Raw genomic sequence first — 57,671 nt, 5'->3', positions numbered from 1 at the left:
TTCAAAAACATTTGAACATGCCGATGCATATATCATGAAGGAGATGACCGAGCTTGAAGACAATTGAGCAGCTAAGGCTGGGTGTAACAGAATTACATGTGTCCAGCTTTGATCGTTCTTTACCTTTTTATACAGACATTTTAGGATTTTCTATATTAGAAAAGACAGATTCCACGGTGACACTTGGCAGCAATGCAAAGGAACCGATTCTTTTGTTAAAAGAAGATGCACAACTGAAAGAAAAGCCTGATCATGAGCCAGGACTTTATCATTTTGCTGTTTTATTACCTACCAGAAAAAACCTGGGCACATGGCTGGCACATGTAATCAAAAAAGGCTATCCTTTAATTGGAGCAAGCGATCACTTTTTCAGTGAAGCCATTTATTTAAGTGATCCTGACGGCATTGGCGTAGAAATTTATGCTGACCGTCCTCAGGACATTTGGGTCGGTGAGCATGGAGAACTGAAAGGTGGCGGAAATGCACCGCTTGATGGAGATGGACTCCTGCAAGAAGCAGCTGATACCACATGGGAAGGACTCCCTGCCGGTACAGTGATGGGACACTTGCATTTCCATCTCAACCCAGAAGAAGCGGATTCCTTTTATGTCAATACGCTCGGTTTTCATATCCGAATGGCTCCACCAGCAAGCGTATTTATCGCCGCTGGTGTGTACCACCACCACCTTGCCTTTAATGCATGGGGACGCGGACGAAAAGGAGCCATTGATCCACGTTTTTCAGGAATTAGAAGCTATACACTGGTTTTCCCAGAAGAAGCAGACAGACAATCCGTCGTCGAACGTCTGACAAAAGCAGGCACTCAAGTCAACACGACAGGAAAAAGCAGCGAATTTGTTGATCCATTTGGCGTTCTCGTTCGTTTACAGATTGAAGAAACAGACTAAAAAGAAGGTGCAGAATATGGACAAACACACAGAGCTTAAAACAGCCATATTAAAAGATAAAATCAAACGAGTACAGCAAGAAGACGGGTATATCTATATCACTGGACCCATTAAACTGCCAGTGAATTTAGACGGCAGAACCGTGATGTTTAACTGGTATTCATGGTTAAAAGACGATGGAAAAGAGCCACTGTCAGATGAAGCTTTAATTGAAAGCCTTTCGTCCCGCCAGCTGGCTGATCATCAGCAGTCAAGCGTTCTTGTGTATGGGGATTTCGAGCACGCTGACGAAGCTCTTATCCGTATGCATTCCATTTGCCACACTGGCGATATTTTCGGAAGCAAGCGCTGCGACTGTGGATTCCAATTGAAGCAGTCTATGCGAATGATTGAGGACAATGGAGCAGGAGCCCTGTTTTACTTAGCCAATCATGAAGGCCGCGGCATTGGTCTTTTCAGTAAAGCCATGGCTTATATTCTTCAAGAAAACGGCTATGATACAGTAGAAGCGAACGAAGCACTTGGTTTTGAAGATGACACACGTCAATACGAAGAAGCCATTGCCGTTCTTCAAACACTTCGTACAAAGCCGGTCAGACTCATTACCAATAACCCGAAAAAGACAGATGCGATCAGCCATGCAGGTTTATCTCTTTCTGGACGCATTCCGCTTTGGGGAGATGTCTCTGAATTTAACGAAAAATACTTGCAGACAAAAATCAACCGCTCAGGTCACATGAAGGCGGAGCAAGAGGTGCGTACGATTGCCACATCATGAGCGATATATGAAACTAGCCCTTGATAATGCACGGGCAATGAAAGGTCAGACATCTCCGAACCCGCTCGTCGGGGCTGTGATTGTGCGAGAGAATGAGATTGTTGGCGTCGGCGCTCATATGAAAGCTGGCGAACCGCATGCTGAAATTCATGCACTTAACATGGCTGGAGACAAGGCAAAAGGAGCCACGATTTATGTGACCCTTGAGCCTTGTTCCCACCATGGGCGCACAGGCCCTTGTGCCGAAGCACTTGTGAAAGCCGGCGTCGAAACCGTTGTCGTCGCGGCTCTTGATCCGAATCCACTTGTCGCTGGCCGCGGGATTGCCATTTTACAAGACGCGGGCATCCAAGTTATCACGGGCGTACTTGAACAAGAATCCATACTGATGAATGAAGTATTTAATCACTTTATTACGAAAAAAACACCTTTCGTGACGCTCAAAGCGGGCATTACCTTAGATGGGAAAATCGCCTCTGCCACGTCTGACAGCAAGTGGATTACATCTGAGACATCCCGTTATGATGCTCACCATATCCGCAGTATCAATGATGCGATTTTGGTCGGTGCTCAAACGGTCATTCACGATGACCCTTCATTAACTGCGCGGATTCCAAATGGAAACAATCCGATTCGAATTGTCTTAGACTCTAAGCTGTCAACACCACTGACAGCAAAGATCGTCACAGATCAGATGGCACCTACATGGATTTTTACAACAAAGCAAGCCGATGAGGAAAAACGAGCGGCTTTAGAAGAAGCTGGCGTCCGTGTCTTTATGACAGACAGCGACACGCGGGTTCCCCTGCAGGAAGTGCTTCAAGTGCTGGGAGAAAAAAATATCTCCTCCCTCATGATTGAAGGCGGCGGCCAGATTAACGCCTCTTTCTTAGAACAGCAGCTTGTAGATAAATTGGTCATCTATATGGCGCCTAAACTCATTGGCGGACGACTTTCCCCTTCCTTTTTCGGAGGCGAAGGCATACGCCTCATGAGTGATGCCATTGAACTGGATCAACTCGCCGTGGAACCACTCGGGAAAGATATCAAAATGACGGGCTATCCCGTTTATCAATAACAAGTAGGCTGTCGAGGAAATCTCGACAGCCTTATTTTTGTCTTCTAGTCTCTTCTCTCTAAAAACTCAATTCGATTCCCAAATGGATCTTCTACATAAAACCGATTGGCTCCCTCCAATGGCTCATCTTCTTTTATACTAATCTGATGCTTCAATAATACCTCTTTTAATTCTGATAGACTCTTTACAAGAAAAGCTGGATGAGCTTTCTTTGCAGCTTGAAAATGTTCCTGAATGCCAATGTGAAGCTGATGATGACCGCATTGGAACCAGACTCCTCCACGTTTAGCTAAATTACTAGGCTTAGGTATTTCTTTCATCCCTAAAATTTCGCCAAAAAACAAACGAGCTTTCTCTTCACTGCCTTTTGGGGCAGCTAGTTGAACATGGTCGATTCCAAAAAAGTTTGACATATTTCCCTCCCCTTTCTGTTCTCAATTGGTTTTTCAATGTAGTTTGATTGTTTCTTCATTGGTGGGCTTGATACTTGAAGACTTTCTTTGAGGTGTTTCATAAGATGCAGGGTTTGAATGCAGTATTTTTTTCAAAAACAGAACTCCCATGGTCATGAAAGTTCTGTCCATCTAAGTGTCTCTTGTCATGACATTTGAAACCAAGATATATCATGATTCATTTTGATGAAACTTGTCGTAAAATGTTTCATGTGAAACATTGATCGTTACTTCGCTTCAACCAGCCTGCCAAAGCTTTCTGGTGAAAGTCCCGGTGAAATGCGGATGCGGTGCAAGGACATCATGCCTTGTTCCTTCTTCGCATGTCCTGGTTCAGTGGTAACAGCCATTTGGTATCCGGCTTCCTTCGCCAGCTTCAACGTCTCTTCATTATAGCGCCCAACAGGATAGCTGACCATTCTCGTACGCTGAGAAAATCGCTGATCAAAGAATGTCTTTGATCCTTTTAACTCCTCTTCCTGCTGCTGCTTTGATAATTGATTGAGCTCTAAATGATGAATCGTATGACTCTCAATCGAGATCCCATGTGCGATCATCTCATCCATTTGCTCATCCGTTAAGTGATTCGGACGGCCAATGGATTGCTCAATCATGAAAATCGTTGCTTTCATTCCATGCTGTTTTAAAATCGGAAATGCCTTTGTATAGTTATCCGTATATCCATCATCAAATGTAATGAGGACACTCTTCTTACTTGGCATCGAATTTGTTGTGAAAACGCGGTACGCCTCTTCTGGCGACAGTGTGACATAGTCGTTGTCCTTCAGCCATTTCATATGGGATGCAAATTCGCTCTTTGGCACACGTAACGAGTTACCGCTTGAGATGCTGTGATACATCAAAATTGGAAGCTCGACCGGCTCCTTTTGCTTCATCCAGTTTTGTGTCTTTATCACTGCCGTTTCTTTTTTCTGATGCATATCTTTTGTTTGTAATGGACCCTTTTCCTCTTTGACGACTTGCTGGCTTCCTTCCGCCTGCTCCTTCATTCCCGTACAGCCCGAAATGAGCAGCAGCATAAGACCAACCGTCATCAGCATACATGTTTTCTTCATTCACCAATCCTGCTTTCTCTTTATCTACCGAATGATTATAACAGAAATTGGTTATTCATTGATATCTATTTTGACAGGGTATTCATTTTTTTACACATTTCGATCATCTCGATGGCGAGCAGATGAATGGTCTCTGTTGTGAGCATTTGATCTTCTGCGTGTATCAGCAGTAAAGAAAACGGAAGCTGTTCACCTGCCGCTTCTTTTTGAATCAGCGACAAGTGCAGGTTGTGGATGCTTCGAAACGCTTCCTCCCCTTTTTCGATCAACTGCTGCGCTTTTTCAAAATCATCAGCTCTTGCTAGACGAATCGCTTCTACATAATGACTTCTTGCCTCGCCTGCATGGGCAATGATTTGAAAGGCTGCTCCCTGCATTTCCTCTAATACCGTCATCTGCTTCTCCTCCAATTACTCAAGATTCATTTGCTAGTTTCAGTGCATGATTTAGGATTTTTTCTCCGTTTGCTGTTCCGTATAATCTCACATTGACGACATCGACAGGGATTTGATAAGGTGCCGCTGTTTTTTCTGCTGCTTTTTTCATAAAACTTACTTGCGGTCCAAGTAAAATCGCCTTTACATCCTCTCCATGCTCTTCTAGTTCATCCGCAATGGCTCCTTCAGGTATAGCATAAATATAGTAATCCAGCCCTTTAGCTTCTGCGGCGGCCTTCATTTTCGACACCACAATGGACGTCGACATTCCTGCTGCACAAGCGAGAATGATTCGTTTCATATCCCATCACTCCTATTGATAAATGACTTCTGTTTCAACTGTCAGTCCCCTAGTTTTGATTAATGTCTGGTACCAATACGCAGATGCTTTCAGCTGTCGATTTCGTTCATTTTCCAGCTGGATTTCGACTAAGCCGTAGCGATTTTTAAAGGCATTCATCGGTGAGACATTGTCTGTAAATGCCCAAAGCATATAGCCCGTGCAATTTGATCCTTCTGCTTTCGCTTGAAGTGCCCGCTTCAAATGCTGGCTGATAAATGAAATGCGATACTGGTCATCAATGATACCGTCTTCTTTTTTAAACCGTTCTTCCTTTTCTACACCCATGCCATTTTCGGCCACAAACCACTCAATATTTCCGTATTCTTCTTTTATCCTCATCCCCATATCGTAGACAATCTTCGGGTAGATTTCCCAGCCTCTGAAAGGATTCATTTTTCTCCCTGGAAGCTCAAACATATCGTAATAATAGGATGGATGAAAAGGCGTCCCTTCGTTCCAAGCCTTACTCGGCGCCTTGACACGATGCGGATAGTACAAGTTAAGTCCGACGACATCTACCGTATGATTCTTGATGATTTGAAGCTCTTCCTCTGTGGAATCGAAAAGAATATCATGCTTTTTCAACACATCGATCAGTTCCTCTGGATACTCCCCTTTGATGGAAGGATCTAAGAACACTCGATTAAAAAACAAATCATACATACGTGCCGCTTCTTGGTCATGCGGAGCAGACGATCTTGCATACGTCACTTCTGGATTGAGAATCACCCCAATTTTGGCTCCTGTCGATTCCTTCAAACCCATCTCCTGAAACAGCTTCACCACTTTTGCTGTTGCCAGTGCTTTATGATAGTTCCACTGCATCCATTTCTTCGTATTTTGCTCATACGGATATCGGATAGCATCTAGATAAACGCGTGTCTGGACAACAATCGGTTCATTAAAACTAAACCAATGCTTGACCCGGTCTCCGTAGCGCTCAAACACTTTTTCTGCATAGAGAACAAACAGATCAACGACATGCTTTGATGACCATCCGCCGTACTTCTCAAGCAAAACGGCAGGAAGCTCATAATGCTCTAAGCAAAACATCGGTTCTACACCTGCTGCGATTAATTCATTGATCAGATCATCAATGTAACGAGCGTAGGCCTCATCCACTATCCCATTCTCGTAATCTATGAGAAATCTCGACCAATTGATCGATGTCCTGTAATGTGTCAGCCCAATCTCTTTCATTAAGGCTACATCCTCAGGATAGCGCTCGTAAAAATTCGTTGCACCAGCCGGCCCATAGCCTTCGTGCCATACGTGATACCCTTCCTTATACCATAAATCGATGTACGAGTCCTGATGCGCCCGCTTTCCCTTCCAGCCCTCCGTCTGCCATGCAGAAGCCGCAGCACCTAGGATAAAATCTCTTGGAATCTCAATGCTGTTCATGTTGCCGCCTCCCTTTTCTTTGTCTGAATGTTTATTCTGAATCTGGTGCTGCTTCTGGCTTGCGGTTAGACAAGAGAACAAACGGTAAATAGATGAAAACAGCAACCACAATGCAGATAAGCTGTGTGATGACGGCTCCCATGCTGCCAGCGGTTGACAGCCATGCATTCACAAGCGGCGGTGTTGTCCACGGCACCATCACGACCGCTTTTCCAGCGAATCCTGTAGCCGTCGCAATATAACCAATCGTACCTGTCACAAGCGGTGTGACGATAAATGGGATCGCCATCACAGGGTTTAGCATGACGGGTAATCCAAAAATAACGGGTTCATTGATGTTGAACAGTCCGGGTCCTGATGAGAGCTTGGCAATGCTTCGCATCTCTTCCCTTCTCCCAGCAATAAAAATCGCAATCAAAAGACCAATGGTCACACCTGAACCGCCGATGCTCATATACACATCCCAAAACGGCATCGTGATAATATTCGGGATCTCTTTTCCCTCTTGAAATGCAGTCATATTCACTGCAATTGATCCTAATAAGAGCGGCTCCCGGATCGGCTTAATCATCTGGTTACCATGGATGCCGATCACCCAGAAAAATTGTGCCACAAACATCAACGTTAAAATCCCTGGCAGCCCCTGCACAACACTTTCTAGCGGACGCTGCACAACGTTATACACTGCTTCATGCAAATAAATGCCTGTCACACGATGAAATGCAAACCCGAATGAACTAATGATCGTAATTGTAATGATAGAAGGAAAAAGTGATGAAAAAGACGTTGCCACATTCGACGGAACCGAATCTGGCATCTTGATTTGCAGCCATTTCACCTCAGTCAGCTTACAAAAGATTTCCACAGATACGATCGCAATGATCATCCCTAAAAATAAGCTTTTTGGATCGGAAAATTGTCTTGCCAACACGTCTACAACCTCACGCATCGATCCATCAACTTCAAGAAGAAGTGTCGTTGGAATAACGGATATAAATGAAATCAACGCCATCAATCCTGGGAACAGCGACTTGTGCCCGTTGATTTTCCCAAGCTCAATCCCAATGAGGAACACAGCCCCAATGGTTAAAAAGTTCAGCGTGGCATAATTGATTGCCTTCATAATAGGCTGAAGCTCTGCTAAAAACCTGAATATCTCAAAATGAGCAAGCCCTGTTTCCGGGCTCATGATCATATTCGCCACCAGTACAGCAAAAGCTCCTGTAATGATGATCGGCATCAGTGTGACAAATGCCTGTTTAATCGCCATAATATATTTCTGATTGGTGATGCGATAAGCCACATGCCCCATGACATCTGCCGCTTTCTCCTTGAAGCTCATGATCCGTCTCCCCCTTTGCACAAACTCGTGATCATCCTCCTTTTTGATGTTATTTTAAAAGCGCTTTCATTAACATCTAATCTTTTTCCTCACAGATGCGGAAATGGGTGTCGCGTTTTTTCATTTGGCTGCTCCAATACTTGAAGTGCTGCTGTCAGTTCTTCAAATGAAGAGGCTTTGATGAGCTGTTCCACCACTTCCTTCCGTTCTGTCAGCCGCACAAGAAATTGATAAAGCGACTGTAATTCTTTTTGATACGTCTTCTGGATGCTTAATAAGCAAACGACTTGTACTCGTTCTTCTCCCCACAACACCGGCTTTTTTAACGTACAGATTGCACAAAACGTATCGTCTGTTGCCGGCTTAATTGGATGAGGAATCGCAACCAAATGACCGAAAGAGGTGGGTGACACTTGCTCTCTTTCTAGCAATAATTGTTCAAACTCGTCTGGGATTCGATGCTGCTCCTTTAACACGTTCACGAAAAATTGAAGAACCTCTTCCCTTGATTGAAGGTCTTGCTGAAAAAATGTCATCGCCGGACTCACATACCGCAAAACCCCTGTATCCTGTGAATTTTGCACAAATCGTTTCAGCCGGACAATATCATCATCACTTAGAATCGTATGTACATCAATTACTGGCACAGGCAATGTATTCTGAAGCGGAATGGTACTAATAATAAAATCAATGCTTTTCAAATCATACGAAGGAAGTTCCCCCACACTTGCAGTTCCAGCGATCTCCAGTCTTCCGCTAAATGCCGCCGTGAGCTTATGAAGAAGAAGCTGACTGCTGGCGACACCCGTCGCACACACAATAAGACATGTCTTTCTCACATGCTGTGTTTTTGTCCGCTCGATTGCAGCTCCAATATGAAGTGCCAAATATCCGATTTCATCCTCAGGAATCTCAACACCCTCTTTTTCCTTCAGCCACCTGCCCATATAAACACCCGCCTCAAACGCAATGGGATAGTGCCTTTTAATGTCTGGTAAATAGGGATTTCGAATATTCATATCGTATCTAAAACGATGAATGGCGGAACGCAAATGAAGACTTAAACCAACGATCAGCTCCTTATCAAACTGAATATCAAGTGACATATGCTCCTCCACATAAGCAAGCAATTGGTGAGTGAAACAAAAATGATCTTCGTCCAGCAGATGAAATAGCGTATGGCCAGCCTCTCCATATGCCATCATCTTTGCCCCCATTAAGTGAATTGCGATGTACGCCATTTCAGATAACGGAAAATCAATCGCTAATACGCGGCGAATATCTTCTGTCATTTGTTGAGCTATTTGGAAAACTGGCTGCACTTGAATTTCTCTCAATTCCGCTTCTGGCATCTGAACCAGCTTTTTTTCTTCTATTCGTTTGCATGCGATGGCAATATGGGTCACTAAATTACTTAAACCGATTTCTGATAAATGAAGCCCGGTGGCTTTTGTACGTGAACGCACGATGTCCTGAATCAGTTGATACGTTTCTTCAGGTAACAGTGTAGAGTGCGCTTGATCCTGCTGAAATACATGCTCTGCCATACAATATCTTAATTTCATTTCATCGCCTGTCAGACGCAGTCCATATTTAGGGCGGTGCGATATAGAAAGTCCATGCAATGAAAACAAATGCCTGACAGCTTTTAAATCATTTTTCACTGTGGATTCACTCACAAATAATTCCTCTGCCAATCCCTCTAATTTGATATATTCTTCTGACAGAAGCAGCCTTTTCAATAGATAAGCCACGCGGTCCTCAGGCTGATTGGGAATGGACTGTTCCTTTTTCTCATTTCTTTCTCTCAGTGATTTTTTCAAAAATGTACGAAATGCCCCATAATCTTCAACGCTCAATGTATAGCCTGCCCCGCGTTTAATATGTAGTGCGGCACCATGTTCTTCTAAGATCACTTTAAGCGCTTTCATATCTGTGCGGATGGTTCGTGATGTGACTCCGATCACACGGGCAATTTCTTCACTTGTCAGTTCCTGCTCCGCTTGCATCAATCTTTTCAGAAGCTCCTCCTGACGTAGAGATAGCATGGGCTCTCCTCCCTTGGCATTTACTTTTGCCTATCATCATAAACGAAAATAGAACTCTTTGCCCAGTTTTTCTTTCAAACCGGGAACCTGGATATGGCTCATTCGTATGAATATGAAACTAGAGGAGGGATGCATTATGGGTACTTTTATGTTTGTTGTCATTATCATATTAGCTTTTTTAGGAGCCATCATTGCCAGCTTGTTCACACCAAAGGATAAACGTGCATCTGCTAAGCGTTCTGCACATCATAATTCAACGACAAGTACATATACTGATTCGTATACCCATCACGCTTCTGACGCCTCCTGCGGGAGTGATTCAGGTGATAGCGGCGGTGGTGGATGTGACTAAACAAAAAAACAGCCGCCCTTTTATGAGACGGCTGTTTCGTTTATGGTTTTAAAGAGCTTTCCAGCCCCGTTCAATCAAATGTTTAACGTCCTTTGCAAAATCCTCGCCCTTTTCCATCACGTCCTGAGCTCTTCCTGCAAAATTACTGGCAACGGCCAGCTCCATTTTTTTCAATTCAAAGTGTAAGATTTTTTGGTCAATCTCTGTTATATATTTTTCATATTCATCGTTGACGATGTTGTGCATCACCCTGTAAGCGTCTTTCCGGTGGCGATGAAAGTCGGTTCCTCTCTCGCCTTTCCATGACGAATCTAGAGCAGGCTTCTTGATTTCTTTGATATCTGACTGGGCAAGATCTTGTTCTGTTCGAATATTGCTTTTGGCTGTCTTTAACCGAGAGATCATTTCGTCAAATTCTGCACGTTTGTTCTCAATTCCCATATGCAGATGGTGCAGCATCTCGGATAAACTCATGTCATCCACCTCTATCTGACCTCATACGAAAGCACGGCGTGAGCACCTTTGGAAACCATCGACTCACTTGATTTTTCCAATCCTGACATTTCTATCGTTCTGCTTTCATTAAGTATAGTATAAGGTGAAAAGCCTCAGGCTTAAATAGGGAAAAGGTGTCCTTTTAGTGACGTGTTTGGAAGAAAAACGGAATAATACAAGGTCTTACACCCCGAATTTTATATGAGTCTTTATAACTACAATTACTTCATGTAAATGATATCCATAAATAAAAGCGATTGTGCTGATTATTTTGCAGCAATCGCTTCGTCTTGTTCTTTTAATGTTTTCACGTTAGAACGTGTATCCTGAACGTTTTTGATTAGGGCTTCTTTAAAGCTTGAAACCATTTCGCTTACCTCTGCTTCACGTGCCGTCCACTTGGTTACAAATTCAAGGCTGTTTTCACCCGCTTTATCTGCTGCCTTTTTCATCGCTAAAGCTTCGACTGCTTGGGAGACTTCATCTAGTTTATCCATGACTGTTTGGTAGTTTAACTTAATTTGTCCCATTGTGATATCCTCCAGATTTGTTCAGCATGAATCTTGTTTACAAGCTGCTCCATGCTTTTGAGATCAAGCGTTTTGCGTCCTCTACTGCGTCTTCTCCTTTTTCAGCAAGGCGTGCGGCGTCTCCAGCTAAGGAACTGGCAAAGGATAACGCAGCTTGTTCTGCTTCTAATGTACTGATTTTGAATTCGATACGGCTCACATAGCGTGGGTATTTATCGTTCACGATCGTTTGCAGCGCATCATGTGCTTCATTTCGGTCTGTTTTGAAATCCTGGCTTCGCTCACCTTTCCAAGAGGTCCCAAGCTTTGGCTGCTTGATTTGCTTTAAATCTGTTTCTGCCGCATCTTGTTCACGTTCAACTTTGCTTTTCGCCTTTTTGAGCCGAGCGATTTTCTCTTCAATTTCTGCTTTTTTATTTGAAATGCCACCGTTAAGGGCAGACAGCATATCCGATAAGCTCATATGGGTTCCTCCTCCTGTCAAAAAATAAAAACGCTGCTTAGAGTTCCTCTAAACGAGCGTAAGGTGAATAGCACTTTTTCCAATATTGTTATTATAAGGTTCAAAGACTCATGTTTGAATAGGGATTTGTGCCCTTTTTATGGGATAAATATGCTTTCACTCTACTTCACACTCCCCCTTTTGACCTCTTTTATAGGAGGTCTAAATTCCTGTTCGTTTGCTATATGTGACATATAGTCTCTCGGTCCTAGGACAAACAAAGCCGCCCCGTGCAGGAGCGGCTTTTGCAAACGGCTTATGAGGCCGATTCTTCTCTTTCTTGTTGATCTTTCACGTACCAAATGAATTTGCCCGTATATCCGTAAATGATCGCAAGACCAATGGCGACAAAGCTCAACCACATAAATGGTAAATAAGAGAATGTCGATACGCCAAGAATTCCTGCCATGTAAATACCGTTATCTGACCATGGAACCATACCAGAAGTAAGCGTACCACCGACCTCAGAGTTTCTGGATAAAACTCGTCTGTCTAACTTTAATTTATCGTAGCTCTTTTCCATAATTTTTGGTGTAAGGATTAACGATACATACATCGCACAGCCAAAGATATTGGCGAAGAACGCAACAACGAGTGTAGACAGCGTTACATTCCCTGCATTATGTAATTTTTTCTCAAATGTCGCAACGATGACTTTTAATACGCCTAAATATTCTAATACTCCACCGAAACCAAGTCCGAGAATAATGACCACTAAAGATCCAAGCATATTCACAATACCGCCACGGTTTAACAGCGTATTTAAGAATTCTACATCTGAATTAATAGAGAAACCATTATAAGCTGTACCAAGTGCATCGGCTGGATTCATTCCTTGGAATGCCATTGCCCAAACTGCGCCAAGAAGCGCACCAATCGCAATAACAGGCATTGAAGGTTTTTTCAAGACAAGTAATAGCACAACAATAAGCGCCGGAATGATCATCCAAATATTAATCGTGAATGTATCTTGCAGTGCTTGTTTCAAAAACTCTACTTTTCCTTGATCAATATTTTTTCCGCCATACATAAACCCGGTAATGGTAAACATAATGGCAGTTATGACAAAGGCAGGTATGGATAAGACCATCATCGCTCGAACATGTGCGAGCACGTCCACTTTTGAAAGTGAGGAAGCAAGGACAGTACTATCAGATAATGGAGATAATTTATCACCAAAATAGGCTCCAGATAAAACAGCACCAGCCACGATAGGTAATGGAATTCCCAAACCTTCACCAATCGCAATCATGGCAATACCTGCGGTTCCAACTGTACCCCATGATGTTCCTGTAGCAACAGACATAATGGAACAGATAATCAGTGTAGCTAGTAAGAATATATTAGGATGAATAAATTCCAGTCCATAGTAAATTAACGTTGGTACAACTCCACCAGCAATCCATGTTCCTACAAGTGCACCTACTGCAATTAAAATTAAAACAGCTTCTAAACCATTCGATATCCCTTTTGTGATTGCATTTTGAAGATCCTTATAAGAATGACCCAATCGAATACCCAACGCAATAACCATAAACCATGAGATAAACAATGCTAGCTGAATATCTAATTTGAAGTAAAGAGTAAATGATAAAACAATTGCTAAAAACAAGCCAAGTACAGCTACGACTTCTAAAATAGATGGTAGACGTGGTGTTTTCATTGTGTTTCCTCCCTTTGTGCGTGCGTTAAGCGTTTTCAAAATATTGTGAAAAAAGTGTGTCAATTCGAAAGAAAGTGAATTGCCTGTTTTTTCTCTTTTTCACAGGCAATTCCACATATTAATAAAATAAAATTTTTGATAATATTATCGCTCCAGGAGCTCTGCACCCGCAATGCCAGGCTTTGTCATCTCAAATGGATTTAAGATAATATCAAGTTCTTCTTCCGTTAAAACATCGTACTGTAAGCAAAGATCTCTGATCGATTGACCTGTTAAGATGGCTTCTCTTGCAATTCTAGCGGCTGCTTCATAGCCTAAGTGAGGGTTCACGGCAGTGATTACGCCTGCACTTTTTTCTACATATTCTTTCAAACGTATTTCATTTGCTTCAATGTCCACTAAGCAATGATCTGTGAATGAGCGGAATCCGTTATTCATTATACTAATAGACTGAAGCAAGTTAAAGACCAGAACAGGCTCCATCACATTTAACTCAAGCTGGCCTGCTTCAGAAGCAAGACAGATCGTGTGGTCATTCCCAATGACCTGGAATGCGATTTGGTTAATGAGCTCTGCCATGACTGGATTGACTTTCCCAGGCATAATGGATGATCCAGGCTGACGAGCTGGCAATGCAATTTCAGCAAGACCTGCACGCGGACCAGAAGCCATTAAGCGAAGGTCATTGGCAATCTTAGACATGTTCATCATACATACTTTTAAAGCGGCGGATACTTCTGTGTAAGCATCTGTATTTTGCGTTGCATCCACGAGATGCTCTGCGCCTACAAGAGGAAGACCAGAAATATCAGCGAGCTTTTTCACCACGATCTCAATATAACGAGGATCTGCGTTTAAGCCCGTCCCAACAGCTGTCGCACCCATATTGACTTCATATAAATGCTGCTTCGATTGGTTGATCCGCTTAATATCACGGCTCAGCACACGGCTGTAAGCTTCAAACTCCTGTCCCAAACGGATTGGAACAGCATCCTGCAAGTGCGTACGACCCATTTTGATCACATGATCGAATTCTTTTGCTTTCTTTTTGAAGACGTCCTGCATGGCTTGCATCGTTTCAAGCAGAATGTCTAACTGCTTGAGCACAGCAATATGAATCGCCGTTGGGAATGAGTCATTCGTTGATTGCGACATATTCACATGTGTGTTTGGGCTTAAATGGATGTATTCACCCTTTTGATGTCCCATGATTTCTAGCGCTCTGTTTCCAATCACTTCATTGGCATTCATATTCATGGACGTTCCTGCGCCGCCTTGAATTGGATCGACAATAAAGTACTCGTGAAGCTTGCCTTCAATGACTTCGTCAGACGCTTGAACGATGGCATTTCCAATTCCTTCATATAAACGTCCGACTTCCATATTGGCTTGAGCTGCTGCTTTTTTCACGATGGCAAAGGCTCTGATTAGTTCCTCGTGCATCCGATATCCTGTAATCGGGAAATTCTCTTTCGCACGAAGGGTTTGAACCCCATAATACACGTCTGCTGGAATTTCTTTTTCACCAAGAAAATCCTTCTCATAGCGATAAGTTGCTTGAACCATCTCTTATGACCTGCTTTCTATAGAATAGTTAAATCACTAAATCTTCTGCGATTGGCGTTTCCATAATCTTTTTGACTTCTCTTGGATCTGTTGTTTTGCCTAGTGCCCACATCAGTTTCGGCACGATAGCTTCTGTATTCATATTTCTTGAACGTGCCACCAATTCTTGATTGATCTTGCGTCCTACCTCATACACACTCATGTCTTCGCCTTCTTCAAGACACTGAGTGGTGATGACAACAGAAATGCCTTCTTCCAGCAATTCGTTGATCTTTTCTAAAAGGTTTCTTCCTTCGAAAGGAATTCCGCCGCTGCCGTAGCTTTCAATGACAACGCCTTTGTACATGCTTTTGACTGCATCTAAAAACTCAGGCTTAAGGCCTGGGTGCAATTTTAACAGACACACATCTGTGTTCAAGGATGCATCTAATTTAAGCGGTTTCATTGGTGTTCTTTTTACTTTGCTATTGTATTCAATTTGATGGTTTTCAATTGATGCAATATATGGGTAGTTAATGCTTTCAAATGCATCATAGCTTTTCGTTCTTAGTTTGATCGCACGTGTTCCTTGGATGACTCTGCCATCAAACACGACATATACGCCGCCAACACCGTCACATGCAAAACGAATCGCATCTGTGATGTTTTTCTTCGCATCTGTTTTCTTAAAAGTAATCGGAATTTGTGAACCTGTAATCACGATCGGCTTATCAGGATTTTGCAGCATATAAGACAGCGCTGCTGATGTATAGGCCATTGTATCGGTTCCGTGAGTCACAACAAACCCATCATACTGATCATAATTCTCATAAATGGCTGTTGCGATATCAACCCAGTATTCAGGCTGCATATTTGTACTATCTATACTCATTAGGGACTTTGTGTCCATTGTATATTCTGCATTAATTTCGTTTAAATAGCTCAAAAGATCCTCAGCTTTAACACCTGGAGCTAATCCATTTTCACTCTCTACAGATGCTATCGTCCCACCAGTCGTTAAAAGCAATAATTTCTTCAACAGGTCCACCTCTTTCGTAAAATTACTTCGTTTGTCACACATATTATAAGCTAGCTTGTGCTATTCTATAATATACGCTTTACGCGTACCTTCATTGCCATTATAGTCACATAACGCGAATTAATCAAGAAATTGTTACGCATAACGCGTACATTCTATGCCAAAATATGATATACTGTTGTTGTAAATAAAGGAGCGTTCATGTATGATACTCGATCGTTTAACCACTCTTAGAAAAAAGAAAAAATGGTCTCTCCAGCATACGGCAGATCGCCTAGGTATCGCCAAAAGCACCTATGCCGGTTACGAATCTGGGTACCGACGACCTTCGCTTGAAGCAGTGAAGCTGCTGGCTGATTTGTATGATACGTCCATTGATTTTTTACTTGGTAGAACGGACGAGCCAGAGATACAACGCAAAATCTCTGATATCAAAATTGAACTGACGGAAGCAAAAGAAGGAACCATTCATGTAGACGGCGTTCCCCTAAATGATGAAGAAATCAAACAGCTTGTTGCCTTTATTCGGGCGAAAAACACTCTAAAAGTATAAACACAGAAAAGAGAGGCACCTATCAAACAGGTGCCTCTCTTTCCTTTTCCAATCTCAATATGGAGAAGACAGCTGGCTTAATTCCTCTAGCCGCCGCTTCGCTTCTTCTTTATTAAAAGAACTATAATAGCGATAATTCTCCTCATCTAGGATGCGGTAGTGCTGACTAAGTACATTTTGCTGAAGGCGAAACGTGCCTTTTTTGACAGCCGTCCTCCACCAAACCTTTCCGCCAATCGTACGCTCAACTGATAGATGTAATTCATCATGTGCCACAACTTCCAAAATCTCAAGCGGGTCATCCCCTAGTGTCCCTTTCAGAATGTCACTATCTCTGAATAATGCACATACGGCCGCGGATTGCGTCCAATTGAGACGCAGCCTGTTTTTTTCAACCTGCTGTAAATGCCGTTTCGATAGACCAAGTACCTCTGCCATGCGATCCTGCGTATAATCCTTTTCTTTTCGAATCCGTGCCATTTGTTCTGTGACGAGGTCGATTACCATCTCTTTATCCATATCTCATCACCTCTTTCGAGTGTTCAGTCTTTACTGACATCATACACGATTTTTTCGAAAAAGTGGCGCCTCATCCTATACAATTCTGACAAAACAGCTTAGTCGGTCTTCTCTTCTCCCTGGCCATGCTGCTGTCTCCAATTTTCTTGGGCTGCCTGATGTAAATATGGATAGATCTCCTGTTTGACGGTCTGCTCAAATACTTCTTCATCTAAAATGCTGTACGCCGGAATTCTGATCAATTTCCCATCTACTTTCCGAATGAGCACATCCATAAAAAGAAATCCTCTTATACTGTAACGATGCCTGCGCATGTCGATTGATTGAATATCTTGAAAAGGAATCGTTCGCTCCCTGTACAGCACAGCGCCATTCTCTCCACGCTGAATCCGAAAAATCACATTTCCCCTCTTCGTAAAAGCAGGCAAAATCATCAAAAAGGAGATCCAGCCATAGACAATACCTAATAGTCCGCCTAAAAATAAAAACAATGTATAGTTCGATTCAAATGTAAGAGCTTCTGAAAATAACCAAATACCGATGATACCGAAGCCGCCCGTTGCTAAGAATGCCCATACTCTTAAAAAAGGTCTGCTCCTTACTTCTATTACTTCACTTGGATTCAAGCGTCATTCTCCTTTTCTCCATTAGAATATAGAACGGAACCCGTCTCGATGAGCCGTCTCAATGCGAAATTGATTTTCTTTTACTCCTGATACAAGCCACGATTGGTTCTCACCTGGAATGACAAATATCATCGACTCCACATCAGGCGTATTATTTTTGTCATAGACGACCTTCATGAGGGAATCCATCTTTCCTTTTCTCGTCTGTACATCAGAAACAAATGCCTTCACGAGCTCTTGATTCTCTGCTTGATTCAGAAAGGATGGCCACTCATTTTTTGCTTCGCTTGCTTGCTCTAACAGCATTTCAAATTCCTCCGCCTGGAGACTGATGACAGGTTCAGGGTGATCATTCATCTGTATGTTGAAAAAGGCTGTCACTTGCTCTTCTGCCTGCTGATCGCCGCTCAGTTTACGAATCTGATGCACTTGTTGATCATAAAGCGTATGATGCGCATATACACCCGCCTGAGTTGTGTGAAAGGAGGTGCTGATTTCTTCATCTAAATCTCCAAATCTAGACGCCTTGACGGTGTAAGAGGCATCATTCATCGCCTGGATGAAATGACGGTATTCCGCTTTATAACGGTATTGTCTGTTTCGAAATTCCAGTACACCTTTTGCGAGCAAAGAACGGCACGCAATTTCAAATAAAAACCCAAGGCGCTCATCCTCAACATCAGGATAATACGCTTCCTTTAAGGACATGCCTTGTTCAAAATAGCCTTCACTGTAAAAACTAAAGATGAGTTCCTCAATACTTAGACTTAGCTGATCCAACTTGATCTCTCCTTATCCAAAAGAAAATGCACCCTTAAAGAAATCGCCTGCACCCTTTATGAGCGAATCTGCGGTTTCTTTTGTTTTCTCTATCCCTTTATGTATCACCTGATTTGCCTGATCAATGGTATCATTGACAGCTTTCACACCTTGACCCGCCAGTTCGAATGCTTTTTTCCCTTTATCCACGACCGCATGAATCGGGTCCTTTAATTTCACTGCCATCTGTTCAGCAAAACCGGATGTCAGCTTGGCGACTTTTTCTCCAATAAATCCACCTACCGCTGAACCAATGGCTCCGCCAACAACGGTACCAATCGGGCCTGCAAAGCTTCCTAGAGCGCCGCCGACAACGGCACCTGCGACAGAACCGCCAGCGATAAAGACCGTATTGTTCACTGCATTTCCAACAGCCTTTGCATTTTCACGCTTAAGAACTTCTGGCTGATCACCGAATTCTGCATAGTTCTCGGCAATTTTCAATCCACAGCCCACTGTTTCTGTTGCACCAGTGACAACTGTTGCAATGATGGCATTCCCTTTCGCAAACCTTGCACCATTTTTCAGAACAGACTTGATCGCAGCTGTGTCCTTCCAATTAATACTTCCTTTTGTAAAATCACGGACACTGTTTGTGAACGCAACTGTATCGTCAGGATAAAATTTTGTGAATTTCTTATGGACCAAGTCAGCCATCGGCCAGTTCGATCGTTTTAATAATTCTTTTTTACTCAGCCAAATCCTTGCTAACCTGTCAAATCTCGTTCCTTCTACCCGGCTGGTCAGATCAAGCAGCAGCTTCGAATGCTGCGCTGCATATCGGCCATTTTCTTTAATGAAGGTCGTCATCCCAAGCCCGTAATATTTCGCCTGCATCATCACGATACCTGCTAAGCTCGTGAGTGTACCATATTGATCATAGATGCTGTACAATTTCCGCAATATATCATCTGCTTCGACCATTTTATCTGTTGCATGACGAATGGCAATATCATCGCTGCTCAATTTGCTGATTAACGCTTGTCCTGCTCCCCATGCATCCCCGACACCAGAAAAACAGCTTCTATACCGAGGATCGCAGCCTAAAATCAGCCCGTCCAGTTCACTATGTAAATCGCGGTGCTTCGTTTCAATGGCTGACAGCTCGCCTACAAAATCATTCGCCAGCCCTGTCAGCTGATCTGGATCAACCACAATGTCACGTGCCATCACATCATCTCCCTTCTCTGTTTCTTTCTCTCCGTTCTTCTCGTCTCTTTCGCTCAAGCTCTTCCATTCTGGCAATTTCAGCTTTACGCTCCTCAATTTTGACCGCTGCATCACGCAGTTCCTGACTTGTTTCAAGCAAATCCTTTTCAAATTGATCATAGCGTGCCGTTGTTTCTTCAAAGCTTTGATCAAATTTATCTCTTGCTTCTCCCTGCCAGCCTGATCCTACTGCCTTCAGCCGATTTTCCAGCAGCTGCTTTGACTGCCGAATCTCATCAGCCGCTTCCTGAAACTTTTGAGCGAGTGCCAGCGTTTGACTAGAATCCAACTTTCGCACCCCTTTCTCCCAATTTAACGTACAAATGGATGATTTTATATGTCCTCATTATAAATAAAAAGACACCCAAAAAAATCACCCTAAAGAACCATTCAGCACATCACCTAATGAAAGTAGGCCTTTTTCCTCTCTAATTGCCAGAGAAAGCCTTTCTTGTTATGAAGCGCATTCAAGACGTGATAAAATGGACGTATTCTACAAAAGGAGTGACGTATAGATGAAAGAGGAAATGATTCAGCGTTTCACAAGTTATGTGAAGGTAGATACGCAGTCAGATGCAGAAAAGGAAAGCTGCCCATCTACTGAAGGACAATTGAACCTGGCGAGACAGCTTGTTGAAGAAATGAAGTCCATTGGGATTCAAGAAGTGACAATGGATGAAAACGGCTATGTCATGGGAACAATCCCGTCTAACACAGACAAAGACGTGCCGACCATTGGCTTTTTGGCTCATATCGACACAGCCACTGATTTCACCGGCAAAAATGTAAAACCGCAGCTTCATGAGAACTATCAAGGCGGCGACATTACCTTAAATGAAGATCTACATATCGTTTTATCTCCACAACAGTTTCCAAATTTACAAAAGTACCAAGGACATACGCTGATCACAACAGATGGCACTACCCTGCTTGGTGCTGATAACAAAGCTGGTATCGCAGAAATTATGACAGCTATGCATTACCTAATCGAACACCCAGACATTAAGCATGGAAAAATCCGCGTCGCTTTTACGCCAGATGAAGAGATTGGCAGAGGGCCGCACAAGTTTGATGTTGATGCCTTTGGCGCTTCCTATGCTTACACAATTGACGGCGGACCGCTTGGCGAGCTGCAATATGAAAGCTTTAACGCAGCAGGTGCGAAAGTATCCATTAAAGGAAACAACGTCCACCCAGGAACAGCTAAGGACAAAATGGTCAGCGCTGCGAAAATCGGGATGCTCTTTCATAACAAACTTCCTTCTGACGAATCTCCGGAGTATACAGAAGGCTACGAAGGCTTTTTCCACCTGACGAAATTTGTAGGAGAAGTAGAAGAGGCGGAGCTGCAATATATTATCCGTGATTTTGATAAAGAGAAATTCAACAATCGCAAGGCATTGTTTGAAAAAATAGCAAATGACTTAAAAGCCACCTACGGAGAAAACAGCATCACCCTCAGCATTCAGGATCAATATTATAATATGAGAGAAAAAATTGAGCCGGTGAAACATATTGTGGACATAGCTCATGAAGCCATGGAAAATCGCTCAGTCACACCGGTCATTGAACCAATCCGCGGCGGCACAGATGGCTCCCAGCTTTCATATAAAGGTCTACCAACGCCAAACATCTTTACTGGCGGAGAAAACTTCCACGGTAAATATGAATTTATTTCCGTTGAAAACATGGTGAAAGCAACCGAAGTTATCGTTGAAATTGCCCGTCTATTTGAAGAAAAAGCATAGACATGTTTACAACCGTTCCTGTTCGGGAACGGTTTTTTAATAAAAGTTTACAATTTTCTGAAACTTTTATGACACTTATTCGTACTAATAGAGACAACCCCAGAAAAAATTCTTCTTGACGAGTGAAATAACTGGAAATATAATAGTTAAAAACAACCAGTATTTTAGACCTAAAATAGCAGATCGAATGAACCTTAAGGACTAAACCGATTCTGCTGCTTATTTTCAGTTATAAACATCACTCACCCTGTCTACACTTAAAGAATAGGATGAATTGGAGGAATGTCATATGATGATTTTATTGATTATCGCTTCACTTTGCTGCTACTTACTATTCTCTTTCAAAAAAGATAACCGCACCCAAAAAAGAAAAAGCGCAGAGCTTTCGGAGTTTGAAATCTTTCGTATGCGCCGCCACTACAACGGAAAACGCCGTCACCCACTAAACGAAGCACCTAAACAAGTATAAATCCAAATAAAAGAGCCTCATGAGGGGCTCTTTTTTGTTTGCATAAACAGCAAAAAACGACCAGATTCAGTGGTCGTTTTTCTTTTTATTTATATACCTTCGCAGGAACTTGAATCATAGGAATTCCAACATAATAAGGTGAAATTTCATATGGCTGGAAGACAACAGCAATTCCCTTTTTCGTGAAGTAATACTGTGTGTTGTAGTTGATTTCAATGTCACTTTTTTTCAGGTTCGCATAGAATTTACTTTTATGTTTCTTTGTGTAGTTATAAATATAATCTCTTACTTTCGTACGCTTTTTCTTTGTTTTCACAACGTCAGTCAAGAACAGCTGCTTTGTTTTTTTCTTTGTTAACACATAGTTCATGCTGGAAACCATTGTGTCCCCGTGCATGCTGCCATCATTCATGTAGTCATAGTTTAAGATACTTAGTTTCTTCCCATTGTTAAATTTCGTTTTAAACGATCTCTCGTACGTGATCTTCCCAAAGCCTTCCTTTTTCGCTTCATCCTTTAAGAACAAGTAAGTAGAATAAGAGAAAGCAATATCTTCTTTTAAATCACGATTGATGGTTTTCATATGCGCCTTGCTTAGGTTTTTCACCTGTGCATATTTGAACGTTTTTTTCTTTTTATAATAGTGTGTACTTACTTTTGCTTTTTTGGCTTGTTTGGCATCCGCAGATCCAACTGGCGCAAACAAGGAAACAATCAGTGAGAAAATAAGCAGGCTGATCGTTAGGCCTTTTTTCATTGTCATAGTAAAAACCCCCATTTTTGTCTATTACCAGATGAGTATACCATGACAAAAGAACCAAAAGAAGTGTTTTTTCCATATTATTCTTCATTTTTCCACATCTGGTTTGTTTACCGTTTTCATAAGTTCCTGTATGCTTAATATAGAATGCTAGATGAAGTGTGGTGTTTATCATAGAAGAGAATATTTTTAGTCACATTCGGACGACGTTTCATAGTTTGTCCCCAACCCAGAAAAAGATTGCCAATTACATCTTACAAAACCCTCAGAAAGTTGTGCTTCATTCTATCAGTGCACTCGCTGCTGAATGCAGCACAAGTGAAACGACGATCTTTCGTTTTCTAAGAAAAATTGGCTATGAATCGTATCAAGTGTTTCGTGTCCATGTCGCACAAGATATCGCGACCAATACACCTCAATCCATATACGGCGAGATCGAAGCATCAGATAGTGTAGCTGACATTAAGCATAAGGTCATAGAGTTAACAACAAACTCTATTCAAGATATGAAGCATATTTTAGAGGATCATGCCGTCACACAATTCATTGAACACATGAAACAGGCACATAAAACCGTCTTTTTTGGAGCAGGTGCGTCCAGCTTTATTGCTGGTGATGCTTATCATAAGTTCCTGCAGCTTGGTTTTGAAGTGAGCCTCTGCAGTGATCCGCATATGATGAATATGATTGCAACACACGCCACGGAACACGATTTTATCGTCGCAATCTCCCATTCAGGAGAAAGCAGAGAAATTCTTGACGCCGTACAGTTTGCAAAAGAAAAAGGGGCAAAAATTGCCTCTATCACCAGCTATCCGAAATCTGAGCTCGCAAAACGGTCTGATTTTCATCTGCTTAGCTCTTCCAGAGAGACAACCTATCGATCGGACTCCATGATCTCCCGTATCAACCAGCTTGTGATCATTGATGTACTATACGTCGCCGCTGTTTTAGAGCTAGGATCAAATGCCATTGAAAACGTGAAACTATCTCGATTAGCCGTAGCTAAAAATAAAACATGAACACAAAAGACCGGAACTGATTCCGGTCTTTTTTTGTGACTTTTTTCATATTTTCCGTTGACACGTTCTATCACGTCATGTACATTAAATGAACAATAGTTTATTTCCTACTATTAAATTTAAAAGATAGTATATATACTAACATAAAGAAAAGAAAGCGCTTTTTGTAAGGGTTTTCTATATAGGAGGCGGACAACGTGACAAAGAAGATTGGATTTATTGGACTAGGTATTATGGGAAAACCGATGGCACTCAATCTATTAAAAGCCGGTCATACTTTAACGGTTTTTGACCTAAATGAGGAAGCGATTCGATCGTTACAGAAAGCCGGAGCAAAAGGTGCTGTTTCAGCAGCTGAGGCAGCTTCTGAAAGCGATATCATCATCACAATGCTTCCTAAAGGAGAGCATGTAGAGGCAGTCGTTTCAGGTGATCAAGGCATTTTAACGACAGCCGCACCTGGCACTGTCATCGTAGATATGAGCTCAATCTCTCCTGTAACCTCTAGGGCTTTAGCTGCTCTTGCCAAACAGCATCAGGTGGAATTTATCGATGCACCTGTCAGCGGCGGAGAACCGAAGGCAATAGACGGAACACTTGCCATCATGGCTGGCGGCGAAGAATCGATCTTTGAGCAAGTGAAGGATGTCCTGCTTGCGATGGGCACTGAGGTCGTATTAGTTGGGGCAAATGGCAGCGGCACAACAGCGAAGCTAGCCAATCAAATCATCGTCAATTTAAATATTGCCGCCATGTCTGAAGCACTCGTTCTAGCCGCTAAATCAGGCATTGCCATTGATAAGATGTATGAAGCCATCCGCGGCGGACTGGCAGGGAGTGCCGTTCTCGATGCAAAAGTTCCTCTCATCTTAGAACGAAATTTTGAACCTGGTGGACGCATCGACATCAACTTGAAGGATTTAACCAATGTCATGGAAACTGCTCATGATATCGGTGTTCCTCTTCCCCTTTCTAGCCAGCTGCTTGAAATCTTCCACGCCCTCAAAGCAGACGGAAAATCTGGGCTTGATCATGGCGGCATCGTTCAATATTACGAAAAAATGGCTCATGTCGAAGTAAAGAAAGGATGAGATGATCATGAAGCAAACCACTGACATACTGAATGCCATTCCGAAAGCAGATTCAAAGGCCATTCAATCAGCATACGAACAAGCACTGAGCAGCTTTCAGCATAAAGTCATTGTATTAGACGATGATCCAACAGGGATTCAAACCGTACATGGCGTCTCTGTTTTCACCGATTGGTCAGAAGAAAGCATTGAGGCTGGTTTTCTTGAAGACAGCAGCATGTTCTTTATACTGACCAATTCTCGCAGTATGACAGAGAAAGAAACTGCCGCTGCGCACGAAACCATTGCTGCAACCATTGTAAAGGTGGCTGAACGACTTAATCAGGAATTCATCATTGTCAGCCGGGGAGATTCTACTCTTCGCGGACACTTTCCGCTTGAAACTGAAGTACTCAAAACGACCATTGAACAGCAAAGCTCCCCCCAGTTCGATGGAGAAATCCTTCTTCCTTTTTTCCAAGAAGGCGGACGCTTTACGATCGACAATATTCATTACGTACAGGAAGGACACGAATTAATTCCTGCTGGTGATACAGAATTTGCAAGAGACCGTACATTCGGCTTTCAATCCTCTCATCTAGGAGAATGGATTGAAGAAAAGTCAGAGGGATTGTTCACAAAAGAGAACACGACCTACATTTCGTTAGCTGATCTGCGGGCTTTACGCATCGATCAAATCAAACAACAGCTCATGGGTGTGAAGGATTTCAAAAAGGTGGTTGTAAACGCAGTGGACTATGACGATGTCAAAGTCTTTGTCATCGCTCTTATTGAAGCCATTCAAGCAGGACAGCAGCTGATGATCAGAAGTGCGGCGGCGCTCACAAAAGTACTTGGCGGCATAGGGGATCAGGCCTTATTAACAAGAGGTGACTTGATACAAGAAGAAAGCCCTCATGGTGGTCTCATTATGATCGGTTCTCATGTGAAAAAAACAACAGAACAATTAAAAGCGCTTGAGCAAAATAAAGAGATGGCTTTTATTGAATTTAATACCCACCTCGTGTTAGAGCCTGATGCCTTTCGCAAAGAAATTGACCGCGTCATCCAGCAAACTGAAACACTGTTGGTAGCAGGTCAATCTGTGGCTGTTTATACAAGAAGAGAACGGCTTGATCTTGGGGATGATCGCCAAGAGGAAGAATTAAAGCTCTCTGTACAGATTAGTGATGCTGTGACAAGTATTGTCCAGCGCCTCACCATTCGTCCTAAGTATCTCATTGCCAAAGGCGGAATTACTTCCAGCGATATTGGGACAAGAGGTCTTAGCGTGAGACGTGCGACCGTGGCAGGTCAAATCAAACCAGGGATCCCTGTTTGGCAAACAGGAGAAGAAAGTAAATTCCCTTTCATGTCTTATGTGATTTTCCCGGGAAATGTTGGGTCAAAGGATACGTTAAAAGAAGCTGTAGACATACTTGAAGGATAAGGCATAGGGGGTGTTTGCGCCCCCTTATGCACCACAAAGGAGGAAAGATCATGTCGTTAGTGTTTATTGGACTTGGCGTTTTGTTATTGCTTTTACTCATGGTTGTCTTTAAGTTAAACGCTTTCATTTCTTTGATTATTGTCTCTTTAATTGTTGCTGTGTTAGAAGGGATGACACCACTAGAAGCGATTGCTTCCGTCGAAAAAGGACTTGGCAGTACGCTCGGACACCTGGCACTCGTTCTCGGTTTTGGAGCGATGCTTGGGAAATTGATGGCTGATTCTGGCGGTGCTCAGCGTATCGCGATGACACTCATTGACCGATTTGGCATCGGAAAAATCCAATGGGCGACGATGCTGACTGGATTTGTGATTGGAATTGCTCTATTTTATGAAACCGGATTCATTATTTTAATTCCATTAGTCTTTACGATCGCTCAGGCTGCAAGACTTCCTGTGCTGTATGTGGGCATGCCGCTTGTCGCTGCTCTCATCACCACACATGGCTTCCTCCCTCCTCACCCAGGGCCGACTGCCATTGCGAATGTCTTTCAAGCAAACATGGGACAAACCTTATTGGTTGGGATTATTTTAGCGATTCCTGCTGTTTTAGTAGGTGGACTTCTGTTTACAAAACTATTTAAAAAAGACCAGTTGCACGCACATATCCCAAAGAACTTATTTAATCCAAAGGAATTCACAGAAGAAGAAATGCCTAGCTTCGGCATTAGCATTTTCACCGCTGTTTTGCCTGTATTGCTTATGACTTTCAGAGCATTTCTAGAAATTTTCTTCCCTTCCTCCCCATTGCTGCCTACCGCTGAGTTTTTAGGCGAACCGGCGATTGCACTATTAATCTCAGTGCTGCTTGCCATCTACACGTTTGGGCTTGGAAGAGGAAAGAGCATGCAGGACGTGATGAAGTCCATCACGGATTCTATCGGCTCCATTGCTATGATTTTATTAATTATTGCGGGCGGAGGCGCCTTTAAACAGGTGCTCATTGATAGCGGCGTCGATCAATATATTGCAGGGATTATGCAAGGAAGCACACTTTCTCCCCTGCTTCTGACTTGGCTCATTGCTGCTGTCCTTCGTGTCTCTTTAGGATCAGCGACTGTCGCCGGTCTCACGGCGGCTGGCATTTCTGCACCACTGATTGGCCTGACGGGTGTCAGCCCTGAATTAATGGTGATCGCAACAGGTGCCGGCAGTATCACGTTCTCTCATGTGAATGATGCGGGTTTCTGGATTTATAAAGAATACTTTAACCTATCAATGGCTCAAACCTTTAAAACGTGGACATTGATGGTCACCGTGCTTTCACTTGTCGGACTTGCTGGTGTTCTTGTTGCTGATTTGTTCATGTAGGAAATTAAATTGTAAAAACCATTGACTTTTCCTCGAAAAGGTTGAATAATTGTGTTTATTAAGAAAATTGAATCAAAAGGTAACCTTATTAAGAGTGGTGGAGGGACTGGCCCTGTGAAACCCGGCAACCGCTGTTCCTAGGAACAGAATGGTGCTAATTCCTTAAGCAAGCAGATGCTTGTTTGAAGATAAGGCAGAGTTCTCACAGTATATGATGCTCTTCCTTATCCAAGGAAGAGCTTTTTTATTTGTTTTTTTAACCTGAAGAAAGAAGGGATTCAGCATGACACAAGTACAAACCATTGGAAAGAAAACAACGAAACCGCCATTCCGCGCAGATCAAGTAGGAAGTTTACTTCGTTCAGAGCGCATCAAGGAAGCACGCAAGCAAAAAGCAGATGGTACGCTGACAGCAGAGCAGCTCCGACAAATTGAAAACGAAGAAATTACACGTATTGTAGAGAAGCAAAAAGAAATTGGGTTAGAGGTTGTCACAGATGGTGAGTTCAGACGTGCATGGTGGCATTTTGACTTTCTGGAAGGACTCGATGGGGTTGAAGGATTTGAAGCAGATCAAGGCATTCAATTTCATAACACAACGACAAAAGCTAGAGGTATCAAGGTAACAGGCAAGATCGATTTTACAGATCATCCAATGCTGGAGGATTATCGTTTCCTGCACAGCATCGCTGGTGATCATACGGCTAAAATGACGATTCCAAGTCCGAATATGCTATTTTTCCGTGGAAAGCTTGAAGAAGGAGTGTATGACAGCTTAGAGGAATTCCACCATGATGTGGCACAGGCGTATAAGAAAGCCATCCGTGCTTTTTATGATGCAGGCTGCCGCTACTTGCAGCTGGATGATACGGCATGGGCCGTGTTCTTTTCTGAAAAAGGTCACGAGCAAATCAAAGCCTTTGGCCGTGAAGAAGATGAACTTCGCGAGTCGTTTGCGAAGACAATCAATGAAGCCGTTGCTGATCGCCCAGAGGATTTGGTGATTACTATGCACATTTGCCGCGGTAACTTTAAATCAACTTGGGCAGCTGAAGGTGGTTACGAAGCAGCGGCAGAAACAATTTTCGCCGGCTTAGATCTTGATGGTCTCTTTTTAGAATTCGACGACGATCGTTCTGGCGGATTTGAGCCCCTTCGATATGTGAAGAACCCAAACCTTCAAATCGTACTAGGCCTTGTCACTTCAAAATACGGTGAGCTTGAGCCAGTTGAACAGATTAAAAAACGCATTGAGGAAGCGGCTCAATATGTGGACATTAACCAAATTTGTTTGAGTCCACAATGCGGATTCGCCTCAACAGAGGAAGGCAACCTGTTAACAGAAGAGCAGCAATGGGAAAAGCTGCGTCATGTGATTGAGATTGCTGATCAAGTGTGGACTTCGTAGTCCCTCAAAGGACAAAAAAGACAAACCGCAGTATGAGCGGTTTGTCTTTTTCTTTTATGCATCCAAATGTTCACCATTAGTCGCAATCACTTGTTTATACCAATCGAAGCTTTTCTTTTTCTTTCTATCTAATGTACCGTTTCCTTCGTTATCACGGTCGACATAAATGAAGCCGTAGCGTTTTTTCATTTCAGCCGTTGATGCGCTGACTAGGTCAATTGGGCCCCAGCTTGTATAACCGATCAGGTCTACTCCGTCTGCGATGGCTTCTCTCGCCTCTAGCAAATGGCTTCTGAGGTAATCAATTCGGTAATCGTCTTGAATTGATCCGTCTTCTTCTACTTGATCGACAGCACCCAATCCATTTTCTACGATAAACAAAGGCTTTTGGTAGCGGTCATACAGCTGATTCAGTGTTGTACGAAGTCCTTTCGGATCAATTTGCCAGCCCCAATCACTTGCTTCTAGATAAGGGTTTTTCACACCTTCAAATAGGTTACCGCCAGTAACTTGTTCAAGAACCTTTGGATCTGTACTCGTCACAAAACTCATATAATAACTGAAGCCAATATAGTCAACTGTATGGTTTCTTAAAATGTCTTCGTCCCCGTCTTGGAACTCAATGTTGATGTCATTTTCAAGGAAATAACGTTTCATGTAACCTGGGTAATAGCCTCTTGCCTGTACATCTGAGAAGAACAATGTTTTACGGTCTTGCTCAATTGCAGCAAACATATCCTCTGGTCTTGAGCTGTACGGGTATGTGGTCATCGCTGCAATCATACAGCCAATTTTTGCATCTGGAATGATTTCATGTCCTGCTTTAACAGCCAGAGCACTTGCAACAAATTGGTGATGCGCTGCTTGATATTGAATGCTTTTCTCGTCTTCCCCTTCTTCAAATACAAGCCCGCCGCCAGTGAAAGGTGCATGTAACACGACATTGATTTCATTGAAGGTCATCCAATATTTCACTTTATCTTTAAAGCGAGTAAACAATGTTTTAGCGTATGTTTCATAAAGATCCACAAGCTTACGGTTTCTCCATCCACCGTAGTTTTTCACAAGTGCAAGCGGCATTTCATAGTGAGAGATCGTGACAACTGGCTCAATTCCATGCTTATGCAGTTCATCAAATACTTTTTCATAAAAAGCGAGGCCTGCTTCATTTGGTTCCGCATCGTCGCCATTTGGGAAAATACGCGGCCAAGAAATAGATAGTCTGAAGCTCTTGAATCCCATTTCTGCAAAGAGTGCAATATCTTCTTTATAGCGATGGTAGAAATCGATGGCATCATGATATAAGTTTAGGTCTTTCATTGATTCATCGAATGGATGCATAATACCATTTGGCGATACATCAGCTGTCGATAAGCCTTTTCCATCTTTATTATATGCGCCTTCAACTTGGTTAGCTGCAACAGCGCCGCCCCATAAGAAACCTTTAGGAAATGTTTTTTCTAACTTGTTCATGTTGAATGCCCTCCTCTTTTTCTTCTACACTGACTGTAAGCAGTGTCTCTTTCACTGTAATCGCTCCATCTGTTTTCGCATCAACTTGAGCATAATCATTTGTGTTGGTAACAATAACAGGCGTGGTCACATCATAGCCTTCTTGCTGAATACCCTTGATATCAAATTCAACGAGCACATCCCCTGCTTGTACAAGATCACCGGACTGCACATGACTTGTGAAATACTTTCCGTCAAGCTTTACCGTGTCAATCCCAACATGAATAAGAAGTTCTGTGCCTTGGTCGCTCTTCAAGCCAATGGCATGTTTTGTGTGAAAAATGGTTTCAACCTTGCCGTTGAACGGTGCAACAACGCGTCCAACAGTTGGCACAATGGCTGTACCCTTGCCCATGATTTCATTAGAGAATGTTGCATCATTTACTTGATTGAGCGGCTTTAATTGACCTTCAAGCGGGCTTTGTACCACTTCATTTTGAAGCGCTGCTGTATCTTTCTTATCTTCTGGTTTGTCTGCTTTTGTATCTTCTTTTACTGGTACATCTTTGAAGCCTAGAACAAGTGTCATGATCGTTGCTACAACAAATCCGATCACTAAACCGATGATTGAGTAGACAAATGTTGGTCCAATGAATGTTGGGAGACCTGGGAGGCCTGCTGATCCAGATATCACATATGATTTTACTTTAAAGATCGACATGAACACGCCGCCTGCTGCTGCACCAATGAGGGCTGCAAGGAACGGTTTTTTCAATCGCATGTTCACACCATACATAGCAGGTTCAGTAATACCCATTAAGGCTGTGATACTTGTAGACATCGCCAATGATTTGAATGTTTTGTTTTTTGATCTTAAGAAGACACCGAATGCTGCGCCTGCTTGTGCCATATTCGCTACAAACATCATTGGAAGAATAAAGTCAAAACCGTTTAATGTAATGTTGTTAATCATGATTGGAAGCAGTGCATAGTGCATGCCCGTAATGATCAATGGTGACATGAACCCGCCAATCAAGAGTCCGGCCAGAATACCTGCATGTTTAAACAATAAATCAATTCCACCTGAAAGGCCATTACCGATAATTCCACCAAGTGGTCCAACCGCGATGAGCATAACCGGTACAACGACAAGAAGTGTAACTGTTGGAACAAGGATGATCTTTAATGATTTTGGACTATATTTTTCTGCGAATCTTTCAACATATGAGCCGAGCCAAATGGTAAGAAGAATTGGAATCACCGATGAAGAATACACAACGGCAACCACTGGCAAGCCGAGAAATTCTGTATTTCCCGCACCCAGTAAACCGGTTAACTGCGGGTGCAGTGCTGCTGCTGCAATGGCAGCTGCGATATACTGATTTGTACCAATTTTTTTGGCTACGCTTACAGCAAGTAGAATCGGTAAGAAGTAAAAGGCTCCATCTCCGATAGCTGTTAAAATCGCATACGTGCTGCTTTTATCTGATATCCAATGGAATGTGAGCATAAGTGCCAAAATCCCTTTGATCATACCGGCTCCAGCGATGGCTGGAAGAATCGGTGTGAAGACACCAGAGATAAAATCAAATAGCTTTGATATCACATTTTGTTTTGACGCTTCTTCTGTACCGCCTGATTTTACATCTGTTGATAGTCCAGAGTCAGCAATCATCGCTTGATAGACATTTGAGACATCATTGCCGATAATGACATGATATTGACCTCCGCTTTGATTCACGCCCATGACGCCGTCTGTTGATTGCAGCTTTTCTTTATCTGCCTTGCTTTCATCGTATAAGTTGAAGCGAAGTCTTGTCATACAATGTGTGACTTGCTTAACATTTTTTTCACCGCCGACAAGTTCTAGCACTTCTTTTGCTGTTTGTTTGTGGTTCATTGTGTTACCCTCCAATCGTTGATTTCATCTTGATATAGAAAAAACCTAAACATCCATTAATGTCCGAGAAATAGCGATTCAGACATTAATCGATATTTAGGTTTTGCCTGCTTAACCAGTAACAATCCTTCATAGCGATTGATCGTTATTTAATTTTTATAAGTCTTTAGATATAAAAAAACCTAAATCATGCCTTATCAAAGATAGGGACAATGATTTAGGTTTTGCCTGCTTGACCAGTAACAATCCTAAAAGATTGTGGGTTATTTAGTTTATAGTTATAAATTATCATGTTAATTTTGTGATGTCAACGCTTTCTTTTTGAATTTATTTTCTTTTTATTACTCTGTCTATATGCAAAGTTAAATATAGCATTTCATCTTCTATGAGACTTCGGTTGTATTCTTTTTGAACATAATCGTTAATTTTTTCTGCGCACTGAAAAGCGGCGGTGTTTTTCTCTTTTACCACTTCATACAGAAACTCATTTTGATTTTCCATTTGTGTTTCGTTAAACAGACGCTGACCAAAAAACTTCAAATGCGTCACAAAACGGAAATAATTTAATGATTCCTCATCCAAATCAATTTGAAAGTGATACTTAACAATGTTTAAAATATCTTGAATGAGCTTGGTGATTTGAATAACGTTTGGCATTTCCTCATTGAGCTCTGCATTGACAATATGCATGGCAATAAAGCCGGCTTCATCCTCAGGAAGATGGATGCTCAGCTTGTCCTCAATGATTCGAATGGCTTCTAAACCGCATATAAACTCATCTTTATACAGCCGTTTGATTTCCCAGAGCAAGGCATTTTTGATGTCCATTCCTTTTTGATGACGTTCAATGGCAAAGGTGATATGATCCGTCAGCGTCACATAGATGCTGTCATTTAAATTTTTGTTAAGGGTTGTTCTCGCATGCTCAATAATCGCCTCACACACTTGCATATACTCGATTGGAATATCATAAAGCAGGGTTTTGAATTTTTCTGATATATCTTTATTTTGAATTGAAAACACTTTTTCGATACGTTCTTCGTCAATTGGGTCTCCGCTTTTCTTTTGAAAAGCGATTCCTCTGCCCATTATGACCAGCTCATGCTGCTCGTCATCATACGCACTGACAACATTATTATTAATTACTTTCGAAATAATCAATTGATACCCCCCAGTACATTCCGCTTTTTCGAGCATTTTATCTTTGATTGATATGTCATGTTATTATTATTTTCAAAAAAGAGGACTTTAAGATGATTTTACATTTTTTTTTGATCCGGTCAACTAGAAAGAATGACATATTACCTCTCAAAAATGACGAAATAGGGGCAAAAAAGTCTAAAAACATACACAAAAACACTCTATAAAGAGTGTTTAAAGTGTGTTTTTTACAAAATTAGGAGCAGTCCCAATTATAGACAACATTCTCGAAATTTTTTCGTTTGAGGTCTTCTGGTTTGATAAAGAAGTTGGCAATACCGCAATCTCCCCACATCAAATCTACTTCGTCATCTGAGTCAATTTGTAATAACAAAACGGTATGTTCTTGATCTACATAGGTACGCGGGTCTTCTTGTGTAAACCCTGGGTACCCGCCCAATTTGTGACCAAAGCCACTCGCTGTTTCATAAAATTCATCCAGCAGGGCATCTGCTTCATCGCCATTAACACCATCTGCATCTTCGAATAGGTCCCAGCTGTTCTTTCCTGTGACTTTTTCAAAGCGGAAATCTCCTACACTAATCGTTTCGCTTGCTAATTCACCTGTAATTGCGCCTTCCTTCGTTACAGGAAAATAAAAATCGTCTGGAATTTTCACAAAAGAAAAATCAGTCAATAACTCTTCTTCTGCCAAGAAAGGTTCCTCAATAAATTTAATTCGAAAATCTTTTTGCTCTGTTTTATGGTCAATATTCATTCCATAAAGATCATCATGCACAGAAATAAATACTTGCAAAATCCCTGTTTCTGGATAATCCTTCAGCTTTGGCAGCTGGCCGAAATTAATTTGCGCCAAAAGTTTCATAGGATGCCCTTCATCATCAACCGGATATTCGTCGTTTTTGGGGAAGTAAGGATCACCAGCTATTTTGCTGTCGTATGGTCCTGTTTTTCCTTGTTTCATCTGCAATTGTATCATTGGTTTTTCCGTTTCATCTAACAACGGACGGTAGGGTGCAAGTATTTCTTGCAGCTTTGCTGATTGTGTCACGATGATCTTCCTCCTTATGAATAGGTCTAATGACAAAACTAGTCTCTCTTTTTCTATCATACAGAAGTGTATCCTGCCTGTCAGCGATAAAACGGTCATAATCCTAACAAGTTTCTCACCTTGAAATGATAAAAAACCTCCAATTCAGGTGGAGGTTTTATCGTTTTTTTTTATTTCACTTGATAGTTCACTAAGTCGTTTGCTAATGCTTTCATTGTTTCGTTTGTTTCATGAAGGCCTTCAATAATTTTTGTAAAAGTGCCTACAAGTTCTGCCTGATGCTCAGAGGAAGCGACAATTTGCGCAATTTCTTCTTCCATTCCTTTGATCGATCCCTGCACATCTTTTAGGGCTGTTTCAATATCAGTTGTCGCCTGTTTCGCGTGAGTAGACAGCTTTCTCACTTCTGTTGCGACCACTCCAAAGCCTGCTCCTGCTTCTCCCACTCTTGCAGCTTCTATTGATGCGTTGAGTCCAAGTAAGTTCGTTTGATCAGAGATACCTTTGATGAGATTGGACACTTGATTGATTTTAGAGGAATTTTCGACAGTGGTTTTCGTATTTTGTAGAATTTGTTCACTTGTCGCTTGTAGTTCCTCTGAATGTGCGGCAACCTGCTGTACCATTGCGACTAGTTTTTCGGAAGCTTCATTGCTCTCCGTCATGATGTGCTCTAATCGTTGTTGATTGGTTTGGTCATAGGCCACACAGAAGGCAGCAACCACTTGACCTGATTCATCAGTAATTGGAACGGCTACGATATCCATTGGAATCCCGTATACTTCTTTCGGAATTTGGATAAACGATGGTTCTCTCCCATTTTTCAGCATCGCAAAGTTTTGGAATCCAGGATCTACTGTATCACCAGCTTTAAATCCTAAATCAATATTCCCATGTTGCTGATAATAAAGAACCTTCTCTTTCCCTAAAACAGAAAAGGTTAGCTGTTCTCTCATAGCAAGTCCAATGATTGGTAAAGCGTCTATTATGTTATCAATTCTCTGTGACATTCGCTTACGTTCATCCTCTCTTTTTCTCAGTACATCTTCTTTATCGGTTCGTTATATGATCTATTACAGCCTGTAATGTGTACTAATATCAATCAAATGACCTAAGACATATAAAAAGCCCACATTCTATCAAGAGAATGTGGGTGTTTTTTAAACATAGTAAATGCACATGAAGACACTGATACCGATGAGAAAAAGATACATATAGTCAATCCATGAGGTGCTGATGATATGATAATACGTTCGCTCTCTCGTCCCTGTGAAGCCCTTGGCTTCCATTGCAATCGCTAAGCGTTCTGATTTTCGTACGCCCTGCGTAAAAAGGGGTAATGCATAACGCATAAAGGCCTTCCAGCTGTTTTTTTGCTTGTAGCCTCTGATTTTATGTGCAGCTTTCATTTGTTTTAATTCACTTTGAAATAACGGAATAAACCGGAACCCGGCAAGCATTCCATACGCCCATTTTGGGGACATTCGGCATTGATGAATCAAACTCATCATAAATGCCGTCAAATCTGTGGTGGACGTAAAAAGGAGGCCAAATGTTACAAATCCAAGCATTCTGAAAGCGATGGTGAGACCATTTCTTAAACTCTCCTCCGTGATATGAAACCACGCCCACTTCCAAACAGTATGATCCCCCTTGCCGAAGGCCGCCATCATCCAAAAGACTAGAATAAAAAAGAGCAGATAAGGGAGAAGTCTTGTGATGAGATACTTCATATTCCATCCACCTAAAACAAGTCCAATGCCAAGAGCAAACAGCCAGATGATAAAGGTTGTTTTAGGATCAGATATCGCCATGAGGCAGCCCATCGCAAGCAGGTGAGCGAGTAATTTCATGACTGGATTCACAGTAGAAAGAAAGGAATGATTACTTTGCAATCGTCAGCACATCCTTTCTTTCTGCCACATAGCGATAATGTAAAGGAGCTCTCAGCTGATAAGCATCGACAAGTTCCTGATTTGAAAATATATCATAAGGGGGACCATCATATATATGCTTGCCTTGATGAAAAAGAAGCACTTGATCGGCACATTCATCGACAAGTTCCATATCATGTGTAACCATCACAATGGTCGTGCCTTGGCGCTGCCGTTCTTTTAAACGCCTCATTAATTCCTTCGCTGTTTTTTCATCCTGACCGAAAGTCGGTTCATCTAACAGCAATACATCTTGATCAAAAAGGAGCATCGTGGCAACACTCAATCTTCTTTTTTGCCCTAAACTTAAGGTGAAGGGATGTGCTTTTGCATGCTTCTCTAAACCGAACTCTTTCAGCAGCTGGACCGTTTTTTCTTGTACGACTGATTCTGGCCAGTTTCGCTGTCTGCCGCCAAAGGCAATTTCATCGAATACTGTGTCTTGTATAAATTGAAGCTCCGGATTTTGAAACACAAAGCCTGCTTTTTCATAGAGTAGTCGGTCAGACCATTTTTTAAGGTCTGTTTCTTTTAAGAAAATATGACCTTTTTTAGCTGGCTCTAAGCGGATCAAATGTTTGAGAAACGTACTTTTTCCGCTCCCATTTTCTCCAATAATCGCCACCCAATCTCCTGCTTTGATATCAAGCTGAAGATTACTCATAATCCTTTTTTTCCCGTAGCTTAATTGAAGATTTTCTGTACGAATCATTGTCTCTCGTTCGAATGACGGCACTTTTTCATGCTTCGCTTTTCTTGCTTCATAGGTTTGCATAAAGGTTTGACTTAGTGGATGAAATGGATCTTGAATAATCGTGGACCATTTCTCGGGAAATAATTTTGGCCGCCAAATTCCTGCCTCTTTCATTTCTTCCTCATATGTCACGAGCACATCTTTTGGAGCCCCATCTGCTAAAATGCAGCCTTGATCATCTAATAAAATCACCCGATCCATCCATTCGATGACACCGTCTAGCACATGTTCTACAAAAATCATGGTTTGTTGCTGATCGGCTGCAAGCTGCTGCAGCAGTTGAAATATGTCCATTCTACCTGCTGGGTCAAGCTGTGCGGTTGGTTCATCAAAGAATAGAACATCCGGCTGTAATGCTAGTAAACAAGCAAGTGCCAATCGCTGCTTCATGCCGCCAGATAAAGTGTGAATCTCTGTATGCGGATCAACATTCAGTTGGACTTTTTGCATGAGTTGCTGAATGATATCATCCATCTCTTCCCGAGGGACGGAACGGTTCTCTAAGCTAAAGGCAATTTCTTCATTGACGCGGTGCATACAAAACTGAGAGTCTGGATCTTGAAACATGACGCCTGTATGTCTTTGTAACACCACTTCACCCTGCATGTCTGCTTCCACATGCTCTGGAATGATTCCAGCCAGAACCGAAATGAGCGTGGATTTCCCGCTTCCGCTCGGTCCTAAAATAAGCACCTTTTCCCCTTTTTGAATCGTCAGAGAGATTTGATTTAAAACAGGCTTAGGCTGTTCATAAAAACGAACAGTCAGATCATTGCACGCGAGAAATGAATTCATGCTGTTCACCTTTGTTTCGTTTTTCTTTCATGATGGCATATTGATTCAGTACACCTGTTTTGGATAGTGCGTCCACCACCACTTTCGCAAGGCAGCCGCCAAGTATCATTCCACTAATAATTTGAGTCACAAGGGTCATAAGTAAAACTTGAGGCGTGTAATAACTAAAGCCATTTGCCACGAGACTGTACGCCATCGCTCCGATAGCGGCAAAGGCACCAGACAGCATCAGTGTCCACATGCGGTATCGTTTATACCCAAAAAGAGCAAAGGCGATTTCTGCCCCAAGCCCTTGGCATACACCAATCAGCAAAGCTGAAAGTCCGAAGTGGCTGCCTGTCAATAATTCCACAGCCGCGGCAGCTGTTTCCGCAATCAGGGCAGCCCCCGGCCTTTGAATGATATACGCAACGATTGGACTAGCAATGACCCATATTCCAAACATGATATTGCCTCCTGCTGGGCCAACAAGTGCTGTAATCGGTAAGTAAAGTGTGGACCATCCTAAATAGATCACACCGCACGCAACGGATAAAATCACAGCAAGGACGACTTCTTTCATCTTCCATGTCATGATGAATGCACCTCCAGTTGAACTGGCCACTCTTCAACAGTGAAGGCCATTTCCCAAAACTTGTATTCGAGCTGGCAACTTAAGATAAAATGCTGTTTCATTTTTTCCTTTTCCTTCTCACTTGCTGCTTCCGCCAATTGATCGAGCCGCTTGCAAAGCTCACCTGTGACAGAATCGGTTAATCCTCCATAAAACGTGATCCATTCATAAAACGGATGTGACGGGTCTGGCTGCACATCTGTGAGCATTCGTTTCCCTATTTCCCAATATGTCCAAGGACATGGAAGCAGGACAGCGATGATTTCACCAAGCGTACCTTCCTGTGCGACTTGCAGCATGTGATGAATATAGTGATGAGCACTCGGAGCCAAAGAAGCACCTTGGAGCTCATCATATGCTACTCCTGCCACTCGGCAAAGGTTTTGATGGGGGTGCGTTTCACTATCTAGTACAAACGCAATCTGCTGATGAAAAAAAGCAATATCCTCTCTGTCTGTACATCTGCTAAGCGCTGCTGCATAAATTTTAATGAATGCTTGTAAGTATTCTGCATCCTGTTTGACATAATGAATGATCTGTTCCTTTTCCAGCTTTCCTGCTGCCAGGCCTCTGACGAACGGATGCTGATAAATGGCTTCAAATAACGGTTCTGCTTCTTTCCTTAATTGCGTAGAAAATGTCATAAAAAAAGCCTCCTCTTCTTCAGTTGAATAAATGAAAAAGCCACCCCAAATGGAGCGGCCTTCTTATCGATTCAATCATGAATAAGACAAGGTCCAGCTCCACTTCCCTCCGCTAGTACGAACTAGATCAGGTTCAAAGGGTCCAAGATTTTCTCTTGTCTCAGTCATACATGACTCCCCTAGTGGACTTTTGTCATTTAATTATCTTTACTCTACACATGTGGCGATTTGATGTCAACCGCCTTTCTTAATTCAACGTTCTGATTGTTGGCAGTTTCTCGATCCCTGCAGCATAGTAGAAATTCAACACACTGAAGAAATCGATCGGCTTTCCTGTTTTTAAATCTACAGCTAAAATATGATCACCGTAATTTGTCATATCATCAATATCTAAGCGTCTTGGTGTCGTCTTCCCAAGTGTATCAACAAAGCTACTATGGTAGTACTGCCCGCTAGCAAACGATGATTCATGATACATAAATAAAGTCTCCACATCTAAGTAGACGAGAATGGCCTCTGAGGAACTTGCGTATGGAGCAGAGTACGACACTGGTGCCGAAATACTTTTCACCTTCACACTGTCAACAGAATGAGTTCTCTGTTCATATTTTCCATCATATGAGAAGTAAAATACACGCTCCCATTTATAATCGGCGATCTTAGATTGTTTGTTATATACTTTTGTACCATTTGCGAAAACATCCCCATTGGCATACGTAGCGACAAAGTATTGCAATGTTGATGACAGGGATTCAGCACCTGTGAAATTTGGTGGGTTTTTGGCATTCACCTGTAATGTATATGAGTCTCCAAAGTCTCCACCGCTGGTAATACCAAACGCATAATCACCCGCTGGTAAATTGCTTAACGCAATCAGACTGCCTGCCGGTTGAATAAGATCCGTTGGGTAGGCTTGTCCTGTTTCATAATCAACAACAAATAATTGAACGAAATAATCAGGGTTTGAAGAGGTAATCCGGCTGATGAGTGCCTGAGGTGAAGATGTGCTTAAAAACCATAAATCAACTGGGTCGTCCTCTGTTAAGACAGCCGATTGATTTATGGCTAGTCCATCAATGGAGCGAACGGCAGACGTGCGCATTTTGCCATCTTTAGCAGCTTTTCGTTTGATACTGATTCCTTTCTTCTTATTCACTTTAAATGATTTTTTCACTTGCTTCTGTTGGATAGCGGTTCCTTCATCCTGCTTTAAAAACGACTCTTGCACTTGCTGAATCGCTTTTTCTGTCAGTGGTGATCGTTTCCCACTTGATTTTGGTGCTTCTTCTGCTTTTAATGCTGGTGAAAACAAACCTGTTGCGACGAGTAAAACAGACAGTAAAGCTGCAGTGATTTTGACATAAAATGCTCTCACAGGAACATCCCCTTTTCCTCATTTGGGTTTTTTACCCTGTGATAATTTTACCATTATTCCAATCATTGTTTTGGTCTTTTTTGGGACATTTTTATAACAAAAAACCAGCCGCATGAGTAACGGCTGGTTTTTGAACGTTTTATGCAATAGTTTTGACAAACAAACGTGCTGTTTCTGCACTTGATCCTGGGTTTTGTCCAGTAATGATTTGACCGTCAACGACAGCAAATGGCGCAAAGGCATCTCCTTTTTCAAACGCTGCCCCTTGCTCACGAAGTTTTGTTTCCAATAAAAATGGAACCTTTGATGTCAGCTGCACGGCTTCCTCTTCTTCGTTGGTGAAGCCTGTGATTTTTTTGCCTTCGATAAATGATTTGCCATTTTTGTCCTTCACATCAACGAATGCTGAAACACCATGACAAACGGCTCCGATCGCACCATTTTTATCTGAAACCGCTAAGATCGCCTCCGCTACCAATTGATTAGACGCAAAGTCGATCATAGGGCCGTGTCCCCCAGCAAAGAAAATGCCGTCATAATCAGCTGGATTCACATCTGTAAGCGCCTTTGTGTCTTGAAGTCGTTCATACACATCTTGATATTGCGCTGGGACACCTTCAGGAATTGAATTTTTGTCAATTGGTACAGTGCCACCTTGAATAGAGACAATTTGTACTTCTAGTTCATTTTCTTTAAAAATATGAAATGGCTCTGCTAACTCTTCTAACCATAAGCCTGTTGGATGTCCATTCATTTCTGGGCTGCTTGTCGATACTAATAACACTTTCTTACTCATCTTGATCATCCTTTCGATTTATCCTGTGGTTATTTTATATTTTGCACAATTAAATATCAAGCAATATGACTTCGGGTCAGTTCTTTATGTTATACCCGATTTTCTAAAAAATATGGTATGACTCAAAATCTAATCAATATGTCACATTCTATTGGTAGGGAATTTCATGTAAAATTGTCATTGAGTGATATAATATGAGGAAAGATTGACAGATCTCTCGTGTCACATGAGGGGATTTTTAAAGGAGTGGAAAAAGAGATGAAAACCTATTCGATTGTGATGATCATCATCACGCTCTGTATAATATTGGCCGTCTTTTTGATGAACCTAACAGGGGTCATGTACGGAAAAATCATTTTGGCCGTTGCTGTTGCCCTTTGTCTGACATCCATTATTCGTTTGATGGGACTTCGAAAAAGATAAAAGCCGCCCTTTCTAGGGGCGGCTTTATTTTAAGATTAGATCGCCAGCATCAGTGCAATTAATGCAAGAAGCGCTGGTACTCCTTGTTTGATGATAATTGATTTATTGGATGTTACACCGCCAAATACTGCTGCGATGATCACACAAAGAATGAAAAATAGCTGAATCATATATCCAACAGTATTCGATCCAAGAATGAGTCCCCAAATGAGTCCTGCTGCTAAAAACCCGTTATAAAGCCCCTGATTAGCAAACATCACTTTGACATTTGGATCTTTTTGCAAGTGTTCTGGCAGCTTAAAAGATCTCTTCGCCATCTTTGATTCCATAAAAAACATTTCTAATAACATGATGACAATGTGTTCTAATGCGACAATTCCTACTAAAATCATTGCTAAAATATTCAATTTAGTTAATTCCTTTCTGATAGACGGTCACGAATCTCTATTTTGTCCGTGTATAAATCGAAGTCTTGTATTAATTCTAGCGCTTCTGTAAAGCGACTTTGTGGAATGTCTTTCATTTTTCTCACGCCGAATTCCTTTTTAATAAAAGCCATGATGGTATTGATATGAAGCTTACCATGACCATCATACTCCAAATGGCTGCAAAAAGTCTGCATCGTCCCTCGAATCACCTTTAATTGCTTGGCAGTGACATAACTCATTGGTAACGCTCATCCTTTCCTTTGTTTTAACAGCTAAAAGAATCATGGTTGAAAGAAAAACCTTCCAGGCTCTATTATATAATGGTTTCATTCGGATATCAAAATAAAAAAGAACAGACATTCGATTAAAAACCAAATCGTGTCCTTATAATCCTTTTCTCACATATCAAAAAGCCGAATTCAATAGTAGAATCCGGCTTTCTATTTAGTTACTTTTCGAAATTAACACCTTTCCAACAGAACGATCCTTACTTTGTCCAACGACTTTAAAGGATAATCCATAGTTCGGTACATCGCGTCCTGCATCTGGGTTATTTGGATTCACATAGTTCTTTTTATCACTAAATGTACGAGTCGGGCGAATGTAGCGATCTTGCAAAGTTAAGCCCGTTGTTGCTGTATAATCGATATTCAGCTTCGTACTTGGATTCAAAGAGAATGCTGCATCATGTACTTGGAAGCCTGTGGCAGCAATGGAACCGTCACTCCATTTTAATACTTGCTGATCTGCATCTACTACGCCAAGGAAGCCGTTCCCCGGATGCTTTCCAACCCAGTTATCACTGTATGATTGATCGACTAACCACACGACCAAACCGTTATTATAGCTCATCAGACTTGCACCACGTTTAATATGCTTTAAGCCTTTATCGACATCAGCATAAGAGCGCCACTCTAGTAAATAGTATTGTGCTGCATATTGTTTTCCATTAGATTTTGAGAATCCATTAAAGGTAAAAGTAGATGTATCCTCGGCATCATCTGACCATACGTTCGTTCCATCTGCTTTGACGTTCAGATCATCTACAAATAAACCTGGAAGTGAATAGCCTGCATCGGTTGTGTAACGGAATTGCAGGTCGATTTTCTTCCCTGCATAAGCAGACAGGTCAAAGGATGCATCTACCCAGCCGTCTGATTTTCCATCGATGCCATTGCCTTCGTTTGCACCTGCTTCATTTCGATCATTCGTGATGTTACCCGCGATGGTCTTCCATTGATCAGTCCCTGTTTCACGCACTTCGACATACGCATAATCATAATCTTCTTCAATATCGTACCATGCTTTAAATGTCAGCTCTGCTTTGCTTCCTTTTGACAAATCAATACCTGTTGTCGTCATGGTTGCATTCAAATTGTCACCCGTTCCGCTGAAGTACGAATATTTTCCTTGAGCAGGTGTCGTAACGACAATCTCTTTATCTGGTAAATCGACTCGAACGGCATCATGGTTCGTTCCTTTTGTTGCTGCTTCATCAATTAAGACGGTTTTGCTTTTCTTTAATGTTTTACCATCGATGGTTTGTCCAGAAAGCCAGTTGCCCCCATGTAGATTTTGAAGCATTTCTTTCGCATATGGGCTAAAGCCTGTTGGTTCCGTGCCAGGCACTTTACCTGCCCAGCTTCCGCTTGACATGATCGACCAGTAAGAAACGGGCTCTCCGTTGCCTGTGTACTGTGTATCGTACTCGTCAGGAAGACCAAGATCATGTCCGAATTCATGTGTAAACACACCTGCTGCGCCATCTTCAGGCTCAATGGTGTAATCCAATGCGCCTATTTTCCCGCCTTGTCCGACTTCAGATTCAGTATCCGGAATTTCAAATACATCACCAAGTGACCAGCGGTGTGACCAAATCGCATCAGCGCCAAGTTGTCCGCCGCCTGCTTCTTCACCTACACCCGCGTGAACGACCATCAGATGGTCAATGATGCCGTCTGGCTCGTTATAAACACCGTCGCCATCAATATCATAGCGGTCCCATTGATCATACTCCCCAAGATCAACATTTGGATCTTTTGCTGCTGCTTCGAGTGCTTCTTTTACCAATTCGCGCGGTCTGCCGTCACTGCCTGAATCGTCAGGTACGTTCCCTCCGTAATAAGCTGCTTCATGCTTCGCTGTATACCATCCTGCAACTGTTCCACTGACTGTGTAACTGCCGCCGGACTGCTTTTCATAATATTGCTTCATGGATACTTTTCGTTTCCCATCTGGACCAATGTAGCCATTTTTTCCGAAAAGCATATCTTGATAATGCTGTTGATCAAACTTGTCATAATACATATCAGTCTCTTCTTTTTTGATACTATTATGCTTATAATCTTTAAAATCTACTAATAAAACCAATACCTTATCATTGCGGACGTCACCTTTATACTTTTCCTTTTTGACCGGCTTTACTTGATTGCCTTCTTTTCCTTTATGCTTCTTTAACTTTTTCTTTTTTGCAAGTTTGTTATGTACCTCTTGTTTGTATTCTTTCAGGAATTCAGGCTCTTCTGTTAAGGTGCTGGCACTTTGTTTCATTGCCGATTCTTCTTTTTTCTTTAGATAGTTCTTTAATGCTTTTTGGGTTTCTACCTCATTGGCATTCTTTTTGATCTTTCCTTGTTTTTTCAAGGCTTTGACGAGACGGTCTTCATTTACGACACTTGAGTCAAATGGAATACCTGAATAATGACCGCCATCAGAGGATGTTGATTTTTCTGTGGTGTGGGCAGATAGAGGGGTGCTGAAAGCTGTCAATGTTCCTAAACTTAGGACAGCGGTTAGTGCAATTTTCGTCCATTTCCCTTGTTTCATTTTGGTTCCTCCCTATTTTGGTAATAAATAATATCTAATTCTAGCATATTCCAATATAGTTAAGTCGAAAAACATTTTATTTTCAGAAATTTTGTGGAAAATGCACAATACGTGAATGAAATGGGTGGAACCATATGTCGAAAATAAAAGAACCCTAGGCGATAACCGCCTAGGGTGTTTGTTGTTTTTCTATGAAAGCTGCTGGCCTTGAAAGGCAACCACGTCAAGTGGAGCGGCTAAGAATTCTTTTGCCTTCGCTACGAACGCTTGGAAATGAGCACTTGCATTATGGCTTTGAACCGCTGCGTCATCTTTCCACACTTCTACCATTAAAAAGGTATTTTCCTTATCTGTATCCTTGAACAGCTTGTAGGAAACATTGCCTTCTTCAGCCTGTGAAGCTTTCATTAATTCATTGATTTCTTCTAAAAATACGTTTTCTTTTTCTGGATGAATGGTCATCCCTGCATGAATAATAATCATTTGATCGTCTCCTTTTGAAAAGATATTATTTCCACTCAGCAATACGATCAACCGGTAAACGGTAAGATGCATAGCCTTCGTCAGCTGCTTTCCCAATTGATAGCAGCATGACTGGTACATAACGTTCTTTATCCCAGCCAAATGTTTCAGCGATTACTTCTTTATCATATCCGCCAATTGGATTTGTATCATAACCGTGTGCACGTGCAGCAAGCATAAGCTGCATAGACACAATCCCACCGTCAATTAAAATTGTTTCGCGGTTCACTTGCTCTGGAAGAACTTCAAAGTGTGCAGTTAATGCAGCAATTTGTCTTTCTTTCACTTCTTGCGGCATGTAGCCATGCTCTACTGCTTTTGAATAAATTTCTTCTAAGTATTCATCGCTTTTCATATCTGCAAAAACTGCAATGACAGCTGCTGATGTTGACACTTGTGTTTGGTTGAATTTTGCAAGTGGTGCAAGCTTTTCTTTTCCTTCTGGGCTGTCAATCACCATGAAGCGCCAAGGCTGTGCATTCACTGATGATGGTGCAGTTGTTGCTTCTTCTAAAATCTCTGTCATTTCTTCTTTGCTGATTTTCACAGATGGATCATAGTTACGAATAGAGCGGCGCCCTTTCATAATTTCCATAAAATCGTTTGTTTTTAATGTTGTAGCCATGTGTAACACTCCTTTAGGTTGTTTGAATCTTTTCGATGTTTTGTTGTATACGGATGAGCACATCAGTGAGAAGCCTTCGTTCTTCTTCACTTACGTTTTCAAGCATTTCTGAGATAAATCGTTCTTTTTCTATTTTAGAAGCTTCGATTCTTGTTCTGCCTTCGTCTGTTAAGCGAACAAGTGTGACTCGATTGTCTTCTGGTTTTCTTCTGCGTGTGACCATTCCTTTTGTTTCTAACTGTTTCAAGTGACGCGTCACAGCTGCACTATCAATATTTACTTTTTTCTGCAAATCTGATTGGCTGATTTCATCGGCTTGGAATAACAGCGATAGCAACTCAAGTCTTGATTGACTGATGCCCGTGCATGCTTCGAACTTCACGCCCATCATACGGTTCACGCACTGCAAACGATATAATACCTCTGCCTCTTCAGAGCAAAATGCAGTCAATGCCATCCCCTCTTTTCTATTCAGAAATCAATTACTTGATATATCAATCATTGACTCGTCAATTAATATACACCCATTGTTTGATGATTGCAAGAGGTTTGTTTCATAAAGTGAATTTTTTTATTTCAATAGAAAAAGACGAGCATAAAAAAAGACAAAAGCGACGAATCACTTTTGTCCTTTTTCTTTATTCAGTAATGACCGTGTGGATCAATGTTGGTGCATCGGCATGATCAGCGATGCGGATGTTGTCATAAATTTTCTCCATGACATTTGCAACATCTTCTCGATTCGCATGCAGAGTCACAAGTGAATCTCCTTTTTCAACACGATCGCCTACTTTTTTGTTCAGCATGATGCCGACAGATAGGTCGATATCATCCTCTTTTGTTGCGCGTCCTGCTCCAAGGATCATCGCTGCAACACCGATTTCATCCGCGACGATTTCAGCTACGACACCTGATTCTTTTGCAGGTACTTCGATTTTGTAAGGTGCTTGCGGCAGTTTTTCAGGCTGATCCACAATTGAGCTGTCTCCACCTTGGTTTTCTAAGAATTCCTTGAATTTCTCAAGTGCTTTGCCGTTTTTCATCACTTCAATCAGCTTTTCTCTTGCTTCATCAAGTGTGTCTGCTTTTTTCGCAAGAACGACCATTTGACTTCCTAATGTGAGCACAAGCTCGTTTAAGTCTTCAGGACCTTCGCCTCGAAGCGTATCAATCGCTTCTTTCACTTCAAGAGAATTTCCAATCGCTAATCCTAGCGGCTGAGACATGTCAGAGATGACCGCCATCGTTTGTCTGCCTACGTTGTTTCCGATGCGCACCATGGCCTTTGCAAGCTTCTCTGAGTCTTCTGGTGTTTTCATGAAAGCACCTGCGCCTGTTTTCACATCAAGTACAATCGCATCTGCACCAGCAGCAATTTTCTTACTCATAATGGAGCTTGCAATAAGCGGAATTGAGTTAACAGTTCCTGTCACATCACGAAGAGCATACAGCTTTTTATCAGCTGGTGTCAGGTTGCCTGATTGACCAATAACCGCTACTTTATGACGGTTCACGAGCTCGATGAATTCGTCTTTTGTAATTTCTACGTGGAAGCCTTTGACCGCTTCAAGCTTGTCCACTGTACCGCCTGTATGCCCAAGGCCGCGCCCAGACATTTTCGCAACAGGTACATCTAGTGCCGCAACAAGAGGAGCGAGTACAAGCGTAGTTGTATCACCTACACCGCCTGTTGAGTGCTTGTCTACTTTAATACCCTCAATAGCAGACAGGTCAATTGTATCTCCTGAGTTCGCCATAGCGAGTGTTAAGTCTGCACGTTCTTGATCTGTCATATCTTGGAAGAAAATTGCCATAGCCAAGGCACTTGCTTGGTAGTCAGGAATTGTTCCGTCCGTATAACCTTTGACAAAGAAAGAAATTTCCTCTGAAGATAATTCTTTTCCGTCACGTTTTTTCGCAATGATATCTACCATTCTCATTGTTTTCACCATTCCTTTTTTTAAATTAGAAAATTAAACCGACAACACCTGCTGTTAAGAAGCTGACAAGAGTTGCACCGAATAACAGCTTTAATCCAAAGCGTGCGACAACGTTCCCTTGCTTTTCGTTTAAGCCTTTGACTGCTCCTGCAATGATACCGATAGAAGAGAAGTTAGCGAATGATACAAGGAATACAGAAATGATCGCTTCTGTACGAGCACTGAATTGGAAAGCATCACCGGATAGAATTTGCATTGCCACAAATTCGTTAGATACCATTTTGGTCGCCATAATGCTTCCTGCTTGTACCGCTTCGCTCCAAGGAACACCAACAATGAACGCAAATGGAGCAAAGACATATCCAAGTACATCTTGGAAAGAAACACCGATGGCAGCTGTAAAGATACCGTTAATCATCGCAATTAATGCAACGAATCCAATTAACATTGCAGCAACAACAATCGCTACTTTGAAACCATCCATAATATATTCGCCAAGCATTTCGAAGAAGGATTGTCTTTCTTCCTCAACGACTTCAAGCATATCTTCGTCCTTAGATACTTCATATGGATTGATGATCGATGCGATAATAAATCCACCAAATAGGTTCAGCACAAGTGCTGTAACCACGTACTCTGGCTTAATCATTTGCATGTACGCACCAACAATCGACATCGATACCGTCGACATTGCAGATGCACATAATGTATAAAGACGCTGCTGAGGTAATAATCCAAGTTGTTTCTTAATAGAAATAAAGACTTCTGATTGACCTAAAATCGCAGACGCTACTGCGTTGTAAGATTCTAGTTTTCCCATACCGTTTACTTTACTAAGCAAATATCCGATTCCACGTACGATAAGCGGAAGAATACGCCAATGCTGCAGGATACCGATTAACGCTGAGATAAAAACGATCGGCAGTAAAACATTGATGAAGAACGTAGACGCTTTATCATTCATTAACCCGCCAAATACAAAGTTGATTCCTTCGCCGGCATAGCCTAGAAGCATTTGGAATCCTTTTGCAAAGCCTCCGACTAGGAAGTTTCCAACACCTGTATTGAGCAGGATATAACCTAAAATAAATTGCAGTACAATCATGACAATTACTGGACGGAATTTCACTCGTTTTTTCCCATTACTAGCCAGCCATGCAATGGCGAGAATCACTAGCAAACCGATGATACCAATCACGTATTTCATGTTTTTCCTCCTTGAATGAATTCGTTTACATTAATGCGCTTGTATGGAACAAACCCTATTTCGTAAACAAAACACGGAAGAAATTCCCAGAAGTGAGTTCCTTCCGCATATGACTTTTTCATCATTTATGAGTCATGAATGTTATCCTACCATAGGATCGTATGAATTAATAGTCTTTCGAAGGAGATGATTGATCCCCTTTGATAATGGAAACGCCTGCACTCGCGCCAATACGGGTAGCACCTGCAGCTGTCATTGCCTCAACGTCTTCTTTTGTTCTCACGCCGCCTGATGCTTTCACACCGATGTCAGGTCCTACTGTTTTACGCATTAATGCGATGTCCTCAGCTGTTGCACCGCCTGTACTAAATCCAGTCGATGTTTTCACAAAATCAGCGCCCGCTTTCACTGAAAGCTCACAAGCTTTGACTTTTTCTTCATCAGTAAGTAAACATGTTTCAATGATAACTTTCACTAATGCTTTGCCTTTTGCTGCGTCTACAACTGCACGAATATCTTGTTCAACCACATCATATTCGCCGTCTTTCAATGCGGCAACATTGATGACCATGTCCACTTCTGTTGCACCGTTTTCAATCGCATCCTTTGTTTCGAATGCTTTCACCGCTGTTGTGTTTGCGCCTAACGGGAAACCGATGACTGTACATACATCAACACCTGTTCCTGCTAGTTCTTTCGACGCAAGAGATACCCAAGTTGGGTTCACGCAAACAGATGCAAATTGATGAGTCTTTGCTTCTTCAAGTAACTGCATAATTGCAGCTCTAGATGTATCTGGTTTTAGTGCTGTATGATCAATGAGCTTTGCTATCGTCATGCTTCACACTTCCTTTTAATTATGATACTTTCATCATATATGACGGATGAACAATTGTAAACATGGTTATGAAATTTTGTTCATCTATTTTGTGACATTTAAAAGAGCCCTCGCTGTGTGCTGATCGATGATCAATACATTCGCATATTTTCCTCTTAGTGCGCCGTGTATAGAAGCCACCTTTCGATGACCGCCAGCGACAAGAATGGATCGTTCTTTTTTCCTTAAATCATCTAACTCCACACCAATTGTGCGATTGTTAATGGCTTTACTGCAAATGCGTCCATCTTGATCATAAAAACGCGAGCAAATGTCTCCGACACTGGATGCCTTGAGGAGCGCTTTTTCTTCTTCACGGAAATAACCTAGTCTAAACAAAAGTGCCTCATCTCTTACCGTTCCAACAGTAAACACAGCGATATTCGCCTGCTTGCCCATTTCAATAATTCGCTGAATGTGTCTGTCCTGCTCAACCATTTCCTTGACAGCAGCACTATCAAATACAACAGGAAGCGGCAAATAGCGCGGTGCTGTTTTAAAAGCCTCAGCAAACAACTGAATGGTTTCCGCAGAATATGTATTCACATGAGAATGGCTGATTCCGCCCTTGAGCTGGACAACCTCTACACCTTTTACCTGTTTAGGTTGCATCTTTTGTGCAATTTGATACATAGTCGTTCCCCAGCTCACGCCAACGATATCACCGTCTTTCACCGTTTCTTGCAAGTAATCTGCACCAAATCGGCTCAAATAATCGGTGATGGTTGGATAGTCGTCCTTTGGCGAAAACACCACATGAGCTTCGAGTAGGTCATATTTTTCCTTGAGCAATGAAGAAAGCTCGTTTAAATCCTCGAACGGATCCATCACCGTAATTTGGACGTATCCCTTCTCTTTCGCATATTGAAGCAGCCGAGATACAGTCGGTCTCGACAAGTTGAGCTGCTTGGCAATTTCCTGCTGGCTGTAATCAGACAAATAGTAAAGCCTTGCCGCTTCAATACTCAGCTGTTGTTTCTCTCGATCCATTCATACGCCCCCTTTTTTCTTCTATCATAACAAATTGTTCACCTCTTCATGCACAATTGTTCATTTGAAGAAAACGGTATACGTTGCATGAAAGGTCTCATTCATTTCTAACGTTTGAATGCCAAACTTCTCTTTATACTCCCCATTCGTCCCTTCCATATCGGCGATGCCATACCACGGCTCAATACAAACAAAAGGAGCCATCGTTCCTTTTTCTTGATCATAAGGCGACCAAATGCCCACGAACGGAAAACCAGTGAGGTCGACCTCAACTCCGTGACCTGCCCTAGAAGTCAAAGACACTCGATTGATATGGCTAAAGATCATCGCATCATGCTGAAAAAGCTCTGGCCGAAGCTGGATCGGCTCAATCTCAATGCCTTTTCCTTTCTCTCTGACAAGTGAATTCCGCAGTTCATATTGCACAGGGAGATGTTCAGTCGAAGGTGTCAATGTGAGTGAATAATCTGCTGCTTGCTCACCTTCAACAAGAGGAACTCGAAATGCTGGGTGCCCTCCAATGGAGAAATACATCGTATCATCTCCGTCATGATCAATTTCCCAGGAAATCTTCAGTCCATTTTCTAATAGTTCATAACGAATACGTGCTGTAAATTCATACGGGTATTGTTTCACGTGCCGGCCTCTTGATTCATATTGAAAGGTCACCGTATGCTCCGTTTCTTCATATAAATCAAAATTGACATCACGCAAAAATCCATGCTGCGTGAGCTCGAAGGTTTGATCGTCAATCTTGTATTGATCATTCATTAATCGCCCAACAATCGGAAACAAGACAGGCGACACCCTGCCCCAATAAGCTGGATCACCAGACCACATATAGTGACGCCCGCTTTCCTTGTCAAGCACCTCCCTGACTTCCGCTCCCTTTTCATGAATTTGAATCAATAACTGATCATTTTCGATCGTTCTCATTCAACACATCCCCTTTCCTTCTACTTTTATTATGACAGGGATTTTGGTTTTGAGTATCAAATTCGACATCTCTTCACCCACCAATTCCTTTTTCATATAAAAAATTTAAAAAAAGACAGAAATTCGCCAACAAAATGTAATGCTGATTCGTCTAATCTTATATAAAATAAAAGAATCGTTGCTCTTTTGAATGAACAACAAAAAGAAGCGTTTGACATTGATGGGGGATTCATTTTCATGAACAGCAAGGAAAATCGTTTTCGTTATATTTTAGGATTAGATGGACTAAGAGCCGTTGCTGTATTGGCAGTCATTGCTTATCACTTACATATCGGACCCGCAAGCGGCGGGTTTCTTGGCGTTGATTTATTTTTTGTCATTTCTGGTTACTTGATTACAACGATCTTGTTACATAAGCAGGATTTAGGCTATCAAGAGCTTTTGCCATTTTGGATGGGACGGATCAGGAGGCTTCTTCCAGCTGCTTACATCATGATTTTTATTACCGTCAGCTGGTGCGCGATTGCTGGTTCAAACGCATTATTGTCCATTCGTGGCGATGCCATATCGTCCTTTTTTTATGTCAGTAACTGGTGGTATATTTTTCACGAGCTTTCATATTTTGATAGCTTCAATGCCCTATCTCCACTGAAAAATTTGTGGTCTTTGGCAATTGAAGAGCAATTTTATATCATTTGGCCGGTCCTGTTGATTGCAGGGCTGAAATGGGTAAAAAACAGATCTCACCTGCCTATGATCACCTTTGGCCTAGCACTTGTCTCCGCCCTATGGATGGCGATTCTTTATTCACCAGATACAGATCCAAGCAGGGTTTATTATGGAACAGATACTCGTGCATTTGCGCTCTTGATTGGATGCAGTCTGGCATTTGTGTGGCCTATGCAAAGACTATCCAGCAAGAAATTACTTCCTGTTGGCAGACGTATTTTACATATTGCCGGGTTCGGTTCGTTTGCGATTTTCCTACTTTGTATTTATGCAGTGGACGATTTCGATGCCTTTCTCTATCAGGGCGGCATGCTTTTATTCTGTCTGAATGCGGCCATCTTAATTGCGTGCGTCTGCCACCCTGCAAGTCTTATCGGGAAATGGCTGTCCTTTCAGCCGCTCGTCTGGCTTGGTAAGCGTTCTTATGGTATTTACCTATGGCATTATCCCATTATCGTACTGACCACACCGGTCATTGAAATTGGACAGCCTTCCATCGCGCGTGTCACATTGCAACTCATCGCCATTTTACTAGTTGCTGAGGCTTCCTATCGCTTCATCGAACAGCCAATCCGCCAGCATGGCTTCAGACAATATTTTGCCTCTTGGTCTATTTGGAAAAAAGGCATCAAACAATGGTCTACATCTAATAAGGTGTTCCTGGGAATCACCGCAGCTCTTTTGATCTTATTTATCATTGGCATGTCTAACTCGTCCACTTCCTCCCCACATGTGAAGGAAGTGACGCAAATTAAGACAGCACCGAAAAAAACAGCCGAACCTTCTGAATCAAAAGCGAAAAAAAAGAAAGAAAAGCACGAGAAAAAAGCAGCTGATCAAAAACAATTTCACCAAATTCTTGCCATTGGTGATTCTGTCATGTTAGACATTGCGCCGAATCTTGAAAAAGCATATAAACAGATCACCATCGATGGGAAAGTTGGCAGACAGATGAACGAAGCCATCAGCATCGCCCCTCAATACAAATCATTTAATCAACCTGATGCCGCTGTTATCATTGAACTTGGCACAAATGGTTATTTTACTGAGGACACGCTGACAGCATTCATTCAAAACTTTTCAAAGGCACATATTTTCCTAGTGAATACGAGGGTCCCGAGGTCATGGGAAAATGATGTGAATGCGGTAATTCAGCGAGTGGCCGATCAAGATCAAAATGTCACCTTGGTTGATTGGCATTCAGCCGCTAGTGGACAGCCATCCTATTTCCAGCCCGATGGTGTTCACCTTTCAAAAAAAGGTTCTGACACATTGACCCAGCTCATCACAGCGAGCATCAAGAAAAAAGGGGATGTGTCGACGTCATCATAAAAAGACTAGCATCCAGCTTGTCAATGTGAAGAAATTTGTGCAGGTGCTCTACTATGAAGCAAAACGTATTTTTATGGAAGATGAAAAAAAGACATGCTCTCCCATGATGGGGCGTCATGTCTTTTTTTGTGATGGATTGCAGGAGCTTATGCAGCACGGAGCTGCATTATGTTTTACTTTTAAAGGACCAAACTATTGCAGGTATGAGAAATAAAGATAAAATTCCTCCGCTTAAAGATAATGTCGCATAACTCGTATTCGCAGCTACCATTCCTGAAAGAGCACCGCCAGCAGCACCTGCTAACGCAATAAAAACATCGAGTGTTCCTTGGGTTTTGGCCCGGGTTGATGGTTCTGTAGAATCAACTATTTGAGCAGTACCACTAATTAAACCAAAGTTCCATCCCAATCCAAGTAAAGACAGAGCAATGATTAATAGAATCATTGAATCACTTGGTGCGAATGCTGCTAATAAACCAGCAAGTAACAATGTTATGCCCGACGCTATGCTCATAGTTGTTCGTCCTAATTTATCTACAAGTACACCCGTGATAGGTGAAGGAAGATACATTGCACCTATATGAAAACCAATAACAATTCCCACTTCGGCTAATCCATAACCATGATGCTGCATATGTACCGGTGTCATAGTCATGAGTGCAACCATGACAATTTGAGTTAAGATCATAACCGTGGCACCTACTGTAATCCCTTTTTTATCTATTGTTTTATCAACAGCATCTGGTTGATTTCCATGCTCATGTTTTGCTTTGTACGCTGCTATTCTTTGTGCAATAACTAACGGATCAGGACGCAGCAGAATAAAAAGGACAAGACCTGCTACAATAAATGCTGCGGCTGATAAAATAAAGGGACCCGCAAGTGATGGAACACCAATTGATACAGCGAATTTACCCATCATTTCAACTAAATTCGGACCTGCTACAGCCCCAAATGTTGTCATGACCATTGTCATACTAATGGCCGTTGCACGTTGTTTAGAGTTCGCTAAGTCAGTCCCAGCATAACGAGCTTGTAAATTTGTGGCTGTTCCCGCACCGTAAATGAAGAGCGATGCAAATAATAAAATGACACTATTTATCATAGCTGCAATCACAACGCCAATTGCTCCGATCCCTCCAACAACAAAACCTGTCGATAAACCGATGCGTCGTCCATAACGTTGTGAAAGTTTTCCTACAATGAAAGCTGCCCAAGCCGACCCCAAAGTAAATAAAGCCATTGGCACTCCTGCATAGGCTTCCGTTTCAAGCATTTGTTGAGCTAAAAGGGCACCTACCGTAATCCCTGCGGCTAGTCCAGCCCCTCCAAATATTTGCGATAAACTAACAACGAACAATACTCGTTTATATAATTTTTTCAATTTTTGGGGTGAATCTATATAATTCTTAATGATATCTTGTTCTGTATTTAACATTTGTAAACACCCGCTTGAAATTTATTTGCAAAACGTAACCTTTTTATCATTCCCGTCTACAACCCTCCATTTGAATTACCCTATGTTCGTATTCTTTTATGCGGTTAAAAGGCTGGCTTTCAGCGCTAACACACGCTTTTCCTTCGTTTTTTGATCCACCAACGCAAATTCTCCATTCTCATACGCTAATGAAAATAATTGTTCGATATGAAACACACCTGTCTGAAACCGCCTGCTCAATAAATGTAGTGCTGCAGCAGAGGCGACTTGAGCTGTGGCTTGAGACTCATCATGCCCTTTTATTCCAAGCGCTGCTTGATGAATCTTGTTCCTCTCCATTCCTGTCGCCTCCACTTTCACTGCATATTGATCTGTTCCCATTTGAGCCGATTGAATCATGGAAATGGCTCTTCCCTTGATTTTCGGAACAGTGAGAAGTGACGTCATTCCAAGACTCCTTGTGAAGGCAAATGCCCGCGTTGCCGCGCGAGAATCAAAACAAAGCCTTGTCGTCACAGAAGGCACGCTGAGTGTCAAAGGCAATGTCTGCTGATCAGAGAAGGGGAACTGATAGGCTTTCCTCTTTCCAAGTTTCACCCCAAAATCTATACGCTTGCCTCCAGTAAAGCTTTTGACTTTTTTACGTTGATGATGCTCAGTAAGCACATAGTCAGTATGGACATTGTCAAGCGTCCATTCAATGGCGGCTTTTCCATGCTGATCACCCAATCCAAGCATAATCCCTATATCTATTTGATTCACTGATGAGAGCATAGATGATGCTTTTGCTGCCAATAAATTCGTAAGGCCAGGCGCAAGCCCAACACTGAGTAAAGCCGTTGCACCGATGTACTGCTGATCCAGCTTTGCCACCTGTTCCATGTACGCCCCTTTCGCAGAGATATCTATATAATCAATACCTGACCGCAGAACTGTTTCAGCAAATGACGGGTCTTCTTGATCGAGACACATGATCACCAGCTTTGTGTGATCCACCCAGTCCGAAAATAACGGCTCACTGACATCAAGTTGATAGGGAAGAACCTTCCCTTTTGTCTGGCGTGAAAATTTCTCTGCCTTCTCATAGCTTCTGCCTGCTGCAACAACTTGACCGGGATACACTTCACTTAGCTGTAGACATATTTGCTGTCCAACATGTCCATAGCCGCCTATCACCATCACCTGTGTTCTCATTTCTCATCCGCCTCTCTACGATTCCGCTTGCAAACAAGCCCTTTGATCATTCCTGCCTGAAAATAAGGTCTGATGTCTTCAAATCCTGCTTTGATTAATTGCGCTTTTATTTCTTCCTCGGGAACAGGGTGTGTCGTCTGTCCCAGCCTGTTTTTAAAGGACGTAAACACCTCTTTTTCTAGGCCTTGCCGCTGCATGAAAAGAGAGAGCATGTGAAGCTCCTGTTGAAATGCATGGGACTTCATCTCGCCTTGTATAAATGCCAACATAAACGGTGCTTCTGGTTGAATCCTGCGGGCAACCTCGTTTAAAAAGAGCTGGCGCTTTTCTATAAAATGAATGACAAGCAAGCTCACTGCTGCATCGTAAACAGGTTCAGCTGAAACCTTATCTAATGAGGCCTCATGCCATGTGACACGCGCCTCCATTTCTAGCTGTGCAACTCGTTGTTTCGCCATGTCCAGCATAGAAGGTGACGGATCGACCCCTGTGATGAGCCAGTCTTCTTTTCTTTGTAACATGTTGATGATCTCTTCGCCCCCACCTGCTCCGACAGTTAGAATACGAGAGCCCGCTTTCTTTATTTCAGTTTCTAATACATCTACTGTTAACTCATGCAAAAGGTGATAGCCGGGTACTTTATGTGAAATCGTCGCTGCATATGACTCAGCAACAGGATCGTGCCAATGCTGGTTTTCTTTCATGTCCTTCTCC

Annotated in this window: 57 protein-coding genes, 1 pseudogene and 2 riboswitches; of the genes and pseudogenes, 14 read left to right on the top strand and 44 right to left on the bottom strand. The window is 42.1% G+C overall.

The annotated features are described in order from the left end of the window. Positions 1-53 precede the first annotated feature (53 nt). Genes OIT90_RS01075 through ribD form a run of 3 tightly spaced genes read left to right on the top strand, consistent with a single transcriptional unit; the run spans position 54 to position 2,764 of the window. Positions 54-908 (top strand): VOC family protein, encoded by an 855-nt coding sequence (locus OIT90_RS01075; protein WP_047202941.1) that lies wholly within the window; start codon positions 54-56, stop codon positions 906-908. A gap of 16 nt (positions 909-924) precedes the next feature. Beyond that, positions 925-1,686 carry a GTP cyclohydrolase II gene (locus OIT90_RS01070; RefSeq protein ID WP_024427515.1) on the top strand — a complete coding sequence of 254 codons (762 nt, stop codon included), beginning with the start codon at positions 925-927 and terminating at the stop codon, positions 1,684-1,686. Next, positions 1,673-2,764 (top strand): bifunctional diaminohydroxyphosphoribosylaminopyrimidine deaminase/5-amino-6-(5-phosphoribosylamino)uracil reductase RibD, encoded by a 1,092-nt coding sequence (gene ribD, locus OIT90_RS01065; RefSeq protein WP_041087597.1) that lies wholly within the window; start codon positions 1,673-1,675, stop codon positions 2,762-2,764. Before OIT90_RS01070 ends, ribD begins: the two co-directional genes overlap by 14 nt. A gap of 44 nt (positions 2,765-2,808) precedes the next feature. On the opposite strand, the gene OIT90_RS01060 is transcribed toward ribD, so the two are convergent. From OIT90_RS01060 to OIT90_RS01030, 7 genes are all read right to left on the bottom strand, one after another. Continuing rightward, positions 2,809-3,177 (bottom strand): VOC family protein, encoded by a 369-nt coding sequence (locus OIT90_RS01060; protein WP_024423896.1) that lies wholly within the window; start codon positions 3,175-3,177, stop codon positions 2,809-2,811. 266 nt (positions 3,178-3,443) lie between these two features. Then, positions 3,444-4,292 carry a polysaccharide deacetylase family protein gene (locus OIT90_RS01055; RefSeq protein ID WP_394721349.1) on the bottom strand — a complete coding sequence of 283 codons (849 nt, stop codon included), beginning with the start codon at positions 4,290-4,292 and terminating at the stop codon, positions 3,444-3,446. Positions 4,293-4,357: 65 nt separating this feature from the next. After that, positions 4,358-4,687: a PTS sugar transporter subunit IIA gene (locus OIT90_RS01050; protein WP_024423898.1), complete on the bottom strand. Its 330-nt coding sequence runs from the start codon at positions 4,685-4,687 to the stop codon at positions 4,358-4,360. A gap of 19 nt (positions 4,688-4,706) precedes the next feature. Further along, positions 4,707-5,030 carry a PTS sugar transporter subunit IIB gene (locus tag OIT90_RS01045; RefSeq protein ID WP_268464974.1) on the bottom strand — a complete coding sequence of 108 codons (324 nt, stop codon included), beginning with the start codon at positions 5,028-5,030 and terminating at the stop codon, positions 4,707-4,709. A 12-nt stretch (positions 5,031-5,042) separates the two neighbouring features. Beyond that, positions 5,043-6,476, bottom strand: coding sequence for a glycoside hydrolase family 1 protein (locus OIT90_RS01040; RefSeq protein WP_059377281.1), 1,434 nt, complete (start codon positions 6,474-6,476; stop codon positions 5,043-5,045). Between the two features lie 31 nt (positions 6,477-6,507). Further along, positions 6,508-7,818, bottom strand: coding sequence for a PTS sugar transporter subunit IIC (locus OIT90_RS01035; protein ID WP_039182533.1), 1,311 nt, complete (start codon positions 7,816-7,818; stop codon positions 6,508-6,510). A gap of 89 nt (positions 7,819-7,907) precedes the next feature. Beyond that, positions 7,908-9,866: a BglG family transcription antiterminator gene (locus OIT90_RS01030; RefSeq protein ID WP_474892169.1), complete on the bottom strand. Its 1,959-nt coding sequence runs from the start codon at positions 9,864-9,866 to the stop codon at positions 7,908-7,910. Positions 9,867-10,002: 136 nt separating this feature from the next. On the opposite strand from OIT90_RS01030, the gene OIT90_RS01025 reads away from it, so the two are divergent. After that, positions 10,003-10,218, top strand: a complete 216-nt coding sequence (locus OIT90_RS01025; RefSeq protein ID WP_231746887.1) for a hypothetical protein — start codon at positions 10,003-10,005, stop codon at positions 10,216-10,218. A gap of 48 nt (positions 10,219-10,266) precedes the next feature. Here the strand turns inward: OIT90_RS01025 and OIT90_RS01020 are convergent, their stop codons facing one another. From OIT90_RS01020 to OIT90_RS00995, 6 genes are all read right to left on the bottom strand, one after another. Next, on the bottom strand, positions 10,267-10,692 hold the full coding sequence (locus OIT90_RS01020; protein WP_058838439.1) for a YwqH-like family protein: 426 nt from the start codon (positions 10,690-10,692) through the stop codon (positions 10,267-10,269). 287 nt (positions 10,693-10,979) lie between these two features. Then, positions 10,980-11,243, bottom strand: coding sequence for a YwqI/YxiC family protein (locus tag OIT90_RS01015; RefSeq protein ID WP_024423905.1), 264 nt, complete (start codon positions 11,241-11,243; stop codon positions 10,980-10,982). A gap of 37 nt (positions 11,244-11,280) precedes the next feature. Then, complete coding sequence (locus OIT90_RS01010) at positions 11,281-11,706, bottom strand: YwqH-like family protein (protein WP_041118256.1); 426 nt, start codon at positions 11,704-11,706, stop codon at positions 11,281-11,283. Between the two features lie 295 nt (positions 11,707-12,001). Beyond that, on the bottom strand, positions 12,002-13,408 hold the full coding sequence (nhaC, locus tag OIT90_RS01005) for a Na+/H+ antiporter NhaC (RefSeq protein ID WP_058838438.1): 1,407 nt from the start codon (positions 13,406-13,408) through the stop codon (positions 12,002-12,004). Positions 13,409-13,552: 144 nt separating this feature from the next. Beyond that, a complete protein-coding gene (gene aspA, locus OIT90_RS01000; protein ID WP_099663822.1) occupies positions 13,553-14,974 on the bottom strand; it encodes an aspartate ammonia-lyase in 1,422 nt (473 codons plus the stop codon). Between the two features lie 28 nt (positions 14,975-15,002). Further along, a complete protein-coding gene (locus tag OIT90_RS00995; protein WP_024427527.1) occupies positions 15,003-15,992 on the bottom strand; it encodes an asparaginase in 990 nt (329 codons plus the stop codon). A 205-nt stretch (positions 15,993-16,197) separates the two neighbouring features. On the opposite strand from OIT90_RS00995, the gene OIT90_RS00990 reads away from it, so the two are divergent. Then, positions 16,198-16,545, top strand: coding sequence for a helix-turn-helix domain-containing protein (locus tag OIT90_RS00990; protein ID WP_039182556.1), 348 nt, complete (start codon positions 16,198-16,200; stop codon positions 16,543-16,545). A 54-nt stretch (positions 16,546-16,599) separates the two neighbouring features. On the opposite strand, the gene OIT90_RS00985 is transcribed toward OIT90_RS00990, so the two are convergent. The 5 genes from OIT90_RS00985 to OIT90_RS00965 form a co-directional block, all read right to left on the bottom strand. Then, a complete protein-coding gene (locus tag OIT90_RS00985) occupies positions 16,600-17,064 on the bottom strand; it encodes a helix-turn-helix domain-containing protein (protein WP_039182560.1) in 465 nt (154 codons plus the stop codon). Positions 17,065-17,162: 98 nt separating this feature from the next. Continuing rightward, positions 17,163-17,690, bottom strand: a complete 528-nt coding sequence (locus tag OIT90_RS00980) for a YfjD family protein (RefSeq protein WP_151284923.1) — start codon at positions 17,688-17,690, stop codon at positions 17,163-17,165. Between the two features lie 21 nt (positions 17,691-17,711). After that, positions 17,712-18,470: a hypothetical protein gene (locus OIT90_RS00975; RefSeq protein WP_058838436.1), complete on the bottom strand. Its 759-nt coding sequence runs from the start codon at positions 18,468-18,470 to the stop codon at positions 17,712-17,714. A 12-nt stretch (positions 18,471-18,482) separates the two neighbouring features. Beyond that, positions 18,483-19,679 carry a DUF6861 domain-containing protein gene (locus tag OIT90_RS00970; RefSeq protein ID WP_024427531.1) on the bottom strand — a complete coding sequence of 399 codons (1,197 nt, stop codon included), beginning with the start codon at positions 19,677-19,679 and terminating at the stop codon, positions 18,483-18,485. A 4-nt stretch (positions 19,680-19,683) separates the two neighbouring features. Further along, the gene (locus OIT90_RS00965) at positions 19,684-20,007 is read right to left on the bottom strand and encodes a WXG100 family type VII secretion target (RefSeq protein ID WP_024427532.1); all 324 of its coding nucleotides are present in this window, start codon (positions 20,005-20,007) and stop codon (positions 19,684-19,686) included. Positions 20,008-20,233: 226 nt separating this feature from the next. On the opposite strand from OIT90_RS00965, the gene pepT reads away from it, so the two are divergent. Next, positions 20,234-21,466 (top strand): peptidase T, encoded by a 1,233-nt coding sequence (pepT, locus tag OIT90_RS00960; protein WP_047202931.1) that lies wholly within the window; start codon positions 20,234-20,236, stop codon positions 21,464-21,466. Between the two features lie 289 nt (positions 21,467-21,755). After that, positions 21,756-21,935 (top strand): hypothetical protein, encoded by a 180-nt coding sequence (locus OIT90_RS00955; protein WP_039182574.1) that lies wholly within the window; start codon positions 21,756-21,758, stop codon positions 21,933-21,935. An 85-nt stretch (positions 21,936-22,020) separates the two neighbouring features. Here OIT90_RS00955 and OIT90_RS00950 read toward each other — a convergent pair whose 3' ends face one another. After that, positions 22,021-22,698 carry a DUF3298 and DUF4163 domain-containing protein gene (locus tag OIT90_RS00950; protein WP_039182576.1) on the bottom strand — a complete coding sequence of 226 codons (678 nt, stop codon included), beginning with the start codon at positions 22,696-22,698 and terminating at the stop codon, positions 22,021-22,023. Between the two features lie 161 nt (positions 22,699-22,859). Between OIT90_RS00950 and OIT90_RS00945 the strand changes: the two genes are divergently transcribed. The 5 genes from OIT90_RS00945 to OIT90_RS00925 all read left to right on the top strand — a co-directional run bounded on the left by OIT90_RS00945 (position 22,860) and on the right by OIT90_RS00925 (position 29,015). Beyond that, a complete protein-coding gene (locus tag OIT90_RS00945; RefSeq protein WP_474892168.1) occupies positions 22,860-23,717 on the top strand; it encodes a MurR/RpiR family transcriptional regulator in 858 nt (285 codons plus the stop codon). Between the two features lie 197 nt (positions 23,718-23,914). Then, complete coding sequence (gene garR, locus OIT90_RS00940; RefSeq protein ID WP_044334415.1) at positions 23,915-24,808, top strand: 2-hydroxy-3-oxopropionate reductase; 894 nt, start codon at positions 23,915-23,917, stop codon at positions 24,806-24,808. A gap of 7 nt (positions 24,809-24,815) precedes the next feature. Continuing rightward, positions 24,816-26,237, top strand: a complete 1,422-nt coding sequence (locus tag OIT90_RS00935) for a four-carbon acid sugar kinase family protein (RefSeq protein ID WP_474892167.1) — start codon at positions 24,816-24,818, stop codon at positions 26,235-26,237. A gap of 50 nt (positions 26,238-26,287) precedes the next feature. Continuing rightward, complete coding sequence (locus OIT90_RS00930) at positions 26,288-27,607, top strand: gluconate:H+ symporter (RefSeq protein ID WP_024423918.1); 1,320 nt, start codon at positions 26,288-26,290, stop codon at positions 27,605-27,607. Positions 27,608-27,689: 82 nt separating this feature from the next. Then, positions 27,690-27,802: riboswitch (SAM riboswitch) on the top strand. A gap of 88 nt (positions 27,803-27,890) precedes the next feature. Then, on the top strand, positions 27,891-29,015 hold the full coding sequence (locus OIT90_RS00925) for a 5-methyltetrahydropteroyltriglutamate--homocysteine S-methyltransferase (protein ID WP_034281370.1): 1,125 nt from the start codon (positions 27,891-27,893) through the stop codon (positions 29,013-29,015). Positions 29,016-29,069: 54 nt separating this feature from the next. On the opposite strand, the gene OIT90_RS00920 is transcribed toward OIT90_RS00925, so the two are convergent. From OIT90_RS00920 to OIT90_RS00870, 11 genes are all read right to left on the bottom strand, one after another. Next, entirely contained in the window at positions 29,070-30,488 is a 1,419-nt protein-coding gene (locus OIT90_RS00920; RefSeq protein ID WP_058838433.1) for a glycoside hydrolase family 1 protein, read from the bottom strand. Then, the gene (locus OIT90_RS00915; RefSeq protein ID WP_474892166.1) at positions 30,460-32,367 is read right to left on the bottom strand and encodes a beta-glucoside-specific PTS transporter subunit IIABC; all 1,908 of its coding nucleotides are present in this window, start codon (positions 32,365-32,367) and stop codon (positions 30,460-30,462) included. Before OIT90_RS00915 ends, OIT90_RS00920 begins: the two co-directional genes overlap by 29 nt. Before the next feature lie 327 nt (positions 32,368-32,694). After that, the gene (licT, locus tag OIT90_RS00910) at positions 32,695-33,528 is read right to left on the bottom strand and encodes a BglG family transcription antiterminator LicT (RefSeq protein WP_048237864.1); all 834 of its coding nucleotides are present in this window, start codon (positions 33,526-33,528) and stop codon (positions 32,695-32,697) included. 235 nt (positions 33,529-33,763) lie between these two features. After that, complete coding sequence (locus tag OIT90_RS00905; protein ID WP_144489804.1) at positions 33,764-34,579, bottom strand: YwqG family protein; 816 nt, start codon at positions 34,577-34,579, stop codon at positions 33,764-33,766. 170 nt (positions 34,580-34,749) lie between these two features. Further along, positions 34,750-35,205 carry a methyl-accepting chemotaxis protein gene (locus OIT90_RS00900; protein ID WP_404841210.1) on the bottom strand — a complete coding sequence of 152 codons (456 nt, stop codon included), beginning with the start codon at positions 35,203-35,205 and terminating at the stop codon, positions 34,750-34,752. Between the two features lie 534 nt (positions 35,206-35,739). Next, entirely contained in the window at positions 35,740-36,474 is a 735-nt protein-coding gene (locus OIT90_RS00895; RefSeq protein WP_474892165.1) for an energy-coupling factor transporter transmembrane component T family protein, read from the bottom strand. Then, positions 36,464-38,062, bottom strand: coding sequence for an ABC transporter ATP-binding protein (locus OIT90_RS00890; protein WP_474892164.1), 1,599 nt, complete (start codon positions 38,060-38,062; stop codon positions 36,464-36,466). Before OIT90_RS00890 ends, OIT90_RS00895 begins: the two co-directional genes overlap by 11 nt. After that, a complete protein-coding gene (locus OIT90_RS00885) occupies positions 38,037-38,636 on the bottom strand; it encodes an ECF transporter S component (RefSeq protein WP_474892163.1) in 600 nt (199 codons plus the stop codon). Before OIT90_RS00885 ends, OIT90_RS00890 begins: the two co-directional genes overlap by 26 nt. Next, positions 38,633-39,319, bottom strand: a complete 687-nt coding sequence (gene tenA, locus OIT90_RS00880; RefSeq protein WP_025093767.1) for a thiaminase II — start codon at positions 39,317-39,319, stop codon at positions 38,633-38,635. The genes OIT90_RS00885 and tenA overlap by 4 nt, the downstream gene beginning before the upstream one ends. 87 nt (positions 39,320-39,406) lie before the next feature. After that, a riboswitch (TPP riboswitch) is annotated at positions 39,407-39,510 on the bottom strand. Positions 39,511-39,566: 56 nt separating this feature from the next. After that, positions 39,567-40,694, bottom strand: a complete 1,128-nt coding sequence (locus tag OIT90_RS00875) for a hypothetical protein (protein ID WP_474892162.1) — start codon at positions 40,692-40,694, stop codon at positions 39,567-39,569. Positions 40,695-40,833: 139 nt separating this feature from the next. Then, on the bottom strand, positions 40,834-41,490 hold the full coding sequence (locus tag OIT90_RS00870; RefSeq protein WP_144468129.1) for a type 1 glutamine amidotransferase domain-containing protein: 657 nt from the start codon (positions 41,488-41,490) through the stop codon (positions 40,834-40,836). Between the two features lie 258 nt (positions 41,491-41,748). Here OIT90_RS00870 and OIT90_RS00865 point away from each other — a divergent pair, with 258 nt between their 5' ends. After that, positions 41,749-41,913, top strand: a complete 165-nt coding sequence (locus OIT90_RS00865; RefSeq protein ID WP_003214630.1) for a hypothetical protein — start codon at positions 41,749-41,751, stop codon at positions 41,911-41,913. A gap of 35 nt (positions 41,914-41,948) precedes the next feature. Here the strand turns inward: OIT90_RS00865 and OIT90_RS00860 are convergent, their stop codons facing one another. From OIT90_RS00860 to OIT90_RS00810, 11 genes and pseudogenes are all read right to left on the bottom strand, one after another. Beyond that, entirely contained in the window at positions 41,949-42,320 is a 372-nt protein-coding gene (locus OIT90_RS00860; protein WP_034281380.1) for a DUF1304 domain-containing protein, read from the bottom strand. A gap of 5 nt (positions 42,321-42,325) precedes the next feature. Then, positions 42,326-42,580 (bottom strand): ORF6C domain-containing protein, encoded by a 255-nt coding sequence (locus OIT90_RS00855; RefSeq protein WP_039182618.1) that lies wholly within the window; start codon positions 42,578-42,580, stop codon positions 42,326-42,328. A gap of 205 nt (positions 42,581-42,785) precedes the next feature. After that, a complete protein-coding gene (locus OIT90_RS00850; protein WP_039182623.1) occupies positions 42,786-45,167 on the bottom strand; it encodes an immune inhibitor A domain-containing protein in 2,382 nt (793 codons plus the stop codon). A gap of 189 nt (positions 45,168-45,356) precedes the next feature. Then, positions 45,357-45,650, bottom strand: a complete 294-nt coding sequence (locus tag OIT90_RS00845) for a putative quinol monooxygenase (protein WP_039182626.1) — start codon at positions 45,648-45,650, stop codon at positions 45,357-45,359. Positions 45,651-45,675: 25 nt separating this feature from the next. Continuing rightward, on the bottom strand, positions 45,676-46,314 hold the full coding sequence (locus OIT90_RS00840; RefSeq protein ID WP_039182629.1) for a nitroreductase family protein: 639 nt from the start codon (positions 46,312-46,314) through the stop codon (positions 45,676-45,678). A gap of 13 nt (positions 46,315-46,327) precedes the next feature. After that, positions 46,328-46,812: pseudogene (locus tag OIT90_RS00835) on the bottom strand (MarR family winged helix-turn-helix transcriptional regulator). A 140-nt stretch (positions 46,813-46,952) separates the two neighbouring features. Next, on the bottom strand, positions 46,953-48,254 hold the full coding sequence (locus tag OIT90_RS00830; RefSeq protein ID WP_039182634.1) for a pyrimidine-nucleoside phosphorylase: 1,302 nt from the start codon (positions 48,252-48,254) through the stop codon (positions 46,953-46,955). 25 nt (positions 48,255-48,279) lie between these two features. Beyond that, entirely contained in the window at positions 48,280-49,461 is a 1,182-nt protein-coding gene (locus tag OIT90_RS00825; protein ID WP_039182637.1) for a NupC/NupG family nucleoside CNT transporter, read from the bottom strand. A gap of 166 nt (positions 49,462-49,627) precedes the next feature. Continuing rightward, positions 49,628-50,299, bottom strand: a complete 672-nt coding sequence (deoC, locus tag OIT90_RS00820; protein WP_039182640.1) for a deoxyribose-phosphate aldolase — start codon at positions 50,297-50,299, stop codon at positions 49,628-49,630. Between the two features lie 84 nt (positions 50,300-50,383). Continuing rightward, positions 50,384-51,328, bottom strand: a complete 945-nt coding sequence (locus tag OIT90_RS00815; RefSeq protein ID WP_474892161.1) for a sugar-binding transcriptional regulator — start codon at positions 51,326-51,328, stop codon at positions 50,384-50,386. 60 nt (positions 51,329-51,388) lie between these two features. Further along, positions 51,389-52,264: an aldose 1-epimerase family protein gene (locus tag OIT90_RS00810; protein WP_474892160.1), complete on the bottom strand. Its 876-nt coding sequence runs from the start codon at positions 52,262-52,264 to the stop codon at positions 51,389-51,391. 237 nt (positions 52,265-52,501) lie between these two features. Between OIT90_RS00810 and OIT90_RS00805 the strand changes: the two genes are divergently transcribed. Continuing rightward, positions 52,502-54,325 carry an acyltransferase family protein gene (locus OIT90_RS00805; protein WP_474892159.1) on the top strand — a complete coding sequence of 608 codons (1,824 nt, stop codon included), beginning with the start codon at positions 52,502-52,504 and terminating at the stop codon, positions 54,323-54,325. A 166-nt stretch (positions 54,326-54,491) separates the two neighbouring features. Here OIT90_RS00805 and OIT90_RS00800 read toward each other — a convergent pair whose 3' ends face one another. From OIT90_RS00800 to OIT90_RS00790, 3 genes are all read right to left on the bottom strand, one after another. Further along, complete coding sequence (locus OIT90_RS00800) at positions 54,492-55,763, bottom strand: MFS transporter (RefSeq protein ID WP_474892158.1); 1,272 nt, start codon at positions 55,761-55,763, stop codon at positions 54,492-54,494. A gap of 96 nt (positions 55,764-55,859) precedes the next feature. After that, the gene (locus OIT90_RS00795; protein WP_474892157.1) at positions 55,860-56,957 is read right to left on the bottom strand and encodes a saccharopine dehydrogenase family protein; all 1,098 of its coding nucleotides are present in this window, start codon (positions 56,955-56,957) and stop codon (positions 55,860-55,862) included. Beyond that, positions 56,954-57,661: a class I SAM-dependent methyltransferase gene (locus OIT90_RS00790; RefSeq protein WP_126682520.1), complete on the bottom strand. Its 708-nt coding sequence runs from the start codon at positions 57,659-57,661 to the stop codon at positions 56,954-56,956. The genes OIT90_RS00795 and OIT90_RS00790 overlap by 4 nt, the downstream gene beginning before the upstream one ends. Positions 57,662-57,671: the final 10 nt, after the last annotated feature.

The sequence above is a fragment of the Bacillus sp. ABR genome, from assembly GCF_056172715.1.
Note: the sequence above shows the minus strand (reverse complement) of the source record. Positions and strands in the feature narration are given on the sequence as shown.

Bases quoted from the DNA above. Each gene is read 5' to 3' on its own strand.
- OIT90_RS01025 (WP_231746887.1), top strand. From the start codon at position 10,003: ATGGGTACTTTTATGTTTGTTGTCATTATCATATTAGCTTTTTTAGGA.
- tenA (WP_025093767.1), bottom strand. From the start codon at position 39,319: ATGACATTTTCTACGCAATTAAGGAAAGAAGCAGAACCGTTATTTGAA.
- OIT90_RS00950 (WP_039182576.1), bottom strand. From the start codon at position 22,698: ATGACAATGAAAAAAGGCCTAACGATCAGCCTGCTTATTTTCTCACTG.
- OIT90_RS00990 (WP_039182556.1), top strand. From the start codon at position 16,198: ATGATACTCGATCGTTTAACCACTCTTAGAAAAAAGAAAAAATGGTCT.
- OIT90_RS00790 (WP_126682520.1), bottom strand. From the start codon at position 57,661: ATGAAAGAAAACCAGCATTGGCACGATCCTGTTGCTGAGTCATATGCA.
- OIT90_RS01070 (WP_024427515.1), top strand. From the start codon at position 925: ATGGACAAACACACAGAGCTTAAAACAGCCATATTAAAAGATAAAATC.
- OIT90_RS00870 (WP_144468129.1), bottom strand. From the start codon at position 41,490: ATGAGTAAGAAAGTGTTATTAGTATCGACAAGCAGCCCAGAAATGAAT.
- deoC (WP_039182640.1), bottom strand. From the start codon at position 50,299: ATGACGATAGCAAAGCTCATTGATCATACAGCACTAAAACCAGATACA.
- OIT90_RS00810 (WP_474892160.1), bottom strand. From the start codon at position 52,264: ATGAGAACGATCGAAAATGATCAGTTATTGATTCAAATTCATGAAAAG.
- OIT90_RS01060 (WP_024423896.1), bottom strand. From the start codon at position 3,177: ATGTCAAACTTTTTTGGAATCGACCATGTTCAACTAGCTGCCCCAAAA.
- OIT90_RS00855 (WP_039182618.1), bottom strand. From the start codon at position 42,580: ATGAGTTATGTCACTGCCAAGCAATTAAAGGTGATTCGAGGGACGATG.
- OIT90_RS00970 (WP_024427531.1), bottom strand. From the start codon at position 19,679: ATGGCACGTGACATTGTGGTTGATCCAGATCAGCTGACAGGGCTGGCG.
- OIT90_RS00850 (WP_039182623.1), bottom strand. From the start codon at position 45,167: ATGAAACAAGGGAAATGGACGAAAATTGCACTAACCGCTGTCCTAAGT.
- OIT90_RS00955 (WP_039182574.1), top strand. From the start codon at position 21,756: ATGATGATTTTATTGATTATCGCTTCACTTTGCTGCTACTTACTATTC.
- OIT90_RS00925 (WP_034281370.1), top strand. From the start codon at position 27,891: ATGACACAAGTACAAACCATTGGAAAGAAAACAACGAAACCGCCATTC.
- OIT90_RS00915 (WP_474892166.1), bottom strand. From the start codon at position 32,367: ATGAACCACAAACAAACAGCAAAAGAAGTGCTAGAACTTGTCGGCGGT.
- OIT90_RS00845 (WP_039182626.1), bottom strand. From the start codon at position 45,650: ATGATTATTATTCATGCAGGGATGACCATTCATCCAGAAAAAGAAAAC.
- OIT90_RS00985 (WP_039182560.1), bottom strand. From the start codon at position 17,064: ATGGATAAAGAGATGGTAATCGACCTCGTCACAGAACAAATGGCACGG.
- OIT90_RS01030 (WP_474892169.1), bottom strand. From the start codon at position 9,866: ATGCTATCTCTACGTCAGGAGGAGCTTCTGAAAAGATTGATGCAAGCG.
- nhaC (WP_058838438.1), bottom strand. From the start codon at position 13,408: ATGAAAACACCACGTCTACCATCTATTTTAGAAGTCGTAGCTGTACTT.
- OIT90_RS00935 (WP_474892167.1), top strand. From the start codon at position 24,816: ATGAAGCAAACCACTGACATACTGAATGCCATTCCGAAAGCAGATTCA.
- OIT90_RS00830 (WP_039182634.1), bottom strand. From the start codon at position 48,254: ATGAGAATGGTAGATATCATTGCGAAAAAACGTGACGGAAAAGAATTA.
- OIT90_RS00840 (WP_039182629.1), bottom strand. From the start codon at position 46,314: ATGGCTACAACATTAAAAACAAACGATTTTATGGAAATTATGAAAGGG.
- pepT (WP_047202931.1), top strand. From the start codon at position 20,234: ATGAAAGAGGAAATGATTCAGCGTTTCACAAGTTATGTGAAGGTAGAT.
- OIT90_RS01055 (WP_394721349.1), bottom strand. From the start codon at position 4,292: ATGAAGAAAACATGTATGCTGATGACGGTTGGTCTTATGCTGCTGCTC.
- OIT90_RS00900 (WP_404841210.1), bottom strand. From the start codon at position 35,205: ATGGTACAGCAGGTTGCCGCACATTCAGAGGAACTACAAGCGACAAGT.
- OIT90_RS01050 (WP_024423898.1), bottom strand. From the start codon at position 4,687: ATGACGGTATTAGAGGAAATGCAGGGAGCAGCCTTTCAAATCATTGCC.
- OIT90_RS01020 (WP_058838439.1), bottom strand. From the start codon at position 10,692: ATGAGTTTATCCGAGATGCTGCACCATCTGCATATGGGAATTGAGAAC.
- OIT90_RS01035 (WP_039182533.1), bottom strand. From the start codon at position 7,818: ATGAGCTTCAAGGAGAAAGCGGCAGATGTCATGGGGCATGTGGCTTAT.
- OIT90_RS01040 (WP_059377281.1), bottom strand. From the start codon at position 6,476: ATGAACAGCATTGAGATTCCAAGAGATTTTATCCTAGGTGCTGCGGCT.
- aspA (WP_099663822.1), bottom strand. From the start codon at position 14,974: ATGGTTCAAGCAACTTATCGCTATGAGAAGGATTTTCTTGGTGAAAAA.
- OIT90_RS01045 (WP_268464974.1), bottom strand. From the start codon at position 5,030: ATGAAACGAATCATTCTCGCTTGTGCAGCAGGAATGTCGACGTCCATT.
- OIT90_RS00825 (WP_039182637.1), bottom strand. From the start codon at position 49,461: ATGAAATACGTGATTGGTATCATCGGTTTGCTAGTGATTCTCGCCATT.
- OIT90_RS01015 (WP_024423905.1), bottom strand. From the start codon at position 11,243: ATGGGACAAATTAAGTTAAACTACCAAACAGTCATGGATAAACTAGAT.
- OIT90_RS00795 (WP_474892157.1), bottom strand. From the start codon at position 56,957: ATGAGAACACAGGTGATGGTGATAGGCGGCTATGGACATGTTGGACAG.
- OIT90_RS01010 (WP_041118256.1), bottom strand. From the start codon at position 11,706: ATGAGCTTATCGGATATGCTGTCTGCCCTTAACGGTGGCATTTCAAAT.
- OIT90_RS00890 (WP_474892164.1), bottom strand. From the start codon at position 38,062: ATGAATTCATTTCTCGCGTGCAATGATCTGACTGTTCGTTTTTATGAA.
- OIT90_RS00815 (WP_474892161.1), bottom strand. From the start codon at position 51,328: ATGGATCGAGAGAAACAACAGCTGAGTATTGAAGCGGCAAGGCTTTAC.
- OIT90_RS00805 (WP_474892159.1), top strand. From the start codon at position 52,502: ATGAACAGCAAGGAAAATCGTTTTCGTTATATTTTAGGATTAGATGGA.
- OIT90_RS00885 (WP_474892163.1), bottom strand. From the start codon at position 38,636: ATGACATGGAAGATGAAAGAAGTCGTCCTTGCTGTGATTTTATCCGTT.
- OIT90_RS00865 (WP_003214630.1), top strand. From the start codon at position 41,749: ATGAAAACCTATTCGATTGTGATGATCATCATCACGCTCTGTATAATA.
- OIT90_RS00800 (WP_474892158.1), bottom strand. From the start codon at position 55,763: ATGTTAAATACAGAACAAGATATCATTAAGAATTATATAGATTCACCC.
- OIT90_RS00930 (WP_024423918.1), top strand. From the start codon at position 26,288: ATGTCGTTAGTGTTTATTGGACTTGGCGTTTTGTTATTGCTTTTACTC.
- OIT90_RS00920 (WP_058838433.1), bottom strand. From the start codon at position 30,488: ATGAACAAGTTAGAAAAAACATTTCCTAAAGGTTTCTTATGGGGCGGC.